This is a genomic window from Amycolatopsis sp. NPDC041971, assembly GCF_055588925.1.
The window spans coordinates 295,816-352,114 of sequence record NZ_JBVJCE010000004.1 but is presented as its reverse complement, the minus strand read 5'-3'; the positions used below and the strand labels follow the sequence as shown (position 1 = coordinate 352,114).

54 protein-coding genes (1 of these 54 cut by a window edge) are annotated in these 56,299 nt (G+C 68.3%); 32 read left to right on the top strand and 22 right to left on the bottom strand.

The features are described from left to right. A protein-coding gene (locus tag ACZ6DT_RS12490) for a S9 family peptidase (RefSeq protein WP_465592835.1) crosses the window boundary here: on the bottom strand, positions 1-1,686 show its 5' portion. The gene continues 105 nt to the left of window position 1, outside the view; 1,686 of the gene's 1,791 nt are visible here — the first part of the coding sequence; the start codon lies at positions 1,684-1,686; its stop codon lies beyond the left edge, outside the window. 719 nt (positions 1,687-2,405) lie between these two features. On the opposite strand from ACZ6DT_RS12490, the gene ACZ6DT_RS12485 reads away from it, so the two are divergent. Next, positions 2,406-2,903 (top strand): peptidase inhibitor family I36 protein, encoded by a 498-nt coding sequence (locus tag ACZ6DT_RS12485; protein WP_465592833.1) that lies wholly within the window; start codon positions 2,406-2,408, stop codon positions 2,901-2,903. Between the two features lie 90 nt (positions 2,904-2,993). Then, positions 2,994-5,684 (top strand): AfsR/SARP family transcriptional regulator, encoded by a 2,691-nt coding sequence (locus ACZ6DT_RS12480; protein WP_465592830.1) that lies wholly within the window; start codon positions 2,994-2,996, stop codon positions 5,682-5,684. On the opposite strand, the gene ACZ6DT_RS12475 is transcribed toward ACZ6DT_RS12480, so the two are convergent. Both ACZ6DT_RS12475 and ACZ6DT_RS12470 read right to left on the bottom strand, forming a co-directional pair. Beyond that, the gene (locus ACZ6DT_RS12475) at positions 5,671-6,741 is read right to left on the bottom strand and encodes a DmpA family aminopeptidase (protein ID WP_465592827.1); all 1,071 of its coding nucleotides are present in this window, start codon (positions 6,739-6,741) and stop codon (positions 5,671-5,673) included. The two genes, ACZ6DT_RS12480 and ACZ6DT_RS12475, sit on opposite strands and share 14 nt — an antisense overlap. Further along, positions 6,738-7,349 (bottom strand): TetR/AcrR family transcriptional regulator, encoded by a 612-nt coding sequence (locus ACZ6DT_RS12470; protein ID WP_465592824.1) that lies wholly within the window; start codon positions 7,347-7,349, stop codon positions 6,738-6,740. The genes ACZ6DT_RS12475 and ACZ6DT_RS12470 overlap by 4 nt, the downstream gene beginning before the upstream one ends. A gap of 142 nt (positions 7,350-7,491) precedes the next feature. Between ACZ6DT_RS12470 and ACZ6DT_RS12465 the strand changes: the two genes are divergently transcribed. After that, positions 7,492-8,868, top strand: a complete 1,377-nt coding sequence (locus ACZ6DT_RS12465) for an APC family permease (RefSeq protein WP_465592821.1) — start codon at positions 7,492-7,494, stop codon at positions 8,866-8,868. Here the strand turns inward: ACZ6DT_RS12465 and ACZ6DT_RS12460 are convergent, their stop codons facing one another. Further along, positions 8,869-9,435 (bottom strand): helix-turn-helix domain-containing protein, encoded by a 567-nt coding sequence (locus ACZ6DT_RS12460; RefSeq protein WP_465592818.1) that lies wholly within the window; start codon positions 9,433-9,435, stop codon positions 8,869-8,871. It abuts the gene before it with no gap. Positions 9,436-9,503: 68 nt separating this feature from the next. Between ACZ6DT_RS12460 and ACZ6DT_RS12455 the strand changes: the two genes are divergently transcribed. From ACZ6DT_RS12455 to ACZ6DT_RS12435, 5 genes are all read left to right on the top strand, one after another. Further along, positions 9,504-10,217 carry an AzlC family ABC transporter permease gene (locus tag ACZ6DT_RS12455; RefSeq protein WP_465592815.1) on the top strand — a complete coding sequence of 238 codons (714 nt, stop codon included), beginning with the start codon at positions 9,504-9,506 and terminating at the stop codon, positions 10,215-10,217. Further along, on the top strand, positions 10,217-10,537 hold the full coding sequence (locus ACZ6DT_RS12450) for an AzlD domain-containing protein (protein ID WP_465592812.1): 321 nt from the start codon (positions 10,217-10,219) through the stop codon (positions 10,535-10,537). The genes ACZ6DT_RS12455 and ACZ6DT_RS12450 overlap by 1 nt, the downstream gene beginning before the upstream one ends. Before the next feature lie 151 nt (positions 10,538-10,688). Further along, the gene (gene pdxT / locus ACZ6DT_RS12445; RefSeq protein WP_465592809.1) at positions 10,689-11,318 is read left to right on the top strand and encodes a pyridoxal 5'-phosphate synthase glutaminase subunit PdxT; all 630 of its coding nucleotides are present in this window, start codon (positions 10,689-10,691) and stop codon (positions 11,316-11,318) included. Positions 11,319-11,369: 51 nt separating this feature from the next. After that, entirely contained in the window at positions 11,370-12,119 is a 750-nt protein-coding gene (locus tag ACZ6DT_RS12440) for a YebC/PmpR family DNA-binding transcriptional regulator (protein WP_350584183.1), read from the top strand. A 67-nt stretch (positions 12,120-12,186) separates the two neighbouring features. Next, positions 12,187-12,717, top strand: a complete 531-nt coding sequence (locus ACZ6DT_RS12435) for a DUF4262 domain-containing protein (RefSeq protein ID WP_465592806.1) — start codon at positions 12,187-12,189, stop codon at positions 12,715-12,717. A 13-nt stretch (positions 12,718-12,730) separates the two neighbouring features. Here the strand turns inward: ACZ6DT_RS12435 and ACZ6DT_RS12430 are convergent, their stop codons facing one another. Next, the gene (locus ACZ6DT_RS12430; RefSeq protein ID WP_465592803.1) at positions 12,731-13,177 is read right to left on the bottom strand and encodes a cupin domain-containing protein; all 447 of its coding nucleotides are present in this window, start codon (positions 13,175-13,177) and stop codon (positions 12,731-12,733) included. Between the two features lie 77 nt (positions 13,178-13,254). On the opposite strand from ACZ6DT_RS12430, the gene ruvC reads away from it, so the two are divergent. The 9 genes from ruvC (at position 13,255) to ACZ6DT_RS12385 (ending at position 23,206) form a co-directional block, all read left to right on the top strand. Continuing rightward, complete coding sequence (gene ruvC, locus ACZ6DT_RS12425; protein WP_465592800.1) at positions 13,255-13,839, top strand: crossover junction endodeoxyribonuclease RuvC; 585 nt, start codon at positions 13,255-13,257, stop codon at positions 13,837-13,839. Beyond that, positions 13,836-14,435 carry a Holliday junction branch migration protein RuvA gene (gene ruvA / locus ACZ6DT_RS12420; protein WP_465592797.1) on the top strand — a complete coding sequence of 200 codons (600 nt, stop codon included), beginning with the start codon at positions 13,836-13,838 and terminating at the stop codon, positions 14,433-14,435. The genes ruvC and ruvA overlap by 4 nt, the downstream gene beginning before the upstream one ends. Positions 14,436-14,444: 9 nt before the next feature. Beyond that, positions 14,445-15,527 (top strand): Holliday junction branch migration DNA helicase RuvB, encoded by a 1,083-nt coding sequence (ruvB, locus tag ACZ6DT_RS12415; protein ID WP_465592794.1) that lies wholly within the window; start codon positions 14,445-14,447, stop codon positions 15,525-15,527. 145 nt (positions 15,528-15,672) lie between these two features. Next, positions 15,673-16,068: a preprotein translocase subunit YajC gene (gene yajC, locus ACZ6DT_RS12410; protein ID WP_465592791.1), complete on the top strand. Its 396-nt coding sequence runs from the start codon at positions 15,673-15,675 to the stop codon at positions 16,066-16,068. A gap of 391 nt (positions 16,069-16,459) precedes the next feature. After that, positions 16,460-18,160 carry a protein translocase subunit SecD gene (gene secD, locus ACZ6DT_RS12405; protein ID WP_465592788.1) on the top strand — a complete coding sequence of 567 codons (1,701 nt, stop codon included), beginning with the start codon at positions 16,460-16,462 and terminating at the stop codon, positions 18,158-18,160. Next, positions 18,157-19,362: a protein translocase subunit SecF gene (secF, locus tag ACZ6DT_RS12400; RefSeq protein ID WP_465592785.1), complete on the top strand. Its 1,206-nt coding sequence runs from the start codon at positions 18,157-18,159 to the stop codon at positions 19,360-19,362. The genes secD and secF overlap by 4 nt, the downstream gene beginning before the upstream one ends. 105 nt (positions 19,363-19,467) lie before the next feature. Beyond that, positions 19,468-19,986 (top strand): adenine phosphoribosyltransferase, encoded by a 519-nt coding sequence (locus ACZ6DT_RS12395; RefSeq protein WP_465592783.1) that lies wholly within the window; start codon positions 19,468-19,470, stop codon positions 19,984-19,986. Between the two features lie 78 nt (positions 19,987-20,064). Further along, a complete protein-coding gene (locus ACZ6DT_RS12390; RefSeq protein ID WP_465592780.1) occupies positions 20,065-22,395 on the top strand; it encodes a RelA/SpoT family protein in 2,331 nt (776 codons plus the stop codon). A gap of 31 nt (positions 22,396-22,426) precedes the next feature. Beyond that, positions 22,427-23,206, top strand: a complete 780-nt coding sequence (locus ACZ6DT_RS12385) for an enoyl-CoA hydratase/isomerase family protein (RefSeq protein WP_465592777.1) — start codon at positions 22,427-22,429, stop codon at positions 23,204-23,206. Positions 23,207-23,342: 136 nt separating this feature from the next. Here the strand turns inward: ACZ6DT_RS12385 and ACZ6DT_RS12380 are convergent, their stop codons facing one another. After that, complete coding sequence (locus ACZ6DT_RS12380) at positions 23,343-23,513, bottom strand: hypothetical protein (RefSeq protein WP_465592774.1); 171 nt, start codon at positions 23,511-23,513, stop codon at positions 23,343-23,345. A gap of 108 nt (positions 23,514-23,621) precedes the next feature. Then, positions 23,622-24,479, bottom strand: a complete 858-nt coding sequence (locus tag ACZ6DT_RS12375) for a peptidylprolyl isomerase (protein ID WP_465592771.1) — start codon at positions 24,477-24,479, stop codon at positions 23,622-23,624. Between the two features lie 157 nt (positions 24,480-24,636). On the opposite strand from ACZ6DT_RS12375, the gene ACZ6DT_RS12370 reads away from it, so the two are divergent. Next, positions 24,637-25,245, top strand: coding sequence for an MBL fold metallo-hydrolase (locus tag ACZ6DT_RS12370; RefSeq protein WP_465592768.1), 609 nt, complete (start codon positions 24,637-24,639; stop codon positions 25,243-25,245). Continuing rightward, on the top strand, positions 25,245-25,901 hold the full coding sequence (locus tag ACZ6DT_RS12365; protein ID WP_465592765.1) for a hypothetical protein: 657 nt from the start codon (positions 25,245-25,247) through the stop codon (positions 25,899-25,901). Before ACZ6DT_RS12370 ends, ACZ6DT_RS12365 begins: the two co-directional genes overlap by 1 nt. A 424-nt stretch (positions 25,902-26,325) precedes the next feature. Here the strand turns inward: ACZ6DT_RS12365 and ACZ6DT_RS12360 are convergent, their stop codons facing one another. Then, complete coding sequence (locus ACZ6DT_RS12360; protein ID WP_465592762.1) at positions 26,326-27,732, bottom strand: YibE/F family protein; 1,407 nt, start codon at positions 27,730-27,732, stop codon at positions 26,326-26,328. A gap of 41 nt (positions 27,733-27,773) precedes the next feature. Further along, the gene (locus tag ACZ6DT_RS12355; protein ID WP_465592759.1) at positions 27,774-28,751 is read right to left on the bottom strand and encodes a GlxA family transcriptional regulator; all 978 of its coding nucleotides are present in this window, start codon (positions 28,749-28,751) and stop codon (positions 27,774-27,776) included. Positions 28,752-28,849: 98 nt separating this feature from the next. On the opposite strand from ACZ6DT_RS12355, the gene ACZ6DT_RS12350 reads away from it, so the two are divergent. Both ACZ6DT_RS12350 and ACZ6DT_RS12345 read left to right on the top strand, forming a co-directional pair. After that, entirely contained in the window at positions 28,850-29,560 is a 711-nt protein-coding gene (locus tag ACZ6DT_RS12350; protein ID WP_465592756.1) for a DJ-1/PfpI family protein, read from the top strand. Positions 29,561-29,646: 86 nt separating this feature from the next. Further along, positions 29,647-32,613, top strand: coding sequence for an AfsR/SARP family transcriptional regulator (locus ACZ6DT_RS12345; protein ID WP_465592754.1), 2,967 nt, complete (start codon positions 29,647-29,649; stop codon positions 32,611-32,613). Between the two features lie 241 nt (positions 32,614-32,854). On the opposite strand, the gene ACZ6DT_RS12340 is transcribed toward ACZ6DT_RS12345, so the two are convergent. Then, positions 32,855-33,973: an erythromycin esterase family protein gene (locus tag ACZ6DT_RS12340; protein ID WP_465592751.1), complete on the bottom strand. Its 1,119-nt coding sequence runs from the start codon at positions 33,971-33,973 to the stop codon at positions 32,855-32,857. Between the two features lie 494 nt (positions 33,974-34,467). On the opposite strand from ACZ6DT_RS12340, the gene ACZ6DT_RS12335 reads away from it, so the two are divergent. The 3 genes from ACZ6DT_RS12335 to ACZ6DT_RS12325 all read left to right on the top strand — a co-directional run bounded on the left by ACZ6DT_RS12335 (position 34,468) and on the right by ACZ6DT_RS12325 (position 37,333). Beyond that, positions 34,468-35,325, top strand: coding sequence for a helix-turn-helix domain-containing protein (locus ACZ6DT_RS12335; protein ID WP_465592748.1), 858 nt, complete (start codon positions 34,468-34,470; stop codon positions 35,323-35,325). Between the two features lie 70 nt (positions 35,326-35,395). After that, on the top strand, positions 35,396-36,904 hold the full coding sequence (locus ACZ6DT_RS12330) for a CYTH and CHAD domain-containing protein (protein ID WP_465592745.1): 1,509 nt from the start codon (positions 35,396-35,398) through the stop codon (positions 36,902-36,904). A gap of 75 nt (positions 36,905-36,979) precedes the next feature. Continuing rightward, the gene (locus ACZ6DT_RS12325; protein ID WP_465592742.1) at positions 36,980-37,333 is read left to right on the top strand and encodes an STAS domain-containing protein; all 354 of its coding nucleotides are present in this window, start codon (positions 36,980-36,982) and stop codon (positions 37,331-37,333) included. Here ACZ6DT_RS12325 and ACZ6DT_RS12320 read toward each other — a convergent pair. The 4 genes from ACZ6DT_RS12320 to ACZ6DT_RS12305 all read right to left on the bottom strand — a co-directional run bounded on the left by ACZ6DT_RS12320 (position 37,330) and on the right by ACZ6DT_RS12305 (position 43,330). Further along, on the bottom strand, positions 37,330-38,772 hold the full coding sequence (locus ACZ6DT_RS12320) for a DNA polymerase ligase N-terminal domain-containing protein (RefSeq protein ID WP_465592739.1): 1,443 nt from the start codon (positions 38,770-38,772) through the stop codon (positions 37,330-37,332). The genes ACZ6DT_RS12325 and ACZ6DT_RS12320 overlap by 4 nt on opposite strands. A gap of 127 nt (positions 38,773-38,899) precedes the next feature. Next, the gene (locus ACZ6DT_RS12315; protein ID WP_465592736.1) at positions 38,900-40,930 is read right to left on the bottom strand and encodes an ABC transporter ATP-binding protein; all 2,031 of its coding nucleotides are present in this window, start codon (positions 40,928-40,930) and stop codon (positions 38,900-38,902) included. After that, positions 40,930-42,663, bottom strand: a complete 1,734-nt coding sequence (locus ACZ6DT_RS12310; RefSeq protein ID WP_465592733.1) for an ABC transporter ATP-binding protein — start codon at positions 42,661-42,663, stop codon at positions 40,930-40,932. The genes ACZ6DT_RS12315 and ACZ6DT_RS12310 overlap by 1 nt, the downstream gene beginning before the upstream one ends. A gap of 31 nt (positions 42,664-42,694) precedes the next feature. Beyond that, positions 42,695-43,330: a TetR/AcrR family transcriptional regulator gene (locus ACZ6DT_RS12305; protein ID WP_465592730.1), complete on the bottom strand. Its 636-nt coding sequence runs from the start codon at positions 43,328-43,330 to the stop codon at positions 42,695-42,697. Between the two features lie 271 nt (positions 43,331-43,601). Here ACZ6DT_RS12305 and ACZ6DT_RS12300 point away from each other — a divergent pair, with 271 nt between their 5' ends. The 7 genes from ACZ6DT_RS12300 to ACZ6DT_RS12270 all read left to right on the top strand — a co-directional run bounded on the left by ACZ6DT_RS12300 (position 43,602) and on the right by ACZ6DT_RS12270 (position 49,051). Next, the gene (locus ACZ6DT_RS12300; RefSeq protein ID WP_465592727.1) at positions 43,602-44,825 is read left to right on the top strand and encodes a sensor histidine kinase; all 1,224 of its coding nucleotides are present in this window, start codon (positions 43,602-43,604) and stop codon (positions 44,823-44,825) included. After that, positions 44,822-45,256, top strand: coding sequence for a roadblock/LC7 domain-containing protein (locus ACZ6DT_RS12295; protein WP_181777271.1), 435 nt, complete (start codon positions 44,822-44,824; stop codon positions 45,254-45,256). The genes ACZ6DT_RS12300 and ACZ6DT_RS12295 overlap by 4 nt, the downstream gene beginning before the upstream one ends. 19 nt (positions 45,257-45,275) lie before the next feature. Beyond that, positions 45,276-45,659 carry a DUF742 domain-containing protein gene (locus ACZ6DT_RS12290; RefSeq protein ID WP_465592724.1) on the top strand — a complete coding sequence of 128 codons (384 nt, stop codon included), beginning with the start codon at positions 45,276-45,278 and terminating at the stop codon, positions 45,657-45,659. Between the two features lie 123 nt (positions 45,660-45,782). Continuing rightward, entirely contained in the window at positions 45,783-46,424 is a 642-nt protein-coding gene (locus tag ACZ6DT_RS12285; protein ID WP_465592721.1) for a GTP-binding protein, read from the top strand. Positions 46,425-46,448: 24 nt separating this feature from the next. Next, entirely contained in the window at positions 46,449-47,714 is a 1,266-nt protein-coding gene (locus tag ACZ6DT_RS12280) for a styrene monooxygenase/indole monooxygenase family protein (RefSeq protein ID WP_465592718.1), read from the top strand. A gap of 118 nt (positions 47,715-47,832) precedes the next feature. Further along, a complete protein-coding gene (gene ku / locus ACZ6DT_RS12275; protein ID WP_465592716.1) occupies positions 47,833-48,687 on the top strand; it encodes a non-homologous end joining protein Ku in 855 nt (284 codons plus the stop codon). A gap of 19 nt (positions 48,688-48,706) precedes the next feature. Next, the gene (locus ACZ6DT_RS12270) at positions 48,707-49,051 is read left to right on the top strand and encodes a hypothetical protein (protein WP_465592713.1); all 345 of its coding nucleotides are present in this window, start codon (positions 48,707-48,709) and stop codon (positions 49,049-49,051) included. A 158-nt stretch (positions 49,052-49,209) separates the two neighbouring features. Here ACZ6DT_RS12270 and ACZ6DT_RS12265 read toward each other — a convergent pair whose 3' ends face one another. The 6 genes from ACZ6DT_RS12265 to ACZ6DT_RS12240 form a co-directional block, all read right to left on the bottom strand. After that, on the bottom strand, positions 49,210-49,431 hold the full coding sequence (locus ACZ6DT_RS12265; RefSeq protein WP_465592710.1) for a DUF2795 domain-containing protein: 222 nt from the start codon (positions 49,429-49,431) through the stop codon (positions 49,210-49,212). 147 nt (positions 49,432-49,578) lie between these two features. Next, on the bottom strand, positions 49,579-49,734 hold the full coding sequence (locus ACZ6DT_RS12260) for a DUF6131 family protein (protein ID WP_276371281.1): 156 nt from the start codon (positions 49,732-49,734) through the stop codon (positions 49,579-49,581). A 161-nt stretch (positions 49,735-49,895) separates the two neighbouring features. Continuing rightward, a complete protein-coding gene (locus ACZ6DT_RS12255; protein WP_465592707.1) occupies positions 49,896-51,428 on the bottom strand; it encodes an adenosylhomocysteinase in 1,533 nt (510 codons plus the stop codon). Positions 51,429-51,664: 236 nt separating this feature from the next. After that, positions 51,665-52,714, bottom strand: coding sequence for a DNA polymerase IV (locus ACZ6DT_RS12250; protein WP_465592704.1), 1,050 nt, complete (start codon positions 52,712-52,714; stop codon positions 51,665-51,667). Positions 52,715-52,759: 45 nt separating this feature from the next. Continuing rightward, positions 52,760-53,185: a YciI family protein gene (locus tag ACZ6DT_RS12245; protein ID WP_465592701.1), complete on the bottom strand. Its 426-nt coding sequence runs from the start codon at positions 53,183-53,185 to the stop codon at positions 52,760-52,762. 62 nt (positions 53,186-53,247) lie between these two features. Continuing rightward, positions 53,248-53,514: a DUF3040 domain-containing protein gene (locus ACZ6DT_RS12240; RefSeq protein WP_465592698.1), complete on the bottom strand. Its 267-nt coding sequence runs from the start codon at positions 53,512-53,514 to the stop codon at positions 53,248-53,250. A gap of 251 nt (positions 53,515-53,765) precedes the next feature. Here ACZ6DT_RS12240 and ACZ6DT_RS12235 point away from each other — a divergent pair, with 251 nt between their 5' ends. Next, positions 53,766-54,824, top strand: coding sequence for a cobalamin-independent methionine synthase II family protein (locus tag ACZ6DT_RS12235; RefSeq protein WP_465592695.1), 1,059 nt, complete (start codon positions 53,766-53,768; stop codon positions 54,822-54,824). A 22-nt stretch (positions 54,825-54,846) separates the two neighbouring features. On the opposite strand, the gene ACZ6DT_RS12230 is transcribed toward ACZ6DT_RS12235, so the two are convergent. Then, positions 54,847-55,473 (bottom strand): LysE family translocator, encoded by a 627-nt coding sequence (locus ACZ6DT_RS12230; protein ID WP_465592691.1) that lies wholly within the window; start codon positions 55,471-55,473, stop codon positions 54,847-54,849. Further along, positions 55,470-56,036: a GNAT family N-acetyltransferase gene (locus ACZ6DT_RS12225; RefSeq protein ID WP_465592688.1), complete on the bottom strand. Its 567-nt coding sequence runs from the start codon at positions 56,034-56,036 to the stop codon at positions 55,470-55,472. The genes ACZ6DT_RS12230 and ACZ6DT_RS12225 overlap by 4 nt, the downstream gene beginning before the upstream one ends. Positions 56,037-56,299 lie beyond the last annotated feature (263 nt).

The window sequence follows — 56,299 nt, the reverse complement described above, 5'->3', positions numbered from 1 at the left end:
ACCGTGGCCCGCTTCGTGGTCGATCACTTCGACCAGGCTGGGATGGATCCCGCGGGCGGCGTCCACGAAGCGGTAGGCCTGGCCGCGGGGGCAGCGGGGATCCTCGCTGCCGATGATCATCAGCACCGGCGCGCCGAGACCGTCGACATAGGACAGTGGCGAGGCCCTGCGGTAGCGGTCGGGTACTTCGTCCGGAGTGCCGCCGAACAGGGCCTGGTCCTGCAGCCGCAATTCGTCGGTCTGTTCCGGGTAGATCGCGGTGTAGTCACCGATCGGGCTTTCGGCCACGCCACACGTCCACAAGCCAGGCTGGGTACAGAGGCCGAGCAGGACCAGATAACCGCCCCAGCTGGCGCCGAGCAGCGCGCAGCGGTCCGGGTCGAGCTCGCCCGCGTCGACGAGATGAGCCCGGACGGCGGCGATGTCGGCGAGTTCGGTATGACCGACGTCGGTTTCGTGTCCGAACTGCCAGGCCGTGCCGAATCCGGTGGAGCCCCGGTAGTTGACCCGGACCACGACATAGCCCTGATCGGCCCAGGAAGCGGCCAAGGGTGACCATTCGTCGCCGTCGTGAGCGGCGGGGCCGCCGTGTAGCAGGAAGACCGCGGGCGCCGGGGCGGTACCCGGGTCGCGCCGGGTGAACAGCACGTTGATCGGCCCGGCGTCACTGTCGACCGTAAGCCGCCGGGTCAGCGGCCGTTCGGGTGGCGTGGCGGGCCATACCGGCGCGAGCACTTCCGTCGTGCCGCGATACACGGTCGGCGGTCTGCCTTCGTGGGAGCGGAGCGAGTACGGCTCGCCGCGGGGCGAAACGGTGAAGTCGTGGACGGTTCCCCATTCTCCGCCCAGCGGTTCGAGCCCTGAGCCGTCGAGCCCGCACTGGAACAGCGAACTCAGCCCGTTTCTCCTGCGATGGAGGAAAAGCCGGTCGGAGCCGAGAAAGCGCGCGGTCACATCACCGTCGAGGTCGACGGGCACGTCGCGGACTTCGAGAGTGGCGAGGTCCCACAATGCCGGCGCGGAGTAGCCGTCGCGATCGCGGGTGATCAGCAGGAACGGGAGTTCCGGATGCAGCGGCTCGGTGTACGGCGCGACGTAGATGCCGGTGGGCCAGTCGTCGAGTTCCGCGAGTACGGCACCGGAGTCGTCCAGCATCCGCAGGGCCGGCCGTCGCGGATCACCGTTGCCGGCGTGCATGATCAGGACCCCGCTCGCTCCGGGCGCCGAACCCACCAGATAGAAGGGGACCCGGTCGGAGTGGAGGATCGAGACGGAACCGTCGGGCGAGTGGCGGAAGAGGCAGACCCCGCGGTCGAGGTCGCTGACCGCCGCGAGCGCGGTCCCGTCCGGCCGGAAGGCCAGTCCCGCCGGAAAGCCGGGGGGAATCTCGTCCGCCGCGGGCCGCGGCCGCCCGCCTCGGCTCGGCCAGCGCATCCACTGCCCGCGTTCCTGCCGGCGGCCGTCCTCCCACCACCACAGCCAGGAGCCGGTGGGATCGGGGGTCACGAACCGGACGCTGTCCGGCCCGTCCGAGACCTGGAAGAGTTCCCACGAGCCTTCGTCCCACAGGAAAGCCTGGTCTCCGCCGTCCACCGGGCAGGAGACCGCACAGATTCGAGGGTCGGTTCCGCCCGCCCACGCCGGCAGGCCGAATGAGGTGACCGAGAAGCGGGAGCCCCAGCTCACGGTGTCCTGGCTGATCGCCGGACGAGTAGTGAGCGGAAAGGAATTTCACGGTTCGGATCGAGTCTGGTCTTCAGCACGTCAAGCCCCCAAAGCCGACCCGCCCGCACACGGCGGGCGGTTACCAACGATGCCGTCTTTTATGAGTACCACTGCTCGTCGGCGCGAGCAAGGATGCGTTTCCGGCCCATCATGGCCGCTTATCTCGATTGCTTCCTCTGTCCAGCCAGGCGGTTCGACGCCGCCCGCGCGGCTCGCGTCCCAGTGCGATGATCGAGACCTCGGTGCGGATATCGCCGACAGCTCGCCCTACCTGTCCTCGAAATCGATATTCCGCCTTCACATGTTCCGCACCGGTCACGAGGCCCCACGTGAAACGGAGGGAATTCGTCGAATTCTGGGCCCGGCCCGGTTCGGCCTATCGGGTGACAATGACTTTCCTGTCCCGAGGCACCCCCTCACCGCCTTCTCGCGGTCAGCTGGCGGTTCTCGCGACGGCGAGAAGGCTGTGCTCGTCCGGCCCGGTTCCACCGACGGTCACAGGTGTCACAAAGGCCACAGGGCGACCGGCAGGGAAGAACGAAGCGACTCGCCACTTCGGTCGTGACCTGCGGCGCTAAGCGAACGGACCGGGGTCCTTTTCGGCTGCTTAAGCGTCGGACAGCGGGTCGCGCGACCTTGAGGACGGCGTGCGGAGGGCACGCCGGAGTCAAGGAGGAAAAATGCGTATTCTTCGGTTCGTTTCCACGGCGTTGGGCGCCGCCGCGATCGCGACGGCGCTCGTCGCGTCGCCCGCTTCGGCCGCGCCGGACGGAGCTGCGGTGCTGAAGTCGGCCGGTATCGACGCGGCCAAGCTCGCTCCCGGGTGGAGGATCGCCGGTGACGAGGTCGTCTGGAACGGTGGGACCACGCTGTCGCTCTCTCCCATGGCGCCAGGGGACTGCGCCTCGAACTACGTCTGTCTGTGGGAGAACCGCGATTTCACCGGCAGGCGGTTGCAGTTCCAGTCGCCGGATCTGAAGAACCTGGTCGATTACGGATTCAACGACCGGATGTCGTCCTGGTACAACCGGCGCGGAGTCGACGCCCGCTGGTACTACAACATCGGCGGCGGGACCAGTCGCTGCATGCAGGCGGGAGCCCGATCGTCGTATGTGGGCGACGCCGACAACGACGAGGCGACTTCGTTGAGGATCTACACCTCGGCCGGCGCCTGCTGAGGGGGGACGTTCCTTCGAATGCCGGACGCCGCCCTCGGACATTTGTGACACTCTCGGGCATGGGTGTCTCGAATATCGGGGGAGAAACCGGTGAAGGAAAAGAATTATTTCTATCGTTTGTTCGGTGAACCGGCGGCCGAGTGGCAGGGCGCTGACCTGCCACTCGGCCCGCCACAGGCGCGCCGGGTCTTCGCGCTCCTGTTGATCGAGGCGGGCCGCCCGGTGCCCCTAGACCGGATGATCGACGAGCTTTGGGGCGACTCGCCACCGATTTCGGCGAAAGTTCAGGTCCAAGGTCTGATATCCGGTCTTCGCCGGGCTTTGCGCGCACCGACGGGTGGAACGCCGATCCTGACCAGAGGAGCGGCGTACCTTCTCGACGCGGGGCCCGAGGAGACCGATACCGGCCGATTCACCTGCCTCACCGCCCAGGGCCGTGAACTACTGGCTCGTGACCGCCATGGGGAGGCGGTCGAGCGGTTCCGGGACGCGCTCGAGCTCTGGCGGGGGCCGGTGCTCGCCGGGATCCCCGCCGCGGCCGATGTCGTCGCGCACTGGGAGGAAGAACGCCTTTCGGTACTGGAGGACAAGGCCGAAGCCGAACTCGGCCTTGGCGAACACGACAGGCTCGTTCCCGGGCTGCGTGACCTGCTCGCCGCGGCCCCGTTCCGCGAACGGGTCTGTGGGCAGCTGATGACCGCGCTCGCCCGCGCCGGCCGGGTGGCCGAGGCACTCGACGTCTACGCCGGATGGCGCCGCAGGCTGGTCGACGAACTCGGCGTCGAGCCGTCGCCGTCTATTCGCGCGTTGCAATGCGAGATCCTGCGCGACGGCCAGACCACGCGCGAGTACCCCGCGTACCAGGAACCCGCTGTGCCGAGCCAGCTGCCGCCGGGCATCCCGGACTTCGTCGGCAGGGACGCGCTCATCGCGGACCTGGTGGTGGAGCTGGGCGAGGACGAAGACCGCGACACCCCGCCCGTCCTGTTGCTGACCGGCGCGGGCGGGGTCGGGAAGTCCTCGCTGGCGATCCGGCTCGCGCACCGGGTCGCCGGCGACTATCCCGACGGGCGGCTGTTCGCGGCCCTGCGCGGGACCACGAACGAGCCGAGGTCGCCGGAGGCCGTCCTCGCCGGTTTCCTGCGCGCGTTCGGCGTTCCCGCCGACGAGATCCCGGCCGACGTCGACGAAAGCGCCTGCCTGTTCCGCAGCCTGGTCCACGATCGCCGGGTGCTGTTCGTCCTGGACGACGCCGCCGGTGAGGCACAGTTGCGGCCCTTGCTTCCCGCGTCCGGCGGTTGCGCGGTGATCGTCACGAGCCGGTTCTCCCTGGCCGGGCTCGAACTCGGCCGCAAGGTCCCGGTCGACCTCCTGCCGCTGGACGACGCGGCGGCCCTCCTCTCGAAGCTCACTGAGGTCGACGAAGATCCCATTGCCACCCGGCAGGTTCTCGAACATTGCGGTGGTCTCCCGCTGGCTTTGCGGATCGTCGGCAGCCGGATCGGCGACCGTGCGGGCTGGCGGCTCGCCGACGCCGCGGACGAACTCTCCGTCGAACGGCGACGGCTGGATTGGCTGCGCAGCGGGGATCTCGCCGTCCGCGGCAGTCTTTCCCTCGGGTACCGGCAATTGACGCCGGACCGGCAGCGGCTGTTCCGAAGACTGGGCCTGTTGCCCTCGGCCGATTTCCCGGTCTGGGCGGCGGCGCTGGCGGACGGCGGCGAGCCCGAGGTGACGTCCCGCGCGCTGGAAGACCTGAGGCATCGGCATATGGTCCAGCCGGTTCCGCGGGCCACCGGTGCCGCCCGTTACCGCGTGCACGACCTCTTGCGCGCGTTCGCCGTCGAGGAGGTCGCGGCCGAGCCGGAACGGGTCCGCGCGGACACGGTCGAACGGGTGCTCGGCGGCTGGCTCTGGCTCGCGGAAAAGGCCGCCGATCGGTTGTCCCGCAGCGTGTTGCGCCCCGAGCCCGGCAGTGCGACCCGGACCTCGCTCGACGGAGAGCTGGTGACCGAACCGCTTTCGTGGTTCCGGTGCGAACTGCCCGCGCTGGAGGCCGCCGTCTCGTACGCCGCGGACGCCGGACTGGGCGAACTCGCCTGGGAACTCGCCGTCGTGACCGCTTCCTACTTCGACCACGGTGGACTGTACGCGGAATGGTCGCGGTGCCATCGGTGCGCGCTCGCCGCGGCGAGGGCGTCGGGGAGCGCGCGCGGGGAAGCCGCGCTGCTGCGCGGGATCGGCCAGATCCACCTGTACCGGGACGACTTCCGGAAGGCGGGCGACGCGCTGACCGAGTCGCTCCGGATCAGCGAGCGGATCGGCGACCCCGCCGGCCTGGCCAGGGCTCTGACCGGCCTCTGCGTTCTGGCCCGTGCTGCCGGACGGTACGAGGAATCACGCGCGATCGCGAGGCGGGCGCTGGCCCTCTTCCGGCAGATCGGCGACGTCCTCGGCATGGCGCACGCCCACACCTCGTACGCCGTCGCGAGCGCGGAGCTCGGCCTGCTCGACGAGGCGGAAGCGGAGCTGGACGAGGCCGGGCGGCTCTGCGCCGGGCTGAACGACCCGCACCGCACGGCGCTCATCCTGCGCAGGCGTGGGCAACTGCATCTGCGGCGTGACGACCGGCGGAGCGCGATGTCCTGCCTGCGCCGCGCGTGGGAACTGCTCGACTCGCTTTCCGACGAGGTCTGCGCCGCGCGGGTCCGGCACGACCTCGCGCGCATCCACGCGAGGTCCAGCGACCGGTCGGACACGAAGGTGCTTATCGGGACCTAGGCCAGCGGGAAATCGGCAGGGCGGGCACCCGGCGACCGCGGTGGCCGGTCATCTCCTCGTTCGCGAACAACGCGTTGAGCACCGCCTCTTCGGTCGCCTGCACCACGGCTTCGAAGAACGGGTCGAGCCTGCCCCACGGGACGAACCGCAGGCTTTCGTATTCGGCTTCCTCCGTCCGCGGGAACCGGCTGGTGAGCGCCCCCGGGTTCGCCGTGCTGAACGCGAGGAAGAGGTCGCCGGAGAAGTGCGAGCCGGCGGTGCCGGTGCGGGCCAGGCCGAGCGGGACGCGGCGGGCGAGCGAGGTGCACTGACCGGGCAGCAGGGGAGCGTCGGTACCCACGATCACGATCACCGATCCCGCACCCGACGGCGCCGCCCATTCCTCCTCCATCGGGTTGTCGGCGCGGAGTTCCGCTCCGAGGTGTTCGCCCGCGACGGTGAGTTCGCGACGTGAGCCGAAGTTGGCCTGCACCAAGGCACCCACGGTGTACTCGTCGTCCCCATAGGACACGACGCGGGAGGCGGTTCCGGTGCCGCCCTTGAAGCCGTAACAGGTCATCCCGGTTCCGCCGCCGACGGATCCTTCTCCGACCGGACCGCCTCGCGCGGTGTCGATCGCGGCGATGGCGTGTCCACTGTGGATGGTCGGCGCGGTGCTGTCGTTCAGGTAGCCGTCCCAGGTTTCGGCGACCACCGGCAGCAGCCATTCCGCGGCCACGTCGGGCCGCTCGCGCACCACCCAGTCGATCACGCCGCGGTGGCAAGCGCCGACGGCGTGCGTGGAGGTGATCAGCACCGGCAGGGTCAGCGACCCGGTCTCGGCCAGCCACGCGGTTCCGGTCATCTCCCCGTTGCCGTTGAGGGCGTACGTCCCGGCCGCGCAAGGCAGGGCGAAATCCTCGCGTCCGCGCGGCAGGACGGCGGTGACGCCGGTCCGCACGGATTCGCCCTCGACGAGCGTCGTGAAGCCGATCTCGACGCCGGGCACGTCGGTGAGCGCGTTGTGCTCACCGGTCCGGCCGGGCAGCGGGACACCCAGGTCACGGGCGCGGGTCATGGACGGTCCTCCAAGGGGTTCGAGGTGGCTGTGCGGGCGTAGGAGAGCAACGCCGCTTCGGCGGTCGCGGTGTCCAGCGTCGGCAGGGCCTGGGTGAGGTGCAGGCCGTAGCCGTCCTCCAGCGCGACGAGGTTCCGCGCGATCGACACCGCGTCCGCGGTCAGGGCGAACTCGCCGGTGGCGGCGCCCGCTTCGAGGATGCCGGTGTAGATCCGGACCTGCTGTTCGTAGAGCGTGATGTGCCGGGCGGCGTACACCGGATCGCGGCGGGCGATGGTGCCCAGTTCGTAGAGCAGTACGCAGAGTTCGTCGTCGGGGCCGGTGGGCAGTCCGCTGCGGATCATCGCCGGCAGCCGACCGGACGGGGTCGCCTTCGTGCCCGCCGCCAGTTCCCTCGCCGAACAGAACCGCGCCACCGCCTCCCGCTGCACCTCCTGGAGCAGGTCGGTGAGGGTGGGGAAGTAGTACAGGACCGAACCCGAAGACAGGCCCGCGCCCTCGGCGACGTCCCGCAGCCGCAGGTTCAGCACCCCGTGTTCGAGGACCGCCCGTCTGGCCACCTCGATCAGTTCGGCCCGTCGTTCCGGTGCCTTGCTCGGTCGCGCCATGCCCTCATTCTTCGAATCTTGTTCGAAAAACGCAAGAGCGGAGCACGATCAGCTCTTGACGCCGCAAGGTAGAGGGCCTTTGATGCGTGCTCAACAGTTCTTCGAAGGAGATTCAAGGAACCCACCTTGTAGGAGGTCGGCCGTGTCCACTCCCGCCCTGCGCCGCGGTCTGCGCACCCTCGGCACGCTGCTCATCACCCTCTCCGCGATCAGCCCCGCCTCTTCGGTCTTCATCATCGCGCCGGGGGTGATCTCCGGGGCAGGGACGGGTGCCCTCTACAGCTTCCTGGCCGCCGCGGTCGTCGGGGTGTTCATGGCCTTCGTCTACGCCGAACTCGCGTCGGCGTTCCCGCTGGCGGGCGGCGAGTACGCGATCGTCACCCGCACACTCGGCAGGCTGCCGGGCTTCGCCGTATTGGGCCTGATGATCATCACGCAGGTGCTCATCGTCGCCGTGATCGCGCTCGGCGTCGGCACCTATCTCGGCGTGCTCATGCCCGGAGTGCCCGGTCCGGCCATCGCCGCCGTGACCTGTGTGGTCGCGGCCGTCGTCGGGGTGTTCGACATCAAGCTCAACGCCTGGGTCACCGGGATCTTCCTGGCGATCGAGATCCTCGCACTGATCGTGGTCAGCGCGCTCGGGTTCTTGAACCCGGCGCGGTCGTTCAGCGACCTGCTCGCGCACCCGGTCGCCTCGGACGGCGGCCCGGCCACGGTCGGCGCCATCGCGATCGCCACGTCGGTCGCGATCTTCGCCTACAACGGCTACGGCTCGGCGGTGTACTTCGGCGAGGAGACGCAGGACGCCTCCCGCGGGATCGCCCGCGCGATCCTGTTGGCGCTCGGCATCACGGTGCTCGCGGAACTGATTCCGGTGACCGCCGTCCTGCTCGGCGCGCCGGATCTGAACGCGCTGTTCGCCTCGGAGAACATGCTGTCCTACTTCATCGATGCACGCGGTGGCGGCACGCTCGACACTGTGCTCGGCCTGGCCGTCGCGCTCGCGATCGTCAACGCGGTGCTGGCGATCGTGCTGATCAGCTCGCGGATGTTGTTCAGCAGCGGCCGCGACCGGGCGTGGCCGTCTCCGGTCAACCGAGCGCTGGCCGCGGTGCACCCGAAGTTCGGGACGCCGTGGGTGGCCACCGTCGGCACCGGACTGGTCGCCGCGCTGCTCTGTTTCGTCGATCCGAAACTGCTGCTGGTGGTGACGAGCACGTCGATCGTGGCGGTCTACGGGGCACTCTGCCTCGGTGCGATCATCGGAAGGCGCACCGGCGCCACCGCGCACGCCGAGTATCGGATGCCGTGGTTCCCGGTCGCGCCGGTGCTGGCGCTGGCCGTGCTGGTGTTCGTCGTCTACCAGAATCTGCTCGACCCGGCGGTGGGACGGCCGAGCCTGATCGTCACCGCCTGTGTCGCCCTGCTCTCGATCGCGTACTACCTCCTGGTGCTGCGGCGGAAGGGCGGCTGGAAACTGGCCGACGTCACCGAGGAGAAGGCTGAGGAGCCTGCTTGATCAGGTGTACTCCGCGATCTCCACGCCGTACGTGCCCGGTTCGAGCGCCTCGAAGATGTGCGGAATGTCGCCGGGGTAGCAGATGTAGTCACCGGGCAGCAGTTCGACCGGATCGTCCTGCGGCCCGACCTTCGCCCGCCCGGCGCTGAGGATCAGGTGCTCGACGATGCCGCTCATATGCGGATCCGAAAGCCGCGGCTTCCCGGGCTCGGCGCGAATCAGGTAGACGTCGCGCCGGGCTCCGGGCGGGCAGGAACTGAGCAATGTGCACGCGTAGTCGGCGTGTTCGGCGAACACCGTCGGCCCGCTGCCCGAGCGGATGACCTGCACGCGGGGGCGTTCGGGTTCGACCACCCGGGAGAACGGGACGTCGAGCGCGACGCACAACGCCCAGATCGTCTCGACGCTCGGGTTGCCGGCCCCGGACTCCAGCTGGGAGAGCGTGGACTTGGCGATGCCGGCGCGTTTGGCGACCTCGGTGAGGGAGAGTCCGGTGCGGGCGCGTTCCCGGCGCAGGGACATGGCGATGACGTCCAGTGGGGCGCCGTCGGACACGGTCGGGGACATGCGTTCGCTCCATCGGTCGTTGCGTTCGCCTTGACGAACACGGCTGCGTTCGTTCATCGTATGACGCTATGCGTTCGATTTGGCGAACAACCACTCGTGTCCTGGGGCGCGATCTTCTCCGTGACATCGGGCTGGTCTGCCTCGCCGACACCATTGTCGGCATCTCCTACGGTGCGATCGCGGTGGGCTCCGGCTTCCCGATCTGGGCGCCGATGCTGCTTTCGGTGCTGGTCTTCGCCGGTGCCTCGCAGTTCATGTTCGTCGGCATCATCGCCGCGGGCGGCAGCCCGGTCGCGGCCGTCGCGGCGGGTCTGCTCGCCAACGCGCGGCATCTGCCGTTCGGCTTCGCGATCGGCGACGTCCTGGGGAAGCGGTGGTCGTCGAGGATACTCGGCAGCCACCTGATGATCGACGAATCGGTCGCGTTCGCCCTGGCCCAGCGTGATGAAGAGCGGCGCCGGGTGGCGTACTGGGTGTGCGGGATCGGGCTGTTCGTGTGCTGGAACGTCGGTGTCCTCGCCGGGGCGTTCGCCGGGACCGCGATCAGCGACACCGACGCCTTCGGCCTCGACGCGGCGTTCCCGGCCGTCCTGCTCGCGCTGGTACTGCCGTCGCTGCGCGACCGTGCCACCCGGCTGCCGGTGTTCATCGGCGTGGCCGTCGCGCTGGCCACGACGCCGTTCTTGCCCGCCGGGTTGCCGGTGCTGCTCGCTCTGGTCGGCGTGCTGGCCGGAGTTGCCGCGAAGGAACCCACCGAACGCGAACCTGAGGGAGTCCGCTGATGGACCCGCTGGACCTGATCATCGCCGCCGGCGTGCTCGCCGTCGGGACCTTCGCCTTCCGGTTCGCCGGGCCGGTGCTGAAGACGCGGTTCACCGTGTCGCCCAAGGCCGAGAAGCTGATGGCGCGTTCGGCCGTCGTGCTGCTGGCCGCGCTGGTCGCGGTCGCCGCGCTCACCGAAGGGCACGAGTTCGCCGGATACGCCCGGCCCGCCGGTGTCCTGGTCGGCGGCGTGCTCGCCTGGCGCAAGGCGCCGTTCGCGCTGGTCGTCGTGGCGGCCGCCGCGACCGCCGCCCTGCTGCGGCTGGCCGGGGTCCCCTGACCTGGCCGTTCCCCGGGCCGCCGAAGGCCGAGTACGACCCGGTACGAGGCCGATCCGCCCGCACCGCCAGGAACCACCTGGATCACGAAGCCCATCGAACAGTCTTACCGGACACGGCCTAAGCTGGAGGGAAGGTCTTTCGGGAGGTCGGGTGGCGATCGCGACGGGGGCACGGCCGGCGGTCGGCGTGCTCGCACTGCAGGGCGACGTGCGTGAGCACGCCGCGATGGTGGAACGCGCCGGCGCGCGAGCGCTGCCGGTCCGCCGCGCGAACGAACTGTCCGAAGTGGACGGTCTGGTGCTGCCGGGCGGTGAATCGACCACCATGTCGAGGCTGCTGGAGACCTTCGAACTGCTGGAGCCGCTGCGTGAGCGCATCGCGGACGGCATGCCGGCGTTCGGCTCCTGCGCCGGGATGATCCTGCTCGCCCGCCAGGCCCTCGACGGACGGCCTGACCAGCGGCAACTCGGCGGACTCGACGTCGTCGTCCGGCGCAACGCGTTCGGGCGGCAGGTGGACTCCTTCGAAGCCGACCTCGACTTCACCGGCGTCGAAGGCGGGCCGGTGCACGCCGTGTTCATCCGCGCCCCCTGGGTCGAAAAGGCGGGCGACGGGGTCGAGGTACTCGCCAGTGTCCCCGAAATGCCGGGCTCGGACGAAGCGGCCGCTAGGATCGTCGCGGTCCGGCAGGGGGCGGTACTCGCCACGTCGTTCCACCCCGAACTCACCGGGGACGAACGCGTGCACAGGCTGTTCGTCGACCTCGTGCGGCAGGCTTAAGCAAAACCGACACTGTGCTCAGCGGCGGGCACGGGAGTAGATGGAGGAGAGATGAGCGGCCACTCCAAGTGGGCCACCACGAAGCACAAGAAGGCCAACCTGGACGCGAAGCGCGGAAAGCTTTTCGCCCGGTTGATCAAGAACATCGAGGTGGCGGCCCGGACCGGCGGTGGCGACCCGGACGGCAATCCGACGCTCTACGACGCCATCCAGAAGGCCAAGAAGAACTCGGTCCCGCAGGACAACATCGAGCGCGCCCGCAAACGCGGCGCCGGTGAAGAGGCCGGTGGCGCCGACTGGCAGACCATCACCTACGAAGGCTACGGCCCCAACGGGGTGGCCGTGCTGATCGAATGCCTCACCGACAACAAGAACCGCGCCGCCATGGAGGTGCGGACCGCCCTCACCCGGAACAACGGCTCGCTCGCCGACCCGGGCTCGGTCGCCTACATGTTCAACCGCAAGGGCGTCGTGATCATGCCCAAGGCCGACGCCGGCGAGGACGACGTCCTCATGGCCGTGCTCGACGCGGGCGCGGAAGAGGTGAACGACCTCGACGAGAACTTCGAGATCGTCTCCGAGGCCACCGATCTCGTCCCGGTCCGGAAAGCCTTGCAGGAAGCCGGTTTCGAGTACGAGTCCGCGGATCTCACGTTCCTGCCGTCGGTCAGCGTCCCGCTGGACGTCGAAGGCGCGAAGAAGGTCTTCAAGCTCATCGACGCGCTGGAAGATTGCGACGACGTGCAGAACGTCTACGCGAACTTCGATGTGTCCGATGAGGTCATGGCCGAGGTCGGCTGATCGTTTTTCCAGCCGTGCCGCGAAAACTCGATCCCGGGACTAGGTGCGAGCGCTCGCGTGGGGCACAATGTCGCGCGTGACGACCTCTGAAGCCGACGCCCTCACCGCCGAAGAAACCGAACTCCTCCGGTGGATCGAGTCGCAGGCGAGGGCGAGAGGGAACGCGGTCATCGCGGTCGAGGGCGACGACGAGGAAGCGGCCTTCTGCTTCACCGCGTGCGCCTGGGCGTTGCACAACGTCCCGGAAGCGGTCGTGATCGGACTGCCCGAGCACATGGGGCCGGTCCTGCTCGACGCCTACGTCGACCGCGCGGCCGCCGGTGAGATCTTCGAGGTCGGCAGGCGTTACGACGATTTCTTCGAGGGCGCGCCGGTGGTCTTCGAACGGGTCGCGAAGGGGCACTATCCCGAGTACTTCGGGAGCGCGTTCCTGATTTACCCGGACGGGGACTTCCCGGCGTTGCAATTGATCGTCGCCACGCCGGACGGGCACTTCCCGTGGCATCCGGACGCGCCGGAGGGCTTCGCGCGGTACCAGCCGGTGCTGACCGAATCCGGCGACCCGGAGAGCTGGACGCCGGGCGTCGACGGTCCCTGAAGTGTGCTGGGGCTCACCCAAGCCAAGGCGCCAGGTCCTCGGCCGCTTCAGGCCACTCCGCCGCCAAAGCCGCCGCGGAGCGGAACTCCACGCAATCGTCCGTATAAGGCGGCACCACGACCGTCCCCATCAAGCTCCACTCACCGGTACTCACCGACCCCTGCCAGACCCCGGCGGGCACCACCACCTGCGGACGCTGACCGGCCGCGACGTCCGGCCCCAGCACCGGCCGCGAGATCCGCCCGTCCGGGAACAGCAGCAGCATCCGCACCGGCGCGCCGGCGTGGTGGGCGTAGATCTCCAGCCGGCCCAGGCGGTGCGGTGCCGACGTCTCCGGTGGCGCCAGCAGGTAGTAGATCGCCGAAGCGGTCTCGTCGCGCCAGGCCTGCGCCCAGAGGCCACCCTCCACGGGCAGGGGTTCCAGGCCCAGATGAACGGTGAACTCGTCGAAGCTCGGCATGTCCTCATCCTGCCAGCCGATCGCTCCGGGTAGCCTCAGGCTCGAACGGATGTTCGCCGGAATTGCGGAGGAAACGCGTGCGGGTACTCGGGGTCGACCCCGGTCTGACCAGGTGCGGGCTCGGAGTGGTCGACGGCGGCACGGGCCGCACCGTTCGCGCCGTGGCCGTCGACGTCGTGCGCACCGCGCCGGACGCCGATCTTTCCGTGCGCCTGCTGGGGATCTCCGATGCCGTCGAGCGGTGGCTGGATCGCTACAAGCCCGAAGCCGTGGCCGTAGAACGAGTCTTCGCGCAGCACAACGTGCGCACCGCGATGGGCACCGCGCAGGCCGGCGGGGTCGTCGCGCTCGCCGCGGCCAAACGGGGGCTGCCGGTCGTGTTCCACACCCCGAGTGAGGTCAAGGCCGCCGTCACGGGCTCCGGCCGCGCGGACAAGGCACAGGTCACCGGTATGGTCATGCGGCTGCTCGGCCTCGAGGTCAAACCGCATCCGGCGGACGCCGCGGACGCGCTCGCGCTCGCCATCTGCCATCTGTGGCGCGAACCGATGCGTGTCCGGCTCGCCGAAGCCGAGGCCAGGGCCGCCGAGATCGCCAAGAACCACAAGGCCAGGCTCGCCGCCGCGGCCAGACAAGCCAAAACGCAGGGAGCGGCTCGATGATCTCCTCGGTACGCGGTGGAGTCCTCTCCATCGGTCTCGACCACGTCGTGATCGAGGTCGGGGGAGTGGGCTTCGCCGTGCAGGCCACGCCCGCCACCCTCGCGACGCTTCGGCGCGGCGACGAGGCGATGCTGCACACCGCGCTCGTGGTCCGTGAAGATTCGTTGACGCTGTTCGGTTTCGCCGACGCCGACGCCCGCGAACTGTTCGGTCTGCTGCAGACGGTCTCGGGGATCGGGCCGCGGCTCGCGCTGGCGACACTGGCCGTGCTCGATCCCGACAAACTGCGGTCCGCGCTGGTCGAAGGCAACATCACCGTGCTCACCCAGGTACCCGGCATCGGCCGCAAGGGCGCCGAACGGCTCACCCTCGAACTGCGTGACAAGGTCACCGCGCTCGCCGGCCCGACCGACGGCTCACCGGCGGTGGTCGCACCCGGCGCGCTGCGGGGGGAGGTCGTCGAAGCGCTCGCGGGCCTCGGTTTTCCGGCCAAGCAGGCCGAGCTGGCCGTCGACAAGGTGCTCGGTGAAGGCGAAGGCCACACGACGGCTTCCGTGTTGCGCGCCGCGTTGGCAGGCCTCGGGCGGAAGCGGTAGCAGAGCCACATGGACTATGAAGCCGTGACGGAATTCGACGGCGACGAGGACACCGAGACGCTTTCGGCGCTGCCGCAGACCGGCGAACGCGAGGTCGAGACCACGCTGCGCCCGCGCAAACTGGACGAGTTCGTCGGCCAGCCGCGAGTGCGCGAACAACTCGAACTCGTCCTGGAAAGCGCGCGCCGCCGGGGTGTCCCGCCGGATCACGTCCTGCTCTCCGGTCCGCCGGGACTGGGCAAGACGAGTATGGCGATGATCGTCGCCGCCGAACTCAACGCCGCCATCCGGATCACCTCCGGACCGGCGCTGGAGCGCGCGGGTGACCTGGCCGCGATGCTGTCCAATCTGGCGCCCGGCGACGTCCTGTTCATCGACGAGATCCACCGCATCGCCAGACCCGCCGAGGAAATGCTGTACCTCGCGATGGAGGACTTCCGCGTCGACGTCGTCGTCGGCAAGGGGCCCGGTGCCACCAGCATCCCGCTGGAGATCGCGCCGTTCACGCTGGTCGGGGCCACGACGCGGTCCGGTTCGCTGACCGGTCCGCTGCGGGATCGGTTCGGGTTCACCGGCCAGATGGAGTTCTACAGCGACAGCGAACTGGAACTCGTCGCCCGGCGCGCCGCCACGATCCTCGACATCGACATCGACCGCGACGGCTGCGCGGAGATCGCCCGCCGGTCCCGTGGCACCCCCCGGATCGCCAACCGGCTCCTGCGCCGGGTGCGCGACTACGCCGAGGTCCGGGCCGACGGCAAGGTCACGCGCGAGATCGCGCGTGCCGCGCTCAAGGTCTACGACGTCGACGAACTCGGCCTCGACAGGCTCGACCGCGCGGTGCTGACCGCGCTGGTCCGCTCCTTCGGCGGCGGCCCGGTCGGGGTGTCCACCCTGGCCGTCGCGGTCGGGGAGGAGCCGACCACCGTGGAAGAGGTGTGTGAGCCTTACCTGGTCCGCGCCGGTATGCTCGCCCGCACTCCTCGCGGCCGGGTCGCCACAGCGGCCGCCTGGGAACACCTCGGCCTACCGGCCCCGGCCGGTGCCACCCGTGGCGAGCAGGGCGGCCCGAACCTGTTCGACCAGGACTGACGGGACCGTTCACGCGGTCCAAGGCCCGTGGTGACGACGGGTGGTGGTGGAGTTTCCGCTGGCACCTGGCACACTCGGAGAGAGCACACCCCGCCAAACCGGACAAAACAGCGCATCGCGCGGCGTCCGCTCGAAATGGAGAATCATGAACCAGTTATTGCTGCCGCTGCTCCTGATGCTCGTTGTGGCGATTCCGCTCGTCATGGGCACCCGTAAGCAGAAGAAGGCGGCGGCAGCGCAGCAGGAGCTGCTCTCGAGCCTGGCTCCCGGTGACCGGGTGATGACCACCTCCGGTCTCTACGCGTCTGTCGCCGACGCTTCCGCCGACACCACGATCGACCTCGAGATCGCTCCCGGTGTCGTGACCACCTGGCTGCGTCAGGCCGTCCGCGAGAAGGTCGAGCCGGTCATCGAGACCGACGAAGACACGATCGACGAGGTCGTCATCGAGGAGCCGGTCGTCGAGTCGAAGGACGACGAGCGCGTCGAAGAGAAGTCGGGCGCGCAGATCGCTCCTCCGCTGGAGCACGGCAAGAAGTAGCACCGTAGTGTCTGGTGAACCCGCGACCGCGATCCACGGCGCCGGCCGGTCTTTCCGCAGGCGGCCGGCGGATCGTGGCACCGCGATAGCGGGGCCTTCGGCCGGAGCGGGTTCACGCGGCCGGTCACTTCTGGCGGGGCATCTCCGCGCCGCCGACAGGGGCTGTAAGGCCATCCCCGACACCAGACTTTCGTAGGTGCGGGGCCAACGCCGGACTCACGCAGCACCGAGTAGTGTCTCGGTGCTGCGTGCGTGTCCGTCGTCATAGTCGTGCCCGTTCACCGGGCATCGCCATCGAGGCAGGTTCGCGGTACCACCGGACTCCCGTCCGGTGGGTGAACAGCCAAGTCCATTGGGGAACACCCAGTCCGTCCGAGGAGACCGAAGCACAGTGGCCGCACCGGCCGGGCATCTCCGCCCGGGACGCTATCTCGCCTTCTTCGCCCTGATCTTGGTGGCGCTGTACGCCCTGGTGTTCTTCACCGGTAGCGGCAAGCCGACGCCGAAGCTCGGCATCGATCTGCAAGGCGGCACGAGGGTAACGCTGACCGCCCGCAATCCCGACGGCGGCGACCCTCCGCGAGAGTCCCTCGAACAGGCCCGCTCGATCATCGAGCGCCGGGTCAACGGTATCGGCGTCAGCGGCACCGAGGTCGTCCTCGACGGCAGCAACGTCGTGATCACCGTCCCCGGCGAGCAGGGCGACCAGGCCAAGGCCCTGGGCAAGACCGCGAAACTGGGCTTCCGGAAGGTCGTGACGTCGCAGCCGGTGACCCCGGTTTCGCAGCCGTCGACCCCGCCCGCTTCGGGCACCCCTTCTTCGGCCCCGCCGGCCTCGCCGGGCGTGAGCGCCCCGCCGAGCAGCCCGGCCAACGGCGGCGGTGGCGCGGTCGGCGCGCCGCAGCAGCAGCAGCCGGACGAGAACGCGGACGAGAAGACCAAGAGGGAGATCGAGGAAGCCCGGAACCTCCGGCAGAACCCCGATCTGCTGTCGACGGACCAGGCGAAGCAGGCCGCGGCCGCCGAGAAGGCCTTCGCGGCGCTCAACTGCGATCCCAAGGTGTCGGACCCGCTTGTCGGTAACGACCTCACCGACAAGCCGCTGGTCGCCTGCGGTGACAAGAACACCATGAAGTATCTGCTGGAACCGGAGTTCCTTCCCGGAACGCAGATCTCCGACGCCTCTTCGTCCTACAGCACCCAGAACTCCCAGTGGGTCGTCAACCTGAACTTCAAGAGTGAGGGTTCCCAGATCTGGGGCGACTTCACCTCGAAGAACACCCAGAAGCAGGCGGCGTTCGTCCTCGACACGCAGGTCGTTTCCGCGCCGACCATCCAGTCCGCGATCCTCGGCGGTCAGACGGAGATCACCGGCCGGTTCAGCCAGACCGAGGCGAAGGATCTGGCGGATGTGCTGAAGTACGGTTCGCTGCCGCTGTCGTTCGAGTCCTCGGACGCGACCACGGTGTCCGCGACGCTGGGTCTCGCGTCGCTGCAGGCGGGCCTCCTCGCCGGCGGTATCGGCCTGCTGGCCGTGTTCATCTACTGCATGTTCTATTACCGGCTGCTCGGTCTGCTGACGATTCTGTCGCTCGGCTTGTCGTTCGCGATCGTGTACGGGGTCCTCGTGCTGCTGGGGCGGTGGATCGGGTACACCCTCGACCTCGCCGGCGTGGCGGGCCTGATCATCGCGATCGGTATCACCGCGGACTCGTTCGTCATTTACTTCGAACGATTGAAGGACGAGATCCGGGAAGGCAGAACCTTCCGATCCGCGGTACCGCGCGGCTGGTCTCGGGCCCAGCGCACGATTCTCGCGGCGGACGCGGTCAGCTTCCTGGCCGCGGCGGTCCTCTACTTGCTGGCCGTCGGTGACGTGAAGGGCTTCGCGTTCACTCTCGGCATGTCGACGGTCCTCGACCTCGTGGTCGTCTACCTCGTCACGCATCCGCTGGTCGCGATGGTGTCCCGGTCCAAGTCGACGTTCCTGTCCAACCCCAAGAACCTCGGCCTCGGCGCCGTGCAGCAGCTGGGTTCGGACCGCAAAGCCGCTCGCGCCGTTCCCGGCCGTCCGAACGTGAAGGAGGCGTGACCGTGGTCGACGAGAAGAACACCACCGATAACAAGCACGAGAGCGTCTTCCGCCGCTTGTACGTGGGCAGCGGCGTATTCAACGTCGTCGGCGTCCGCAAGCGCTGGTATCTCTTCTTCGGTGCGCTGGTGCTGGTGTGCATCGCGTCGATGGGGATCAAGGGCTTCAACTTCGGCATCGACTTCGAAGGCGGCACCCAGATCCAGATGCCCGCCAACGGCAAGAGCGGGCAGATCACCGAAGAGCGGGCCAAGGAGGTCTTCGCCTCCGCGCTGGGCAAGCCCGCCGACGAGGCGCAGAAGGTCGGCAGCGGCGTCTCGTCGACCATCCAGCTCCGTTCGGATACCTTGGACTCGGCCGAGGTCGCCAAGGTGAAGCAGGCCCTGTTCCAGGAGCTGGGCCCGATCGGGAGCTCCGGCCAGCCCAGCGTCCAGGCGATCAGTGACAGTGCGGTGAGCGCGTCCTGGGGCGGGGAGATCTCCCAGCAGGCGCTGATCGCGCTCGGGGTCTTCCTGCTGGCGGTCACGTTGTTCCTGGCGTTGTACTTCGACCCCCGGATGGCGGCCGCGGCACTGGTCACCCTGCTGAACGACATCGTGGTGACGGCGGGTGTGTACTCGCTGATCGGTTTCGAGGTCACGCCGGCGACGGTGATCGGTCTGCTGACGATCCTCGGGTTCTCGCTGTACGACACGGTGGTGGTGTTCGACAAGGTCCGCGAGAACACGCGCGGCCTGCTCGGCCTGACCCGCCGGACCTACGGGGAGGCGGCGAACCTGGCGTTGAACCAGACGCTGATGCGTTCGTTCAACACGTCGTTGATCGCGGCGCTGCCGATCCTCGGCTTGCTGGTGATCGGCTACATCCTGCTCGGTTCCGGCACCCTGCAGGAGCTGGCGCTGGTGCAGCTCACCGGCACCGTGGTCGGCGTGCTGTCCTCGGTCGCGCTGGCGACCCCGCTGCTGGTCGACTTCAAGATGCGGGACCCGAAGTACCGGCAGCAGGCCGATCGGGTCGCCTCGCGACGCGCGAACCAGGCCCGCAAGGCCGCCGCCGAACGTGACGACGACTTCGACCCGACCGATGAAGACGCGCTGGAAGCCGAACTCCGCAGGGAGAAGGCGTACGCCGCCGCGGCGAGCGTTCCCGCCCGGAACCAGAAGGCGCACAAGGGCCGTCCGTCGGGCAAGCGCAAGAGGTAACCGGCATTCAACCGCTATGAACGGTCCGTTCCTTGCGAAATCCGCGAGGAACGGACCGTTCCTAGCGTTCAGGGACCGGAAGCACGACTGGAGAGCAGGAAGTACATGGAGCTGGACAAGGCACTCGACCTGATCGCCGACGTGCCGGACTTCCCGGAACCCGGTGTGCTGTTCCGGGACCTGAGCCCGCTCTTCGCCGACGCGGCGGGCTTCAAGGCCGTCACCGACGCGCTGGCCGCCACCGTCGATCCCGACGCCGACCTGCTGGCAGGAGTCGAAGCGCGCGGGTTTCTGCTCGCCGCCGCCGTCGGCTACTCCCTCGGCCTCGGCGTCGCGTTGATCCGCAAGCCCGGCAAGCTGCCCCGGGTCGCGGGCCGGGTCGGGTACACACTGGAGTACGGCACCGCGACCGTCGAACTCCCCGAAAGTGTCGTCGCGCCCGGTCAGCGTGTCGCGGTCCTCGACGACGTGCTCGCCACCGGTGGCACGGTCGCGGCCACCTGCAAACTGCTCGAAGACGCGAAGGCGCAGGTCACCGGCGTTTCGGTGGTCTTGGAACTCGCCGCGCTCGGCGGTCGCTCCCTCCTTGAAGGGCGTCGTGTGGAGACCCTCCGGGTGTGTTGAGCGGGCGTCCCCAGTGTGCCGCGAACGGGAGCGGCTACTCTTGACGTCCGAAGGCCGCACGAAGCGCAGGAGGTGCGGGTGAGCCAAGAGCTCGATGCCGCGGTGTCCTCGAAGGACGGCACCGAGCAGAACGGCGCGGCGCGACAGGGCGCGGCGCCGACGCCCTCCGCGACACGCCGTGTCCGCGCCCGTCTCGCCCGCCGGATCACCGCGCAGCGCGCCGCGCCGGTCAAACAGGTACTCGAACCGCTCGCCGTCATCCACCGCGAGCTGCATCCGAACGCCGACCTCGCGCAGCTCCAGCGCGCCTACGACGTCGCCGAAGAGCTCCACCGGGAGCAGCGGCGCAAGTCCGGCGACCCCTACATCACGCATCCGCTCGCGGTCGCGACCATCCTCGCCGAACTCGGCATGGACACCACGACGCTGGTCGCCGCGCTGCTGCACGACACCGTCGAAGACACCGGCTACTCGCTGGAGAGCCTGAAAACGGACTTCGGCGAGAAGGTCGGCGAGCTCGTCGACGGCGTCACCAAACTGGACAAGGTCAAGCTCGGCACGGCCGCCGAAGCCGAGACCATCCGCAAGATGGTCATCGCGATGGCGCGGGACCCGCGCGTGCTGGTCATCAAGCTGGCCGACCGGCTGCACAACATGCGCACGATGCGCTTCCTGCCGCCCGAGAAGCAGGCCCGCAAGGCGCGCGAGACCCTCGAGGTCCTCGCCCCGCTGGCGCATCGGCTCGGCATGGCGACGGTCAAATGGGAGCTGGAGGATCTGGCGTTCGCCATCCTGCAGCCGAAGAAGTACGACGAGATCGTCCGCCTGGTCGCCGATCGCGCCCCTTCGCGAGACACGTACCTGCGCTCGGTGATCACCGAGCTGACCGGCAACCTCGAAGGCTCGCGGATCACCGCCAAGGTCGAGGGCAGGCCGAAGCACTACTACTCGATCCACCAGAAGATGATCGTCCGCGGGCGCGACCTCGACGACATCCACGACCTGGTGGGCGTGCGGATCCTGGTCGAGGACGTCCGTGACTGCTACGCCGCGATGGGTGTCGTCCACGCGCTGTGGCAGCCGGTCCCCGGCCGGTTCAAGGACTACATCGCGCAGCCTCGGTTCGGCGTCTACCAGTCGTTGCACACCACGGTGATCGGGCCGGACGGCAAACCGCTCGAAGTCCAGATCCGTACTTATGAGATGCACCGCACCGCCGAGTACGGCATCGCCGCGCACTGGCGGTACAAGGAGACCAAGGGCACCCACAACGGCAACGCCGTGGACGTCGACGAGATGGCGTGGATGCGCCAGCTCCTCGACTGGCAGCGCGAAGCCGCGGACCCGGGCGACTTCCTCGAGTCGCTGCGCTACGAGCTCGCCTCGCGCGAGATCTTCGTGTTCACGCCCAAGGGCGACGTGATCACGCTGCCGGTCGATTCGACGCCGGTCGACTTCGCCTACGCCGTGCACACCGAGGTCGGGCACCGCTGCATCGGCGCCCGCGTCAACGGCAGGCTCGTCGCGCTCGAGCGCAAGCTGGAGAACGGCGAGGTCATCGAGATCTTCACCTCGAAGGCCGAAACGGCGGGGCCGAGCCGCGACTGGCTGCAGTTCGCCGGTTCGCCCAAGGCCCGCGCGAAGATCCGGCAGTGGTTCGCCAAGGAACGCCGTGACGAGGCGATCGAAGGCGGCAAGGAGGCCATCACCAAGGAGGTCCGCAAGGTCGGCCTCCCGATCCAGCGGCTGGTCTCCGCCGAGTCGATGGGCGCGGTCGCCACCGAACTCCGGCATCCCGACATCAGTTCGCTGTACGCCGCCGTCGGCGAGGGCCACACCAGCGCGAAGCACGTCGTGCAACGCCTGGTCGCGCTCATCGGAGGCGTCGACGAGGCGGAGGAGGAGCTCGCCGAGCGCGCGACACCGTCCACCGTCACCCGCCGCCGCGGTTCGAACGACGTCGGTGTCGTGGTGAAGGGCGCCGGCGACGTCTGGGCCAAACTCGCCCGCTGCTGTACGCCGGTGCCGGGCGACGAGATCCTCGGTTTCGTCACGCGCGGTGGTGGCGTCAGCGTTCACCGGACCGATTGCACCAACGCCGAGGATCTGCGGGCCCAGCCCGAGCGGCTGGTCGAGGTCGAATGGGCGCCTTCGGCGTCTTCGGTGTTCCTCGTCGCGATCCAGGTCGAGGCGCTGGACAGGCACCGTCTGCTCTCGGACGTCACCAAGGTCCTCGCGGACGAGAAGGTCAACATCCTGTCCGCGTCGGTGACGACGTCACGCGACAGGGTCGCGGTCAGCCGATTCACCTTCGAAATGGGCGACCCGAAGCACCTCGGCCACGTGCTGAAGGTGGTCCGAGGTGTCGAGGGCGTTTACGACGTGTATCGGGTCACTTCGGCGTCGTAACCTTCGGTGGCCCCCGGCTACTGTTCGGACCATGACTGACGGGTTCGAGTTCACTCGCGACGGCGAGGTCGCGCGGCTGACGTTCACCAGGCCGGAGAAGATGAACGCGATCACCTACGGGATGTGGTCGGCGATCCCGGACGTGGTGGCGCGGGTGGCGGCGGACCCGGCGATCAAGGTCCTCGTGCTGACCGGTGCGGGCGCGCATTTCTCGGCGGGCGCGGACATCAGCGAGTTCAGGGACCTGCGGTCCACCGCCGAGGCGGCCGAGACCTACGACAAGGCCGTAGACAGTGCCGTGGCGGCGCTGACCGCGTCGCGGAAGCCGACGGTGGCGATGATCCAGGGGAACTGCATCGGCGGCGGCTGTCAGCTCTCGGTCGCCTGCGACTTCCGTTTCGCCGCGGAGGGTTCGCGCTTCGGCATCACGCCGGCGAAGCTCGGGATCGTCTACCACTTCGACTCGACACGGCAGCTGGTCTCCCTGGTGGGCCCCGCGAACGCGAAGTACTTCCTGCTCTCGGGTGAACTCGTCGACGCGCGGCGGGCACGGGAGATCGGGCTGCTCAACGACGTCTTCCCGGCCGATGAGCTGGAGGCCTCGACGGCGAGGTTCGTCGAGACGCTGGCTTCGCGCTCACAGGCGTCGGTGCGCGGGATGAATCGGATCATCGAAAAGATCGTTGCGGGACAAGAGGAATCCGACGTCGAAGTGGACGAGATCCGGCTCGGTGCCCTGCACGGCGAGGACTACGCCGAGGGTGTGGCCGCGTTTCTGGCGCGGCGGCCGCCGAAGTTCACCTACCGCTGAGGTCGGTTCGAGAGTGGCTCTTGTATGGAGTGTCCACAGGGGACACGCTGTGGTGTCCGTGAAGGCCTCCTTGAGGGACCCAGGGTCCCTCAAGGAGGCCTTCACGGACTGACGTTCGCGGCCAGGTCGGTTCGCGCTAGATCTCGTCCCAGGGGTTGCTTTCGTACGCTTCGGTGAGGATCCGGCCCGTCTCCGGAGCGAACGGACCGCAGGCGCAGTGGGCGCCGGGATCGGACCAAGTCCATCGCCCGGAGAAGATCAGCCCCCGTACGGACAGCGCGTCCTCACCCCGGGCCGCCTGACGCACGTACTCACCTTGCCGTGGCGGACCTGCATCGCGGTGAAATGACCGTAACCGAACGCGCCCGCCAGGTCTTCCGACCGGGCGGGCGCGCCGTTGATCTCCAGCTTCACGTCAGGCGTTGACCGTGACGCCGGTGAACTTGACCTCGGTGTTGGGCGGGCCGGTGCCGTCGCCGTTGCCCGCCTGCGCGTTCGCGCCCGCCTTGGCGACCTTGTCGAGCACCTTCAGGCCTTCGTCGGAGATGCTGCCGAAGACCGAGTACTCGGCGGGCAGTTCGGCCTCGCCGTAGACCATGAAGAACTGGCTGCCGCCGGAGTTCGGCTGCTGAGTCTTCGCCATCGCGAGGATGCCGCGGCCGTACTTGATCTCCTTGAACGCCTCGTCCGGCATGGTGTAACCCGGGCCGCCCATGCCGCTGGCCTCGGGGTCACCGCACTGCAGCATCTGCAGGCCGGTGGTGCCGAGCCGGTGGCACTTGGTGTCGTTGAAGTAGCCCTGCTGGGAAAGGCTGATGAAGCTCTGCACGGCGCACGGGGCGAGCCCGCGGTCCAGCGTCAGCGGGATGTCGCCCGCGGTGCTCTTCAGCACGACGTTCACCGTGCCGTTCGAAGAGACGTCCTTGCCTTCCGGCTTGTTCACCTTCTTCGACGCAGGTTTGCCGGCTTCGTCCTTGTAGTCACAGGCCACCGGGTTCGCCAGCGGCGCCGGCCGCTTCGGCATCGGAGCGCGCTCCGTGGGGATGGTGACCTCGGGGGTCGGAGGAGCCGAGCTCGGGGGAGCGTCGGAGGCGGCATCGTCACCACTGTTACTGCTGACGATCCACCACACCGCGCCCGCCACGATGGCTACGATACCGACGACCGCCACCGAGCCGACGATCTTGCGTCGCTTGGCCTTTTCGGCCCGTCGCACGATCTGTCGCTCGAGCTTGCGCTTCGCGGCTTCGCGGCGCTGCTGGTTGGTCGGCACCCGCCCTCCCGGTTTCCACTCGATGTTCACACGTCTGAGGTGGGGGAAGTCTATGGGCACAGGCTGTGAGACCCCCGTACAGGGGCCGCTAGGCTTACTTGATCGTGATCAGGGCCATCCTGTCACCTGTTCGGTGGAAGATCTGAGGAGGCGTTTCGTGCTGGTTGTCGGTTTTCCGGCAGGCCCCCTCGACGCCAACTGCTACCTGCTCGCCCCGGACGGCGGCGGTGAATGCGTGATCGTCGATCCCGGCGAGGACGTCGTCGAGCCGCTCGAAGCCGCGCTTTCCGCGCACGGCCTGACCCCGGTCGCGATGCTAGCCACCCACGGCCACCCGGATCACGTCGCTTCGGCGGCCGAGGTCGGCGCGCGTCATGGGATACCTCTCTATCTGCACGAGGCGGACCGGCCACTGCTCAGTCAGGACGCCGGAGAACGGAAGGACGGGATCGTGCCACTCGTCGATGGCCCGCTCAGGCTGGCCGGTCTGGAGATCACGGTGTCGGGCACACCGGGTCACACCGCCGGTTCGGTGGTCTTCGGGCTGACCTCCGCCGAGGGCGGCCGCGTCGCGCTCACCGGGGACAGCCTGTTCGCCGGTTCGATCGGCCGGTCCTCCGGTGAGGGCGACGAGCTCGTGCGGTCCCTCGGCGCCAAGGTGATGACGTTGCCCGACGACACCGTCGTCCTGCCGGGGCACGGTCCGGCCACCACGATCGGGCAGGAGCGGGCGGGCAATCCGTTCCTGGCCGGGACGGGCGCGTGATGGCCGAGCCGACCGGGACCCCGGAGACCCCCGAACGTCTCCCGCTGTTCCACGACGACCCGAAACTGCGTCGCAGGCGCGGCTGCTCCAGCATCGCAGGTGTCGTGATCTTCGCGGCCGCGTTCGGCGGGATCGCCGGACTGATCGGCGGTGAGGTCGTCGGGCTCGTGGTCGCCGGCGTGATCGCGGTGCCCCTGCTCTACGTCATGTTCTACAACCTGCGCCGCCGGGTCTGGCTCGAAGGCGACACGCTCATCGTGCGGACCTGGGGGGTGCGGCGGATCGATTTGACCGCGGCCGAGCGCATCGACCTGGTGATCAGCGACGTACGCGGCACCCGGACGGTCAGCCTGCTGGTCAACGCGGGCAAGCGCCGCAAGGTCGCGAAGGTCGACATGGCCGTGTACTCCGGCGCGGGCGGCCGGGAGCTGGGCATCCTGCAACTGCGCAAGCTGGCGAACGCGCTGCTGAACAACACCGAGGCGAACGGCCTGGTGTTCTCGGAACTGCTGGTGGCGCAACTGAAGTCGGAGGCCCGCGGGGACGCGGCGGCGGAGCGGCCGCTCTACCGGCTCGCCTCGGCAGCGCCCAGCGGGAAGTACATCCAGCGGTTCACGATGGAAGCGGTCAGCCGGTTCGTGGCGACCTTGGACTGAAGGCGCGGGAGGCGTGCGGCTCGTGCTTGTCTCGTTTGCCTGCCGGACGTACATGGTGGCCCCCTTCATTGCGCCTAGGTACATGAAGGGGTCCTTCATGTACCTGGCGACCGAACTCGCGTGATCAAAGGCGGAACTCGCGTGTCTGGAGACGGAACTCACGCACCGCGTGTCATCCGGCTTCAATCACGCCAGATCCGGCTTCAATCACGCCAGATCCGGCTGGACGCACGCGAGGTCCGGGTTCAATCACGCGAGAACCGTGGCCACTCACGTGGATTCGGTGCGGGTCTCCAGCTTTCCGGCCGGGTCTTGACCTCTTCCAGCTCCGGCAGTTCGCCCGCGGCGAATCTCGGGTGCGGCCTCTTCGCACCGACTCCCGCCCGTGATCGCGCGGTGGGCTCGCGCTTTGGGGCGGCTGTGACTACAGGGACTCTTGTGGCTCCCGCGAGGCGATCAGCGCGGCCAGCACGGTGGTGACCGGGACCGCCGCGACGATGCCGACGCTTCCGGCCAGCGTCCGCACGATCTCCTGCGCGATGTTCTCCGCGCCGAGGATCGAGCCGAGTCCGACACCGGAAAGCGATGTGTACAGCAGCACCGGCAGCGCCGCGCCCGCGTACGCCATCACGAGGGTGTTGACCGCCGAGCCGACGTGATCACGTCCGATCCGCAGGCCCGCGCCGTAGAGCTCACGCCAGCCGAGCGACGGGTTCGCCCGCCGGAGTTCCCACACCGCGCTCGTCTGTGTCACCGTGACGTCGTCCAACACACCGAGCGCGCCGATCACGACGCCCGCCAGCAGCAGTCCCCGCGCGTCGATCCCGTGCCCCAGCGAGCCGATCAGCTGCGAGGTGCTGTCGTCCAGCCCGGTCAGCGACGCCGCGGCCGAGAAGATCGCCGACAGGACACCGATCAGGACCAGGCTCACCAGGGTGCCCAGCACCGCGACCGAGGTTCTCGCGGACAGCCCGTGCGTCAGATACAGGGCGACGAACATGATCGCGCCCGCGCCCGCGATCGCCACCAGCAGCGGGCTTTCCCCGGCGAGGATCGACGGCAGCACGAAGAGCGCCAGCACCAGGAAGCTCAGCCCGAGCGCGAGCAGCGCGGCGAGCCCCTGCCAGCGGCCCAGCACGATCACCGCGAGCGCGAACAACCCGGCGAGCAGTAGCAACGGGGTACCCCGCTGGAAGTCGACGATTTGGAACGACGCGGGGTTCGCGACGTCGCCGCCGTTGTAGGACAGCACCACCTTGTCCCCGGCGGCGAACCGCGGCGTGCTCGGCTCGATCGGCAGCGTGAGCTTCAGCGACTTTCCGGTCCCAGGGCCATCGGTCATCGTCAGTTCGCTGGTGAGACACGGTTTCGCGTCCGGCGGCGGCTCGCCGACCTGGACCTGCCCCTCGGCGAGGCACGGACCCGTGATCGTCCCGGTGACCGTGGCGTTCACCGGGACCCCCTGGGGGAAGGCGCTTTTCGCCGGATCCTTGCCCCACGGGTAGAGCAGGATCATGCCGGCGACGGTCGCGACGGCGAGCGGGATCAGCAGCCACATCAGCAGCAGCCGGACCCGGCGCGACGCGGGCGCCGCCGGTCCGTGGCCGTGCGAGTGCCCGTGGCCGACCGGTTCGGGCTTCGGTTCGGTGGCGCGACGTCCGCCCGGTTCGGCCGGTCGCGGCCGCTGGGCCGGGGGACGGGGGCGCCGCGTGGCCTCGAGCGGCGGCGTCCGGCGCGGCGAACGGGACGTTCCGGGCGAACGATCGGACGGGGTGTCCGTGATCCGGCGAATCGGGCCGGTGTCGTCGTCGGAGAGGTCGCGGCGGTTCACCCGCACATCCTCCACAGTGCGCGCCGAGTGCCGCACACGGCCTAGCCGAACGCCTGCCGAAGGTGGACACGGCGATAGGCCGACGGCGGGGTGTCGAAGTGATCGAGGAAGGCCTGGCGAAGTGTCTCGGTGGAGCCGAAACCGCATCGCCTCGCGATCGAGGTCAGCGGAAGTTCGGTGCCGCACAACAGTTTCGCCGCGTTCTCGGTCCTCGCCGCGCGCACGTACCTGCTGGGTGTCGTGCTCAGGTGCGCGTCGAACAACCTGGTCAGTTGCCGGGTGCTGATCCCGGCCCGTTCGGCGAGGACGGTGGTGCCGAGATCGCCCGCGAGATGCTCGGCGACGTACGCGGTGATGTCGCGGACCAGCCGGTTCTCGGGCGGCGGACCGGACAGGAACATGCTCACCTGCGCCTGGTTGCCCGGCCGCTGCAGGTAGGTGACCAGCATGCGGGCGACCTCCCTGGCGAGGCTGGGGCCGTGGTCCTGTTCGACGAACGCGAGGGTGAGGTCGATCCCGCTGGTGACGCCCGCCGCCGTGTAGACGTTGCCGTCGCGCACGTACAGCGGCACCGGATCCACGTTCACCTGCGGATAGTTCGTCGCGAGCCGGTTGGCGAACCGCCAGTGGGTGGTAGCGCGGCGGCCGTTGAGCAGCCCGCACGCGGCGAGCACGGTGGCACCGGTGCACACCGACGCGACGCGACGGCTCTGCTGCGCGAGCCTGCGGACGTGGGTGACGACCCTCGGGTCGGCGGCGGCCGCCTCGTGCCCGGTGCCGCCCGCGACGATCAGCGTGTCCAGTTCGCCGGTCACCTGGTCGAGCCGGTGCTGTGCCTGCAGCGTCAGCCCGGACTCGCAGCGGATGCCGCGACCGTCGACGCTGGCCAGCATGATCTCGTACCCCGGCTTGCCGCCGAGTTTGGTCGCGGCGTCCAGGACGTCGGACGGACCGGCGACGTCGAGCAACTCAGCGTTGCTGTAGCCGACGATCAACACTCGTCTGGGTGAACCCGGCATGACCGAACGCTAGCAGTCGCACCCGGCCGTCGGACGTTGTTCGCAGGAATCCGGACATCCGGCCCACCGTGGTCCCGCGCCTGCGACACCTTTGTCCCATGACAGACGACAAGAAGACGATCGCGTTCGTGGTGTACCCGGGGATGACCCCGCTCGACATGGTCGGACCGCTGACCGTGCTGGACGGGATGGCGAGCACGGCGCTGGAGTACCGGACGGTCGTGGTCGGTGAGACGAAGGACCCGGTCACCACCGACAACCCGCTGAAACTCATGGCGACCCACACCTACGACGAGGTTCCGTCGCCGTACGCGCTGCTCGTACCCGGTGGCGCCGCTCCGACGCTAAAGGCACTCGCCGACGAGAAGTTGATCGGATACCTGCGGAAAGCCGGGGCGAACGCGGAACTCGTGACCTCGGTGTGCACGGGATCGCTGCTGCTGGGGCAGGCCGGACTGCTGGACGGTCGTCGCGCCGCGACGCACTGGATGTTCCGGGAACTGCTGGGCGCGTTCGGGGCGGAGCCGGTCGCCGAACGCTGGGTCGAGGACGGGAACGTGATCACCGCCGCCGGGGTGTCGGCGGGGATCGACCTCGCGCTGCACCTGGTCGAGCGGCTCGTCGGGGCCGAGATCGCGCGGACGATCCAGTTCGTCATCGAATACGACCCGGAGCCGCCGCAGGGCCCGCTCGACTGGTCGAAGCGGCCATACGGGGACCTCAAGCCGTTGCTGGAGCACACGGTGAACGAGGCCCTCGCGGAGGAACCCGCCCTGCGGGATCGACTGCTCGCGTACACGGGAAAGTAAGGGGGCGGCCATCCGGGTGAGAAATCGCCGATACGGGCACAGCACCGGGTTACATTCGGGTCATCCGTCCAGGTGATAGGTGATTCGTGAAGTTCCAGGTGCTCGGTCCCCTCGCGGCCTCGGTCCCGTTGCCGTCGGCGGCTCAGCCCCGTCGGGTGCTGGCCGTGCTGCTCACCCGGCCGAACGAGTTCGTCCACCGGGACACCCTCGTGGACGAACTCTGGCCGCAAGGCCCGCCGTCGAGTGCCGCCGCGGTCGTTCAGATGGCGGTTTCCAAGCTGCGTAAGGCGTTGTCACCCGGCGTGCCGGCGGACGATGTCCGGCAGCGGCTGCGGTCCGGCCGGGGCGGCTACCGGCTGACGGTGTCGGAAGGGGAGCTGGACGTCACCGGCTTCTCCGAGCTGACCGCCGCGGCCGCGCGGGCGACCGGTGACGAGCGCAAGGCGCTGCTCGAACGGGCGCTCGGGTTGTGGCGTGGCCGGGCCTTCGCCGACGTTCCGGCGAGTCCGCTGGTGGAGGCGCACCGGATATGGCTGGAGGACCAGCGGAGTTCGGTGCTGGGCAAACTCGTCGAGCTGGAGCTTGCGGCCGGTGACCACAAGGCCGTCGCCGACCGGTTGGGACCCGAGTTGGCCGTCCGGCCCGCCGACGAACGCCTCACCGGGTGGCTGGCCGAGGCGTTGCACGGGCTCGGGCGAAGGGACGCGGCGCTGGCCGTCCTCGACCGGTGCCGTCACGCGCTGTGGGAGCACACCGGGGTCTCCCCGGGGGAGGAGCTGCTCGCGGTCCACCGCCGGATCGCCGGAACCGGATGGTCGGCGGGCGGCGCGCCGTGCCGCCTACCGCCTGCCACGCCGGATTTCACCGGCAGGGCGACGGAATTGGCGGAAGTGGCCCGCGCGCTGCGAAGTCCCGCGCCGGTCGTACTGCACGGGGCGGCGGGTGCGGGGAAGAGCACGCTGGCCGTCCAAGCCGCGTGGCGGGCGCGCAAGCGGTTCCCCGACGGTCAGCTCGTCGCCGACCTGCGGGAGACCGGTGACGTGCTCGCCGAGCTTCTTCGCGCGGTCGGCCTTGCGGAAGCGGAACTCCCCGCCGACCGGGCCGGACTGGTCGCGTTGTGGCAGAGCCACACCGCGGACCGGCGGCTGCTGGTGATCCTCGAGAACTGCCGGTCGGAGGCGGAGGTGCGGCCGCTGCTGCCGAGCGGTCCCGGTTGCGCGACGATCGTCACGACGCGGGGGCGGCTGGCCGGCCTCGCCGGTGCCAGACCGGTCGAGGTCGGCGCGTTGTCGTACGCGGAAGCGCGGACACTGCTCGGCGCGATCGCCGGAGAGAACCGGTTGTCCGCCGAGCCCGCCGCTGTCCGCCGGGTGGTGGCCCGCTGTGCCGGCCTCGCGCTGGCGGTGCGGGCGGCGGGGATGAAGCTGCTGCTGCGACCGAGGTTGAGCGTCGCCGAGTTCGCGACACGCCTGGAGAACGAGCGCCTGCGCCTCGACGAACTCTCCGCGGGTGACCTCGCCGTCCGCCCGGTGCTCGCCGAAACGCTCGCCGAGCTGTCGCCACGACAGCGGAATTCCCTGCGGCTGCTCGATTTCCCCGGCGCCACCGAGATCGCCGACTGGTTCGCGACGGCCATGCTGGGCTGTTCGTCCCGCGAGGCGGCCGAGCTGCTCGACGAACTGGTGGACGACCACCTGCTCCACGCCGAGCCGGACCAGACCGGCTTCCTTCGGTACCGGTTGCCGGATCTCGTCCGGCTCACGCTCCGGGAACCGCCCGATCCGGCAGCCCTCAGGCGTGCGCTGACGGTCATGGCGGCGTTGGCCGAACACGCGTCCGCCGCGCTCGGCGACGGATACTCGCCGTCTCGACGGGACGACGCCCCAGCAGCGGCTTCGGATCGTGTCGCCGCCGATCCGATCGGCTGGCGTGTCGCGGAAACCGAGAATCTGGCGCTCGCCGTCCGGACCGCGAAGAACCACGGCTGGACCGAGTTGGCCGCGCGGCTGGCCGACGCCTACGGCGATCTCGTCGGACCGCGGAACGGCGGCTCTCCGGCCTGGGTCGGGTTCGGCATCGTGCGCGATCGCCTCGATCTCCCCGCGGAGGCGCGGAAACTGCTGAAACTCGGACATGCCCACGCCGACGCGGGCGACTTGGCGCGGGCGAGGACCTGTTTCTCGCTGGCCGAGGCCAGATTCCGTGCCGCGGGTGATCGGCCGGGCACCGGGGCGGCGCTCGTCGCGCTCGCCGATGTCGACGCGGACTCCGGCCGGGCAAGTTCGGCGGTCCACGCGCTGCGTGAGGCGCTGGACCTGTTGCGGGACTGCGGTGATCTGGCAGGGCAGGCGATGGCGTCGGCCCAGTTCGGCTCGCTGTGGGACGACCTCGGTGACTTCCGCCGGGCGAAGGAATGTTTCGAAGCGAGCCTGTTGCTTTCGCTCCATTGCGAGGACGGGCGGCAACACGACCGGTCCGCCAAGCGGTTCGCCGACGTCCTGCGCCGGAACGGTCGCGTGGACGAGGCCGGTGAGCTGCTGACAAGTGCTCTGATCGGTAGCCGTAGTTCGCGCGAACGCCATTGGGAGGCACACGTTCTCCGCAGTTTCGGGGATCTCCACGCGAAGGCCGGTGACGCGGGGGAGAGCGAACGGTGTCTTTCGCGGTCACTGGAGCTGTTCGAGGACGTCGGGCACCGGCACGCCGCCGCCTACACGCATCGAAGCTTCGGCGAATCGTTGCGCCTGGCGGGCGAGCATGGCCGGGCGGCCGAGCATCTGGGTCTCGCGATGAGTACGTTCCGCGAACTCGGAGACCGGCGCGGCGGTGGATATGCCTTGCTGAGCTTCGGGCGTTTGCGGGCTGACGAAGGCGTCGCGTCCGAAGCCGCCGAAGGGCTCCGCACCGCGGCGGGACTGTTCCGGGAGCTGGGATTCCCGGTGTGGGAACTGCGTGCGCTCGAGGACCTTTCCGCCGTGGACAGAAGCGGGCGCCAGCGGGACCGGGCTCGTGAAGCCTTGACGAAGATCCGCTCCAGGGTGACTCCGGCATAGTCCGGCGGGGGAGCACCGGCGACGGCGTTTGGCGAAGTTATGGCGGCGGCGTGTTGACTCCGGCTCAGGTGAGCGGACTTCGCGCCGTCCCGAATTCGCGGGACTGGGGGTGGCGGCGCGTACTCGCGGCCGGGTGACGCCTTCCGAGGGCAGGAGGCGTCACCCGGTTCGACGGCTAGGGCGTTTCTCCCAAACTGAAGTGGGCAGGTCGGGTGAGGAAGCGCGCTTTGAGAGCCACGACCTAGCCGCTGACGTGCAGAATCACGTCCGCGTCGCCGAGCATCCCTTGGTCGAGCGGGAAGTAGCCCTGCCGCGGAGTGGGATCGGTCCGCACGCTCGCGGGCGGGACGTCGGAGGCGGGGAGCAGGGCCCAAGCCGTGGTGACGTGTTTCTGAAGGAATCCTTCGTAGGTGTCGGGCTCCGGCTCTTCAAGCGCTATCGCCTCGCTGCGACCCAGGCTGGTCGCGACGAAGGTGTAGCGATCGCCGAGCAGCGGTGCCACCAGCGCACCGGCGGGGAACCAGTGGGTCTCCGTCCCGGCCATGCGCATCGTGCTCGACTGGCGGCGTAGATGGAGATTGTGGGCGAAGACCAGCGTTTTGCCATGAACGGCTTCAGCCGCGCGGATGTCCAGCAGGTTCCGTGCCATGATGGCGTCCCTGGTGGCGACAAGGGGTGCGTACCGCTCGTGCGGCTCGAGAGGTTCGGCGCATTGCCGGTGGTAGCGCAGCAGATCGATGCCTGCCATGAGGTGGACCTCGGCTCGCGACCAGTCGTCCGTGACCGGCTCGGGTTTCCGGGAGCGAAGCGTCTCGAGCAACTCGGCCGCGATCGCCCGCAGCCGATAGGCATCGGCCGTGGCGCCAGGTGACGAAGCCGCGTCCATGACGGCTTCGGTGCGGCTCCAGCGTTCGTCGTCACCGGCCGGGCCGGCGATGTCCACGTCGAGTTCCAGGAAATCGCGGGCGTATTCGAGGTAGCGCCGCGGGCTGGGCGCGGAGGTGTTCTCGGTCTGGGTGTCGAAGCCGTGGAACGAGAGCCGCTCCTCGGGAGGCCGGCTTTCGTTGAACTCGCGCATCCACGCGATCAACCGCCTGTTCGCCTCCACGCCACCGAAGACGTGTGTGAAGCCTTCGCTCATCGCGAGGTCGAGGGATCCGGTGCCGTCTCGGACGAAGTCGTTCGCGACGAGCGCGGCCACGCGATCCGTTTCGAGGGCGATCGAGCGGAAGCCGCGGTCGACGAGCTGGGCGAACAGCTCGTTGCGGACGTCGGCGAAGACCGGGGTCGCGTGGGTCGGCTCGCCCAGGGCGAGCAGGTCGCAGGAGGGGGTCAGGAAGTCTCGAATGTCTTGACTCATGAGGTTCAAGCATATCGTTGATGCTTCGGTTGAAACTTTCTTCGCTGTGGCCTGGCGAGCGAGTGTTAAAGCCTCAAACGCGATATCAGGTGCTGGCGAGAGTCGTGAAGTCCCCGTTCCCTCGGTTCCCCCCTCTCCAGTACATGAAGGCCCCCTTCCTTGCGCCTGGGTACGGGAAGGGGGCCTTCATGTACTCCCCCCGGCATCAGACAAAGACAGGGCGTGGCCCGACGCTTCGGACCACTCTGACTCGCCACCTCACCGCGGGACCGGTCCGCGGCGGCCACCTGCCATGCCGCAACAAAGCCACTTCCGAATAACTCGCTCCCATTCCCTTCTTCCGCTATAAACTTAAAGAACCCTTCGCGCGCGAAGGCGCTTCGCTTGCGAAGTGGCGCTTCGCGGAAATGCGCGAGCGCAAGTTATCAGCAGTTGAGGTGAATTACCGCGTGGCAATCACCGCGCGGCCGGAGTTCGGCCCTAGTTTTGCCCGCATGGTTGAGAAGGATTCGACGGCGCGGACCCGGGAACTGGGCCACCGCATGAAGGCGTTCCGGCAGCGCAGGCACTTCAGCGGAGCCGACGTCAGCCGCCGTAACGGCTGGTTGCAGAGCAAGGTCACGAGGTGGGAACAAGGGCTGCGCGAGCTGTCCGTGGTGGACGCGGCGCTGTATCTCGCGACCTGCGGCGAGGCTGAGCCCGAACGGGACCTGCTACTGGAACTGACGCAGCCCGGCGGAGACCTGTACTGGGTGCGGCCGTACTTCGACGAGCTCGTCGACCCGATGAAATCCCTGGCCATCCAAGAGAATCTCGCGCACACGCTGGTGCGCTACGAGTCGTTGACCCTCCCCGGGCTGCTGCAGACCGAACCGTACGCCCGCACCGCCTTCGAACTGATCGGCAACCGCGACCAGGCGCAGCTGGACAAGATCGTGAGCGCGCGGATGGACCGGCAGCGGTTGCTGCGGCGGGACCGGCCGCCGAAGTGCCGGTTCTACGTCCACGAGCGTGCGCTGCGTTCGGTCATCGGCGGGCCTCGGATCATGCACGAGCAACTGCTCCACCTCGTCCTGTCGGCGAACCTGCCCTATTGCTCCATTCGTATCGTCCCGGAAAGCAACGAGGTGAGCAGAACGATCGAGAATTCTTTCACCATCATGGAATTCACGGAGCATCCGGCGGTGGTGTACACGGATTCCTATGCGGCCGGAGTGTTCGTCGACGATCGGGTGGCGGTCGAGGCGTATTATTCACTCGTCGCGCGGTTGGAAAGCGATACCTTGACCGAGGAGCGATCTCGTCAGCTGCTCGCCGAATGGGCGGACCGGTACGACCGGATGGAGGAGTGACCTTGGGGAGGTTTCCGATGGCCGCTTCCCGGGGTAATCCTTCCTGGTAGCCGAGGAGAAGGAGTTCGTGGTGACGAAGACGCAGGGCGGTGCCCCGGTCGCCGAGGCGGAGATCGAGCGGAAGTACGACCTGGCGGCCGACCGGGCCATTCCGCCGCTGGCCCCGGTCGGACCCGTGACGAACCAGGCCGATCCGAGGGTCGACGTCCTCGACGCCACGTACTTCGACACGCCTGACTTCCGGCTCGCGCAGGCGGGTATCACGCTGCGGCGGAGGCTCGGCGGAAGCGACGAGGGCTGGCACCTGAAGCTGCCCGTCGGTGAGGACACGCGTGAGGAACTTCGCCTCCCGCTGTCCGGCAAGCCGGACAAGGTGCCCGGCGCGCTGTCGAAGCTGGTACGGGCGCACACCCTCGGCGCCAAACTCGTCCAGGCCGCGCATCTGCGCACCGAGCGCACGTCGTACGCCTTGCTCGACGCCGAGGGCCGCGAGCTCGCGACGTTGACCGACGACGTCGTCACCGGTGAGGCGGGCGGCGAAAAGGCGCACCTCGACCGCTGGCGGGAGATCGAGATCGAACTCTCGCCCGGCGCCGATCCCGCCGTGCTCGACAGCCTGGACCAGGCCGTCGTGAGCGCGGGGGCGGAGCGGTCGAAGTGGCCGTCGAAGCTCCGGCGGCTGACCGACGAGCTCGTGCCTTCGGCGGGGAAAGCGTCCGGACCGGTGCTGGCGGACTATCTCGCCGAACAGCTGGATGTGCTGCGCCGCAACGACATCGGGGTCCGACGGGACGTCGAGGACGCGGTGCACCAGATGCGGGTCGCGGCCAGGCGGCTGCGCAGCGGCCTGAAGACCTTTCGTCGCTCGTTCGACGCCGATGTGGCGAACGGACTCGCCGCCGAACTCCGCTGGCTCGGTGGCGAACTCGGGCCGGCGAGGGACACCGAGGTGATGGCCGCACGCCTGCACGACGAGGTCAAGGCACTTCCGGTCGAATTGGTACTCGGCAACGTCGAGCAGCTGATGACCAGGCACTTCGCGCGTGAGGCCGAAGAGTCGAAGGCGCGGGCTATCCGGGCACTCGACAGCAAGCGGTACACCGAGCTTTTGCGGGCGCTGGAAAAACTCGTCGGCAAATCGCGGAAGATCAAGGAAGACAAGAAAGAACTACGCAAGGCTGTTGCGCGCACGGACCGGAAGCTGCGTCAGGCCGTCGCCGCGGCGAGTGAGCTCGAAAGCGGCGAGGAGCAGGACACCGCGTTGCACGAGGTGCGCAAGAAGGCCAAGCGTGCCAGGTACGCGGCGGACGCGGTCCAGCCGGTGACCGGCAGGAAGCTCCGGGAATGGCAAAAGAACGTCAAGGCGGTGCAAACCACGCTCGGCACGCATCACGACGTCGTGGTCACCCGGGAGGTCCTGCGGCTTCTCGGGCTCCGCGCCTATGCCGAGAACGAAAACGCTTTCACCTTCGGCATCCTGTATGGACGTTCCATCGCCTCCGCCGAGACCGCGCGCCGGCGTTTCGCCGGAGAATGGCAAGAGTCGAGTAAAAGTTCTCGCCCGAAATGGCTCGAATGAGGTAACCCGGGTTGACCTCTCGTCGTCGCCGAGTACGGTCGAGGGAACTTGGTGGTCTGGAGAGAGGCGCCCCCAATGTTGCCTGGCCAGCGCGTACCCGGCGGACAGCCGCTCCTGGCCGTGACCAGCAGCCGCCGTAAAGACGGCGTCGTCGTCCTCACCGCGGTGGGGGAGATCGACGCGGCCACCGTCGGACGATTCCGTACCGAACTCACCGGCGCGTGTGTCACGGGAAGGCAAGTGATTCTTGACCTCTCCGGCGTTGGTTTCCTCAGTTGCGCGGGACTGCACGTCCTCGAGGAGGCCAACGCCGTGGCGCCCCGGTTCTCGGTGATCGTGAAGACCTCTTTGGTATCACGGATCCTGGACGTCAGCGGGGTCGGAGCCGATCTCGACGTCCGACGTGCTGGAGAGGACGTACGGCGCTAGGCCCCGTCGAGTTCGACCTCTTCGACGCTGACATCCGGCAGCAGGCCACGCCAGCGCGGATTACGCAGGCAGCCGGCGTCGGTCCAGCCGCCGAAGACGACCTCGCCGACGATGGTCGGCCGGGACCAGCGCGCGTCCCGAGCCTGTTTGTCCGGGACGGAGTGGAACGGGGATGTCTTGCGCTCCAAGCGGAACATCCGCTGGGACAGCTCCTCCAGTTCGTCGCCCGCGAAGCCGACGCCGACGTTTCCGATGTACCGCAAGCCGTCCTCATGCGGGACGCCGAGCAGCAGCGAACTGAACGTGCCCGCCCGGCTGCCGCCACCCGGCCGCCAGCCGCCCAGCACCACTTGCTGGACCCTGGTTCCGGTGATGGAAAGCCATTCCCCGGTACGCCTTCCCGGGTGATACGCGGAGCCTGCCCGTTTGGCCACGATGCCGGCCAGTCCGTGTTCGCGGGCCGCTCGCGCGACCGCGCCGCCATCGCCGAGGTAGTACCGGGTGACCTGCCAATGCGGTCCGGTGATCTCTAACTCGTCGAGGAGTTCTCGCCGTTGGACATAGGGCGACCCGACGCAGGAACGGCCTTCCAGATGCAGCAGATCGTTCACCAGGTAAAACGCCGGATAGCGGGGAATGAGCCGTTTCGCGGAAGCCTTCGTCGCCCGCGCGCGGTGCCCGAGCCCGTCCGGACTCGGCTTCCCGCCGTCGAAGACGACGATTTCCCCGTCGAGGAAAGCTTCCGTGGTACCGAGCTGCTCGCCGAGCCCGCGGAATTCGGGGTACAGACCGGTGACGTCATCGCCTGAATCGTCGTACGCGGTGATCCGGCCCCCGGTCACGCGGATCAAGGTGCGGCGTCCGGACCAGTCGAATTCGTAGGCCCATTCCGCGTCTTCGGCGGTCGACGGGAGACGGCCCGGTTTGGTCAGCATCGGGACGAGGAACGAGGGGAGTTCCGCGCGGCCGGGATCGGCGGGATCGAGCCGTTTGAGCAGCCAGCCGCGCTCCTTGCCGTCCTTCTTCACATTGAGGAACAGGTATTTGCCGCGTGCCCGTTTCCCGTGGAAGACGACCTCGACCTTGTGGTCGTTGAAGTGCAGCGTTTCGTACCGGCCGGTGTCCCAGATCGTCATGGTGCCACCGCCGTATTCGCCGGCGGGTATCTCGCCTTCGAAGGTCAGGTATTCCATCGGATGGTCTTCGGTGTGCACGGCGAGGCGTTCGAGATCCGGGGACATCGGCAGGCCTTTCGGCACCGCCCACGAGACCAGCACCCCGTCCCGTTCGAGGCGGATGTCCCAGTGCAGGCTGCTCGCGTGGTGTTCCTGGATGACGAAAAGATCGTCGGCCCCGGTCTCCCCATCGCGATCGGGAAGGGGTTCGGGTGTCCGCCCCGGTCTGCGCTTACGGCGGTAATCGCCGAGTTTCTCCGCCATGGTCGGCCGGCGCACCCCTTTCCGGATCGGGTCACGCAAGCCTAGCGCCGTTCACGGTCCTCCCGTGCGATGGAGGCCCCTTTTCCCACGGTGAAAGCAGGAAAAGGGGCCTTCGTACCGATTTGGCTCAGTCGGTTTCGGCCAGCGCCTCCGCGAACTGCGCGGCGTAGAGCCGCGAGTAGGCGCCCCCGGTGAGCAGCAGCGTTTCGTGATCGCCCTGTTCGACGATCGAGCCGTTCTCCATCACCAGGATGACGTCCGCGTCGCGGATGGTGGAGAGCCGGTGCGCGATGACGAAACTCGTCCGCCCTTGGCGCAGCGAATTCATCGCCCGCTGGATCAGCACCTCGGTGCGGGTGTCGACCGAGCTGGTGGCCTCGTCGAGGATGAGGATCGCGGGTTTCGCCAGGAACGCCCGCGCGACGGTGATCAGCTGTTTCTCGCCGGTACTGACCGTGCCGCCCTCGTCGTCGATCACCGTGTCGTAGCCGTCCGGAAGGGTGCGGACGAACCGGTCGACGTGGGTCGCCTTGGCCGCCGCCACGATCTCGTCCTGTGTGGCGCCGGTGGAACCGTAGGCGATGTTCTCCGCGATGGTGCCGCCGAACAGCCACGCGTCCTGCAGCACCATGCCGGTCTTGGCCCGCAGATCCTCGCGGTCCATCCCGGCGATGTCGACGCCGTCGAGGGTGATGCGGCCGCCGTCGAGTTCGTAGAACCGCATGAGCAGGTTGACCAGCGTGGTCTTCCCCGCGCCGGTCGGGCCGACGATGGCCACGGTGTGCCCTGGTTCGACGGTGAGCGACAGGTCCTCGATGAGCGGCGTGTCCTCGGTGTACCGGAACGACACGTGCTCGAACTCGACCTGGCCCCGGAGCTCCTCCACCCGCGCGGGTTCGGCGGGCTCGGGTTCCTGCTCGTCCGCGTCGAGCAACGCGAAGACCCGTTCCGCGGACGCGATCCCGGACTGCAGTAGGTTCGCCATGCTGGCGATCTGCGTGACCGGCTGGCTGAACTGCCGCGAGTACTGGATGAACGCCTGGACGTCGCCGAGCGACAGGGTCCCGGACGCCACCCGCAGCGCGCCGATCACGGCCACCAGCACATAGCTCAGGTTTCCGATGAACATCATCGCGGGCTGGATGGTGCCCGAGATGAACTGCGCCTTGAAGCTCGCGCCGTAGAGCGTGTCGTTGTGCTCGCGGAAGACCTTTTCGGCCTCCTCACGGCGGCCGAACACCTTGACCAGCGAGTGCCCGGTGTACATCTCTTCGATATGCGCGTTGAGCCGTCCGGTGGTGGACCACTGCTTGATGAACTGCGGCTGCGCCCTCTTGCCGATCTTGGCCGCGACGAGCGCCGAAGCCGGCACCGAGAGCAGCGCGACCAGCGCCAGTACCGGCGAGATGACGAACATCATCGCGAGCACGCCGACGACCATCAGCAACGACGACACGATCTGCGCGAGAGTCTGCTGCAAGGACAACGCGAGGTTGTCGATGTCGTTGGTCGCCCGGCTCAGCACCTCACCGCGCGGCTGGCGGTCGAAGTAGCTCAGCGGGAGCCTGGCGAACTTCTCCTCGATCCGCTCCCGCAGGTCGAACACCGCCCGCTGGACCAGGTTCGTGGTCAGCCTGGCCTGCAGCAGCGAGAAGAACGACGCCACGATGTAGAGCAGCAGCACCCACATCAGGATCTGGCCGACGGCGTCGAGGTCGATGCGCTGCCCCGGGACGAAGTCGATTCCCGAGAACATGTCGGCGAGGGTGTGGTCACCTTCCGCCCGCAACCCGGCGATGACCTGTTCCTTGCTCAGCCCCGCCGGCATGTCCTTGGCGACGACGCCGGCGAAGATGAGGTCCGTCGCCGTGCCGAGGATCTTCGGGCCGATGACGCTCAGTGCGACGCTGACGATGCCGAACACCAGGATGCCGTACAGCATGGCGCGCTGCGGTTGCAGCAGCCGCAGCAGTCGCTTCAGCGATCCCTTGAAGTCCAAGGCCTTCTCGGCGGGTTGCCCGCCCATGAAGGCGGCGGGGCCACGGACGGGACCGCCGCCGGGGCCGGGGCCTCGTGCCGCGCTTGCGCGCTCGCCCACCGGCTCGGCCGCGGTGTTCGTGGTGTCCGAAGAAGACTGGGTGGACTCGGGCGCGCTCATCAGGCGGCCTCCTGCTCGGTCAGCTGGGACAGCACGATCTCCCGATAGGTTTCGTTACCGTCCATGAGTTCGGTGTGCGTGCCGCTGCCGACGACGCGGCCTTCGTCGAGCACGATGATGCGGTCGGCTTGGCGGATGGTGCTGACGCGTTGCGCGACGATGACCACGGTCGCTTCGGCGGTCTCGGCCACGAGCGCCCGCCGCAGCGCGGCGTCGGTCGCGTAGTCGAGCGCGGAGAAGGAGTCGTCGAAGAGGTAGATCTCGGGGCGCCGCACCAGCATCCGCGCGATCGCGAGCCGCTGCCGCTGCCCGCCCGAGACGTTGGTCCCGCCCTGGGAGATGGGGGAGTTCAGCCCCTCGGGCATCCGTTCGACGAAGTCCTTGCCCTGAGCCACCTCCAGCGCGTGCCAGAGTTCCTCGTCGGTGGCGTCGGCCTTGCCGTAGCGAAGGTTGCTCGCGACCGTCCCGGCGAACAGGTACGGCTTCTGCGGCACCAGACCGACGGCGTCGGACAGCACGGTCTGATCCAGTTCCCGGACGTCGACGTCGTCGACGCGCACGGCGCCGTCGGTCGCGTCCATCAGCCGGGGGATCAGGTTGAGCAGCGTGGTCTTCCCGCTGCCCGTACTGCCGATGATCGCGGTGGTCTCGCCAGGCCTGGCCAGGAGCGAGATCCCTTGCAGCACCGGTTTTTCCGCGCCGGGGTAGCGGAACTCCACATCGGACAGTTCGAGTCGCCCGTGCACCTCGCCCGGGCTGATCGGGTTCGCCGGAAGGACGACGCTGGTGTGCGTGTCGAGCACCTCGGTGATGCGCTCGGCGCTGACCTCTGCGCGCGGCACCATCATGAACATGAAGGTGGCCATCATGACCGCCATCAGGATCTGCATCAGGTACGACAGGAACGCGGTGAGCGCGCCGATCTGCATGCTGCCGTCGTCGATGCGCAGCCCGCCGAACCACAGCACGGCGACGCTGGAGGCGTTCATCACGAGCATGACGATGGGGAACATCAGGGCCATGAGCCTGCCGACGACCAGCGAGACGTCCAGCAGGGCGGTGTTGGCCTCGGTGAACCGCCGCCGCTCGTGGGTGTCCTTGACGAAGGCGCGGATCACGCGGATGCCCATGATCTGCTCGCGCAGGATCTGGTTGATCTTGTCGATGCGCTCCTGCATCAGCCGAAACGCCGGCCGCATCTTCGCGATGATGACCCCGACCGAGATACCGAGGATCGGCACCGCGAGCACGAGCAGCCAGGAGAGGGTGACGTCCTGGTTCAGCGCCATGATGATGCCGCCGAAGCACATGATCGGCGCGGACACCATCAGGGTGAACGCCATCAACGTCAGCATCTGCACCTGCTGGACGTCGTTGGTGGTGCGGGTGATCAGCGAGGGCGTCCCGAACTGGCCGACTTCGCGGGCGGAGAAGTCCTGTACCCGGTGGAAGATCGCGCCGCGGACGTCGCGGCCGAGCGCCATCGCGGTGCGTGCGCCGTAGTAGACCGCGCCGATCGAGCAGGCGATCTGCACCAGCGACACCAGCAGCATGACGCCGCCGACGCCGAGGATGTAGTCGATGTCGCCCTTGACCACGCCGTCGTCGATGATGTCGGCGTTCAGCGTCGGCAGGTAGAGCCCGGCGAGGGTCTGGACGAACTGCAGCAGCACGATCAGCCACAGGTCTCGCCGGTACGGGCGCAGGTGAATGCGCAACAGCTTGGTCAGCACAACGGTTTCTCCCCCAGTGGTGGGTAGGGTGTCACTTCTGCTTCGGGTTCGAGGCGGTGAGCGAGGGGATGCCCGCCGATGCCTCGCACAGGAGGACGTCGAGCGTCTCCAGGAACGGCCTGGCGCCCTCGTCGATCAACCAGCTGAAGAACGCCGTCTTCACCGCGGACTCCACGATCGCCGCCATGAGCCGCGCGTTCAACGCGTTTTCCGCGCCCGCGCCCGCGCGTTCCAGGATGGCGTCCGCCAGTACCTGCTCGACCTTCGCGTGCGCTTTGAGGAACTCGCCCTGCACCGACGGGTGCAAGAGCAGTGACCGCGCCAGCTCGACCGAGCCGCGATTCGGTTCTCCCAGGCTGCCGTACGCTTCCAGCGTCGCGGTACCGACCGCCTCCCACAGTGTCTCTTCCGCAGGCCGCTCGCGCAGCGCCTCCCGCAGGAGTTCCTGCCGTTCGACGATGAACGAGCAGATCGCCTCCTCCTTGCTGGAGAAGTAGTTGTTGAACGTGCGAGGCGAGACCCCGACGGCGGTGGCGATGTCCTCGACGCGGACCTGTTCGACACCCTTCTCCATGGCGAGCTTGAGTGCCGCCTCGCTCATGGCGCGACGGGCGGCACGTTTCTTGCGTTCGCGCAGCCCCAGAGGAGCGGTCGGGTCGAGGGTCACGGCTCAAGAATAGGCAAAAGTTGCGTGTCGCGCAAATTTCTGCGCAGTCCGCACTTTTCGGGCATTCCCGTGGCGTGAAACACGCAAGATGCAGCCGAATGGCCTAGCGCACCGCGCTCACCAGCCGTAATGCGTTCGTGACCAGGTCACTGCCAGCGCTTGCACGGGAACCGACTGTGGACACGGATAGTGACTTCTGCTTGCATGGCCGTCGTTGTGCTGGGGAGTGCGACACGGGTCCGGGTATGCGAAGAGAGAGAAGTGGAAGCACATGGTGACGCGGGCTCGAGGCTTGCTTGACCGCTCACGGGTTCTTCTGGACCGTTCCAGGGTCGCCGCGGCGCAGTTCCTCGCCGCACCGCCCCGGCACGCTCCGTCGGCTCCGCCTGCCGAACCGGCGGTGGAACAGCGGCCCGCCGTGGACGCGCCGGACGCCGGTGCGCTCGCCGGCGTCTGCTCCAATGTCGCGCTGCGCGACCTCAATCTGCTCGACCAGCTGCTCGCCCAGCTGGAGACGATGGAGGCGGGGGAGGAGAACTCCGACCGTCTCGCCGAGCTCTACCGGCTCGACCACCTCGCGACCCGGTTGCGGCGCAACGCCGAGAACCTGCGCGTGCTCGCCGGCCGGGACGCCGATGACACGACCGTCGGGATCTCTTCCGTGCTCGACGTGATGCGGGCCGCGATGTCGTCCATCGACCACTACTCGCGGATCACGATCGGTCGTGTCGTTTCGCTCGGTGTCGTCGGCTTCGCCGCCGAAGACGTCAGCCGGATCCTCGCGGAACTGTTCGACAACGCGGCGAACCAGTCGTCGCCGAGTTCGCCGGTCAGCGTCAGCGCGCACCTCACCGAACAGGGGAGTGTGCTGATCCGCATCGAGGACGAGGGCATCGGCATGCCGCCCGAACGCCTCGCGGTGCTGAACGAGCGGTTGGCCGCGGGCCCGGTGCTCGACGACGACTCCGTGCGGCATATGGGACTCGCCGTCGTCGGCAGGCTCGCCGACCGGCACGAGATCACCGTCAAACTCGATCGCCGTACCCCGCACGGCACGGTCGCGACCGTGCTGCTGCCGGTCCCGGTGGTCTCGGAACTGGCAGAGAAGCAGTGGTCCGGATCGCAGACCGTCGTGCTGCCGCAGGCCAGGATCACCAATGGAACGTCCGTGGGCACCCCGGCCGCGCCGCCGTCCGGGCTGCCGAGGCGCCGACCCGCCCCCGCGACGGAACCGGAACAACGGAAGCCCAGCCCGCGTCCGCGCACGGCCTTCGAGCCGCCCGCCGACGGCGGCACCACGGCCAGCGGACTTCCGCGCCGGGTTTCCCGCAGTATCAGGACTTTGCCCGACGAACCGGCCCCGCCGACCATCCTGCCCGCCGACACGGCGGACGGGCACGAGGCGCTGCTGGCCGACCTCGACGCCTTCAGCGACGGTGAGCGTGCCGCTCTCGACGACCGGCACGAGCGTGAGACCGGAGGAAACACCCAGTGACCGCCCAGGACGCGACCACGGATTTCACGTGGCTGCTCGACGACTTCGTGCGCAAGGTGCACGGCGCCAGTCACGCGCTGATCATGTCCGTCGACGGTTTCCCTTTGACCGCGTCGGAATCGGTGTCCAGCGACGACGCCGAGCAGCTCGCCGCCATCGCGAGCGGACTGCTCAGCCTCGCGGGCAACAGCGCCGCGCTGTTCGGCAAGGGCAACTGCGAGCAGATCATCATCCGGCTCACCCGCGGGTACTTCCTGTTCATGGGGATCGGCTCCGAGGCCGGGCTCGCGGTGCTCACCGAGCCGGACTGCGACATGAAGGTCGTCGCCTACGAGATGACCCAGTTCATCACCAACGCCGGTCACGCCCTCACCCCAGAGGTGCGAGCGGGACTCCGGCAGGTCCTGACCGCCCGACGGCCGCAGGCCTGAGAATCCGGAGAAGGAAGGGATGACCGTGTCCACCGACCAATCTCCGGACCGGCCCGTCAAGATGCGCAGCCGCAGAATCCGGCCGTACGCGCTGACCGGCGGCCGAACCAAGAGCAGCCAGCTGTTGCTCGTGGAGACCCTGATCTCGGTCCCGCGTTACGACCCGTCGCTGGCCGAGGCGCTGATGCCGGAGTCGCGGTCGCTGTACGAGCGCGCCCGCGACCGCTCGTCGATCGCCGAGCTTTCCGTGGGACTGGATCTGCCACTGGGCGTGGTCCGGGTGCTCATCGGCGACCTCGCCACCCAGGGCGCCGTCTTCGTGCACCCGACGGCCCACGCCTACAACCACGATACGAACGTGCTCGAGAGGATCCTCGATGGACTCAAGCGCCTCCCGGTCTGACACAGGCGGAGCGGTGGAGCCTTCGGGTCGTCGACCGCAGGAGTACCCAGTTCGAACCCGCCCGGCCGGCAGGCCCCGCTTTCGGGGTGGCAGGGCGCCATTCAGGAAGGGCGTGAGTAGGTCGTGATAGAGCGCCCTGGCGACACGAACGCGGTCGCGGGTTCCGAATCGAATACAGATCTGCTGGCGATCTCCGCCAAGATCGTGGTCGCCGGTGGCTTCGGCGTGGGCAAGACGACGTTCGTCGGCTCCGTCTCCGAGGTCCCGCCACTGAGCAACGAGGCATGGATGACCGAGGCCGGTGCCGGGGTCGACGAGCTCGTGCCACCCGGAACCAAATCCACCACCACGGTCGCGATGGACTTCGGCCGGATCACCCTGCGTGAAGATCTGCTCCTGTACCTGTTCGGCACCCCCGGCCAGGCCCGGTTCTGGTTCCTCTGGGACGACCTCTCGCGCGGTGCGCTCGGCGCCGTCGTGCTGGTCGACACCAGCCGGATCGACCAGTCGTTCGCCGCGATCAACTACTTCGAGAACGACTCCGAGCTGCCGTTCATCGTCGCGGTCAACCAGTTCGAGGGCATGCCGGTGCACGACCTCGAGGAGGTCCGGGACGCGCTGGCGCTGTCCCCGGACATCCCGCTGGTCACCTGCGACGCCCGCGACCCGAAGTCCGCGGTCGCGACGTTGCGGGAACTGGTTTCCCACACGCTGTCCCTCGCGGTGGTCTCGGGGCCCGGCCGCGAATTCGCCTCACTCAGCTGAACGGTTCTGGGAGGAACGTCGAGGATGCGCAAGGTTCTGATCGTCGGTGCCGGGCAGTCGGGGTTGCAACTGGCTTTGAGTCTGCTGTCCCACGATTACGACGTCACGGTGATGTCGGCGCGGACGCCGGACGAGATCCGCTCCGGCAAGGTGATGTCGACCCAGTGCATGTTCCACTCCGCCCTGCAGCACGAGCGGGACCACAAGCTGAATCTGTGGGAGGACGAGACCGTCAAGGTCGAGGGGCTCGGCGTCTCGATCGCCGGACCGGACTCCGCCGATGAGCCCTCGGCGGGAAAGCGTGCCTCGGGCCGGAGCCGCGTGCTGGACTGGTTCGGGCCGTTGGAGCACTACGCGCAGTCGGTGGACCAGCGGGTGAAGATGGCGGCCTGGCTGGAGCTGGTGGAGGACCGCGGCGGCAAGGTCGTCATCCACGGCGTCACCACCTCGGATCTGGCGCCGCTGGCGAAGCTGTACGACTTGGTCGTCATCGCGGCGGGCAAGGGTGAGCTGGTCCAGCTGTTCGACCGGATCCCGAAGCGCTCGCCCTACACCGAACCGCAGCGCGCCCTCTCGCTGGCGTATGTGCACGGCCTCGAACGCCGGCCCGAGCATCCGGACACGGCGGCGGTGCGGTTCAACATCATCCCCGGCGTGGGTGAGCTGTTCATGATCCCCGCGTACACGCTGAGCGGAAACTGCGACATCCTGTTCTTCGAGGGCATCCCCGGCGGCCCGCTCGACTGCTGGGACGACCGGCCCTCGCCGCAGCAGCATCTCGACCGGATCCTGTCGCTGATGAAGCAATTCCTCCCGTGGGAGTACGAGCGCTCGAGGAACGCCGTGCTGACCGACGCGAAGGCGACGCTGGCGGGCGGGTACACGCCGGTCGTGCGGAACGCGGTCGGCAAGCTGGACTCGGGGACCGCGGTGCTCGGCATGGCCGACGTCGTGGTGGCCAACGATCCGATCACCGGCCAGGGTTCCAACAACGCCAGCCACTGCGCGGCGTCCTATCTGGACTCGATCCTCGATCGCGGGGACGAACCGTTCGACGAGGCGTGGATGGCCGCGTCGTTCGAGAAGTACTGGGAGTACGCCCAGCACGTGACGACCTGGACCAACGCGATGCTGCAGCCGCCGCCCCCGCACGTGCTCCAGATCATCGGCGCGGCGGGGGAGAAGCCCGCCGTGGCGAAGCGGTTCGCCAACGGGTTCTCCGATCCGACCGATTTCCAGCACTGGTTCCTCGATCCCGCGAAAGCGGAGAAGTACCTGGCCGAGGTCTGATTCCGGAGCCGCGACAGTCCCGCGATCGGGTTCGCGGGACTGTCGCGTTGCGCCGTTTCGGGCTACCGTTGTCACCGTGCGTGAGTACGGTCGGTGACGGCGGTGGAGGTGCGGCGCGATGCGTTCGATGTGGAAGGGCTCAGTGTCCTTCGGGTTGGTGAGCATCCCGATCCAGCTCTACGCGGCCACCGAGAACAAGAACGTTTCGCTGCGCCAGGTGCACGAGTCCGACGGCGGCCGCATTCAGTACAAGCGGTTCTGCACGATCGACGGCGCGGAAGTGCCCTACGCCGAGATCGCCAAGGGCTACGAGCTGCCCGACGGCGAGATGGTCGTGCTCACCGACGAGGACATGTCCGAACTGCCGCTGGCGTCGTCGCGGGCGATCGACGTGCTCGAGTTCGTGCCACTGGAGTCCATCGACCCGATCCAGTTCGACAAGACCTACTACCTCGAACCGCAGAAGAACGCCGTCAAACCGTACGTGGTCCTGCGTGACGCGCTGCAGAAGGCGAGCCACGTGGCGGTCGCGAAGGTCGCCATCCGGCAGCGGGAGACACTCGCGATCCTGCGGGTCCACAGCGACGTCCTGACGATGACGACGATGCTGTGGCCCGACGAGGTCCGCGTCCCGGATTTCGGTTTCCTGCACGAGGACCCGCCGCAGGTGCGGCCGCAGGAGCTGACGATGGCGGGTTCGCTGATCGACTCGCTCTCGGAGCCGGTGTTCGAGCAGGAGAAGTACGCCGATTCCTATCGCGAGGCCCTGGAAGCCATGATCGAGGCCAAGGCCGCGGGAAACGAAACCACGAAGCCGAAGGCCGTGGGCGCGAAGGCCGACGTCGTCGACCTCATGGAAGCCTTGCAGGCCAGTGTGAGCGAGGCGAAGAAGAGCAGGAAGCCCTCGACGGCCAAGAAGACCACCGCGGCGAAGAAACCCGCGTCCGCCAAGCGGACTCCGAAGAGCGCTTGACCCTCCCGTGTGGACAGTTGTGTCGGGTGTCACCCCGTCGGGTCTCGCGACACGCCGCGTCGTATGCCAGGAACTGTCGTCCTTCGGTGATAGTAAGGCAATCGAGGAGAACTTTTCCGAAGCGATCTTCGACCCGATCGCGGAAGGCGGCATGAGCATGGACTGCGCGTTCTGCGCCGGCGGACTCGACCACTGTCACGGAATCCTGGTGGTCCACCTCGACGGTGGTTTCACCGAATGCGGCGAGGACGGCTGCGTCGACTTCGATTTCGCCCGGCATACGCTGACGATCGACTGCTTCGACGTCGACGGGGGCTGCACCTGCGCCGAGGTGGAGGCGCGGTTGCTGCTGCGGGCTTCTTGACCGTCGGCCAATACGCCACTCCGGCCCGATTCGGGTGATCGCGACCGATTGCCACTCGAAGGTGTAAGCGTTCGTATACATCGTGGCCGGGAATGTGTTAACTATGACGGGGGTCCTCCGGCTCTCCCTCCCCCTCGGAGCCGGGGGACCCCTTCATTTCACGGTGCTTCCTTCGCGGTGTCGTGGATCGAAGCGCCGTCACAGGCGCACACCGCCTCCCAGACCCTTTCTCCGTCCGCGTAGTCCTGCGCGGGAAGGGCTCCCAGCGGACCGAGGACGTCATCACCCGCTCCGGCCGCCGCGGCGGCCCGCAGGAGTTCGCCGCGTCCACACGGGTAGGTCGCCTCCGTCAAGTACGGGCGAGGGTCCGTTCCTGCCATCGACTCCGCCTCCTTCTCGTCGTCCGAGGCGGATACCCGGCGAACGCGGAACGGAAACAGACCGGGCACCCGGCGTGAGGGGAACGCCGGGTGCCCGGTCTGTTTCAACGCCGGTACCGGGGGCTCGGTACCGGTTCGGTCCGGTGCTCAGAACCAGTGGGCGCGACCGCCGATGGCCTTCCCGGTGTTCCCGAGAACGGCCAGGATGATGCCGATGACCGCGAGCGCGATCCCGATCGAGTACAGAACCGGGATACTGGCGATGACACCGACGACAATCAGGATGACGCCGAGAATGATCACGAGAACACCTTCTCCTTCGTAGTCGCCCGGCCTGGGGGCTGCCGGGGCGTGGCTACCTAGGGAATGCCCGCTTCACACCCAGCGAAAACAGGGCCATCCGGCCGAAGTTTTCACGCATTCGGCCTAGTGGATCCCCGGACATTCACGCGCTGTGGCAGACCTCAGTACCGGTAGTGGTCGAGCTTGTACGGACCCTCGACGTCCACGCCAATGTACTCGGCCTGGCGCTTGGTCAGTTTCGTCAGCCGGACACCCAGGGCGCCGAGGTGCAGACGGGCCACCTTCTCGTCGAGGTGCTTCGGCAGCACGTGGACGTCGGTGGTGTACTCGCCCTGCTTTGTGAACAGCTCGATCTGCGCGATCGTCTGGTTGGTGAAGGAGTTCGACATCACGAAGCTCGGGTGGCCGGTGGCGTTCCCGAGATTCATCAGCCTGCCTTCGGACAGCACGATGATCGAGTGCGCCTCGCGGTCGGCCGTCGCGGGGCTCTGCCCGTCCCGGGGGGCGGCCCCCTGAGCCCCGGCGGGGAAGATCCACTCGTGCACCTGCGGCTTGATCTCGATCTTCTGGATACCCGGGATCTTCGCGAGCCCGGCCATGTCGATCTCGTTGTCGAAGTGCCCGACGTTCGCGACGATCGCGTTGTGCTTCATCCTGGCCATCTGGTCGGCCATGATGATGTCGAAGTTGCCGGTGGTGGTGATGAAGATGTCGCCGCGCTCGACGACGTCGTCGAGTTCCACGACGTCGAGGCCCTCCATCGCCGCCTGCAGCGCGCAGATCGGATCGATTTCGGTGACGACCACGCGGGCACCCTGGCCGCGCAGCGATTCCACCGCGCCCTTGCCGACGTCGCCGTAGCCGCAGACGACCGCGACCTTGCCCGCGATCATCACGTCGGTGCCGCGGTTGAGGCCGTCGATGAGCGAGTGGCGGATGCCGTACTTGTTGTCGAACTTCGACTTCGTCACCGAGTCGTTCACGTTCATCGCGGGAAAGAGCAGCTCGCCTTCCTTGGCGAGCTTGTAGAGCCGCTTGACGCCGTTGGTGGTCTCCTCGGTGACCCCGCGGACCTCCTTGGCGATGCGGGTGAACCGGCTGGTGTCGCGGCCGAGGCTCTCGCGCAGGGTCTCCAGTACGAGGTGGTACTCCTCGGGGTCCTCCTCGGTCGCCTGCGGAACGGCGCCGGCGGCCTCGAACTCGACACCCTTGTGGATCAGCAGGGTCGCGTCGCCGCCGTCGTCCAGGATCATGTTCGGGAGGCGGCCGTCGCCGAAGTCGAAGAGCTGGTCGGTGCACCACCAGTACTCGGCGAGCGTCTCGCCCTTCCACGCGAACACCGGTGAACCCGACGGCTTCTCGACGGTGCCCTCCGGGCCGAGGACGACGGCCGCGGCCGCCTCGTCCTGCGTGGAGAAGATGTTGCACGACACCCAGCGCACCTCGGCGCCGAGTGCGACGAGCGTCTCGATCAGCACGGCGGTCTGGACGGTCATGTGCAGCGAACCCGCGACCCGCGCGCCCTTCAGTGGCTGCGACTCGGCGTACTCGCGGCGCAGCGCCATCAAGCCGGGCATCTCGACTTCGGCGAGGCGCAGCTGTTTGCGGCCGGCCTCAGCGAGCGAGAGATCGGCGACGGCGAATTCGATCCCGTTGACCTCGGACAGGGTGGGGCTCACAAGTTCTCCATTCATCGAGGAAGGCAGGGCGGAGCGGCCCTTATCGCCGGTGGCGGGAAGGGCGGTGTCAGTGCGGGAGTTCAGCGCGCGGCCTCGACGACGAAGACCGGAAAAGGGTTTCGACGCAAGAAAGGCACCTCCGCGGTGGGAGGCGCCCTTACGTCTGTCACAGCGGGCCGAGCGTGGCGGAAGAATTCCGTCGCAGCGCCTCTCGGCCCGGAATCCAGAATGGCAAAACGCCGCGAGCGCTGTCAAGGTGACGCGGGCGCGGCGAATTCGGCGCGGACGCCCAGCAGGCGGACCGGTCTGCCGAGGTCGAACATGCCGAGTACGGCCAGCGCCGCCTTCTCGATCTCGGCGGGATCCGAGGTCGGTGCGGGCAGGGTCACGCTGTGTGCATGGGTGTGGAACGGTGCGAACCGGACCTTGACCGCGATCCGCGCGGCGGGCCTGCCTTCGCCGGCCACGTCCTGTGAGACGCGCTTCGCCAGCGCGACGACCTCCGCGGCCATGATCTCGGGGTCGGTGAGGTTCCGCTGGAACGTCGTCTCGCGGCTGCGGGATCGCGCGACGTACGGCGTCGCGGTGACCTCGGCGTCGCCGATTCCTCCGGCGAGGAGCCGGTACCACGGGCCGAGCTTCGGGCCGAACCGGGCGGCGAGGTCCGCCGGATCGGCGCCCGCCAGTTCCAGCACGGTGCGATAGCCGGCTTCGGCGAGCTTCTTCGTGGTCTTGGCGCCGATGCCCCACAGCGCGTCCGTCGGCCGCTCGGCCATGACGTCCCACCAATTGTCCTGGACGAGACGGAAGATCCCGGCCGGTTTGGCGAAGCCGGTGGCGAGTTTGGCGCGCAACTTGTTGTCGCCGATACCGACCGAGCAGGACAACCCGGTCTCCTCGGCCACCACTCGCCGGACGTCGGCCGCGAGTGCTTCGGGATCGTCCGTGGTGGCGCCGAGGAACGCTTCGTCCCAGCCGAACACCTCGACGACCACGGGGAATTCCCGGAGCGTCGCCATCACCCGATCGGACACTTCTTGGTAGACGGGCGCGTCCGTCGCCAGGAAGATCGCGTCCGGGCAGCGTTTCGCGGCGGTTCGCAACGGCATCCCGGACCGGATCCCGAACTCCCGTGCTTCGTACGACGCCGTCGCCACCACGGCCCGCTCGGCCGGATCACCCGTGCCGCCGACGACCACGGGTTTGCCACGCAGCTCAGGCCGCCGGGCGACCTCGACCGCCGCGATGAACTGGTCGAGGTCGACGTGAAGAACCCAGCGCACCCACTCCCGGACGGCCATGAAGCGAGCTTAGGCCGCGTCCTGTGGGTCTGCTCAGGTCTCGTGCTAAGACCGCTCCGCGATCTCGTCACGCATCCGCTGTTCGTTCTCCTGCAGCTCCGGCGTGAAGTTCTCGCCGAAATCCTCCGCTTCCAGGATCTTGCGGATCTCGAGCACGGTGTCACCGTGCGGGGGAGTGGGACAGCGCTTCGCCCACTCGATCGCTTCGGCGCGCGAAGGAACATCGACGATCCAGTAGCCGCCGACGAGTTCCTTGGCTTCGGTGAACGGACCGTCGGTAACGGTGGCCCCGGCCGCGTTGAGCGTGACCCGCGCGCCCTTCGAGCTCTCCTGCAGGCCCTCGCCGCCCACCAGCACCCCGGCGTCGAGCATGTCCTGATTGAACTTCGCCATGGCAGCCAAGGCCTCCATCGGCGGCATCTTCCCGGCCTCGGAATCTTCGTCCGCCTTGATGATGATCATGAACCGCATGCGTCTTCCTCCCAGTGAACCGGACGTATCGCCCGGAACCCTACCGGCGAGCGGGAAGACGATCAGTCGCGACCGAACCGGGACAAATGCACGATCACCGCCGCGGTCACGGTGATCATCCCGGTCAGCAACAGGGCCGGGCTGTTCACCACGACGCCCAGCAGCATCAGCAGGCCGGCGGTGAGGTCGAGCCCCAGGAGAACGGCCATCCGGAGCAGCGGAGGCCGGGCGGGCCTGCCGGAGCGGAGGCGGGCGGCCAACGCCGGGTCGGTGAGCTCGAACCAGCGCTCGATCTTCTCCAGCTCTTGCCGACCGTGATGGCTCAGCATCGGGCTTCTCCTTCGGCGCGCCTCGGCCGTCGACATCCACGGAATACCCGGGAGCAGGGCCGGATAAGCGTCGAACTTCACCGGATCTCGTATAACGATCTATACGGCTCGGCGGTGTCGGCTTCCGCGATGAATTTGTTGCGCCATTAGGGTTTAGGCACTTCGAAAGATCGTCAAAGGGGAGAGGTCTCGGTAGCTTTTGAGCTGGTGGCCATGGCGGCCACGGTGCTCAATCTGGGAGGACACGAGCGATGACCATTCCCACCGAACCGATCGGCAGCATTCCCCGTCCGGTATATCTCATCGAAGCGCTCGGTGAGCACGCGGCCGGAAGGCTCGACGCCGACGGGTTCGGCGAGTTGCGGGAAAAAGCCCTTCTGGACACCGTCAGGCGACTGGAGGAGACCGGTTCGCCGGTCATCACCGACGGCGAGCAGGGCAAGCCGAGCTTCGCGACGTATCCCTTGGCGGGCCTCACTTCGCTGGCGCCGGACGGCGTCGTCATCCCCTTCGCCGACGGGCACACCCGGCAGCTTCCGCGACTCACCGCCGGCCCGTTCCGCTATCAGACCTACGCCGATACCTATCTGCGCGAAGTCAGGAAACACACGACCAGCCCGGTGAAGCAGGCGGTGATCGCGGCTTCGGCGATCAGCCTCGTCTATCCCGGTGAGGAATTGGCCGGATATGACAAAGAACAGTTCATCGCCGACCTCGTGAACGAAGCCGAGACCGATATCCGCCGCAGTCTCGACGCGGGTGCCGACAGCGTTCAGATCGACTTCACCGAAGGCCGGCTCTCGTTGAAGCTCGACCCTTCCGGCGGGCTGTTGCAGTCCTTTGTGGACCTGAACAACGCCGTACTGGACCGCTTCTCCGAGGAGGAACGGAAGAGGATCGGTGTGCACACCTGTCCCGGTGGAGACCAGGACTCCGTGCACAGCCTCGACGTCGACTACGCCGGGTTGCTCCCGACGCTGTTCCAGCTGAAGGTGGGCAACGTCTACGTCCAGCTGGCCAGTGAGGCGGAACCCGAGCGGGCACTGAAGGTGATCGCCGAGCACTCCCGGCCGGAGCAGCGGATCTTCGTCGGCGTGACCGATCCGATCGACCCGCGCGTCGAAACCGCCGAGGAGGTCCGGGACAGGGTTCACCAGGCGGCGCGGTTCATCTCGCCGGACCGGCTGGGCACCTGTGACGACTGCGGGTTCTCACCGTTCGCCGACGACACTTCGACGTCGCGGGACACCGCGTTCGCCAAGATCGCCGCCCGCGTCGAAGGTACACGCCTCGCCGTCGAATCCCTCTGACGTCGTGTGATGGGCGCCTTCGTCAGTTCTGGACCGCGACGCGGATCCCGAGCCCGACCAGGAAGGTGCCCATCACCGCGTCCATCGTGCGCCGCACCCGGCCGGAGCTGAAGAACCTTCGCAGCGAACCGACGAGTGTCGCCAGCACGAAGGTCCAGACGACGGCCACGGTGGTGGCCAGCACCGCCAGCTGCAGGGTCTGTGCGGTCGAGGCCGAATGCGGGAGGAACTGGGGGATGAGCGCGAGGAAGAACATCGCGACCTTCGGGTTGAACAGGTTGGTGAGCAGTCCCTGCCGGAACGCCTCCTTGGGTGCGACGACGGGCGCCACCCTGTCCTTGAGTTCGCTGTAGTCGCCGCGGCGCACGGCCAGCCACGCCTTGACGCCGAGGAAGATCAGGTACCCGGCGCCGATCAGTTTCACCACGGTGAAGGCGATCGCCGACGCGGTGAGGATCGCCGCGACCCCGAGCGCGATCGCGACCACCCAGACGAAGACGCCGAGCGCGATGCCGAGTCCGGCGGCGATCCCCGCCTTGCGCCCGCCGAGGATCGCGCTGCGGGTCACCACCAGGAAATCCGGACCCGGTGCCATCGCGCCGAGCAGGCAGATCAAGACGAACGAGAGTGCGGTGGCCCCGGGAATCATCTGCCGATGCTATCCGGATCGTCGATGTCCCTGGCCATCACGGCGCCCGGGAGGTCGACGCCGTCGGGCGTCGTCACCGTCACCCGTTCGACCTCGGTGAAGCCGAACGAGAGGTACAGCGGGACACCGGGCAGGGTCGCCGTCAATGTCAACGAGGTGAATCCCTCGGCCTTCGCCGCGAGACGACAGGACTCGAGGATCGCGCGCCCGAGCCCGCGCCGGGTCCAGTCACGGCGGACGAACATGGCACGTACCCGCGCGGGTTCGGTGGCCGGATCGAGCGGACGGTCGTCGTCCGCCGCCTCACCGGCGCCGGCGTGCGTCTTGTTGCGCCTGCTCCAGCCTCCGCAGGCGACGATCTCGCCGTCCGCCTCGTGCACGAAGTAGGTGCCGTCCTCGAGCAACCGCGGATCGAGGCGCGCGACGTGCTCGGCCGCGCTCGCCGTCTGCCGCTCGTCGTAGAACCGGGGGAACAACTCCAGCACCGAGGCTCGCATCAGCGCCGCGATCGCGGGCGCGTCGGCGAGGGTGGCCGTCCGCTGGGGCGGCGTGTCCGTCGTCATGTCGCGGAAGATAACCAACGACGGCGGCTCCGCCTATCGGATAATCCCGTGGATCACCGAGGACGGCCGTGAGCTGTGGACCTCGGCGACCGGCGAGGGCGAACCGATCCTGTGCTGCCATGGCTGGAAGCGCCGGACGAGTTCCGCACCGCCCTGGGTCACCGGGGTGGGGGGGGGGGGGGGGGGGGGGGGGGGGGGGGGGGGGGGGGGGGGGGGGGGGGGGGGGAAAAAGGAGAGACACCCCATCCCCCCCCCCCACAAAA

What these genes read in the sequence shown, in the direction of transcription:
- ACZ6DT_RS12485 (WP_465592833.1), top strand. Translation starts at nt 2,406, where the DNA reads ATGCGTATTCTTCGGTTCGTTTCCACGGCGTTGGGCGCCGCCGCGATC.
- ACZ6DT_RS12475 (WP_465592827.1), bottom strand. Translation starts at nt 6,741, where the DNA reads ATGACCCGCGCCCGTGACCTGGGTGTCCCGCTGCCCGGCCGGACCGGT.
- ACZ6DT_RS12470 (WP_465592824.1), bottom strand. Translation starts at nt 7,349, where the DNA reads ATGGCGCGACCGAGCAAGGCACCGGAACGACGGGCCGAACTGATCGAG.
- ACZ6DT_RS12460 (WP_465592818.1), bottom strand. Translation starts at nt 9,435, where the DNA reads ATGTCCCCGACCGTGTCCGACGGCGCCCCACTGGACGTCATCGCCATG.
- ACZ6DT_RS12455 (WP_465592815.1), top strand. Translation starts at nt 9,504, where the DNA reads ATGCGTTCGATTTGGCGAACAACCACTCGTGTCCTGGGGCGCGATCTT.
- ACZ6DT_RS12450 (WP_465592812.1), top strand. Translation starts at nt 10,217, where the DNA reads ATGGACCCGCTGGACCTGATCATCGCCGCCGGCGTGCTCGCCGTCGGG.
- ACZ6DT_RS12440 (WP_350584183.1), top strand. Translation starts at nt 11,370, where the DNA reads ATGAGCGGCCACTCCAAGTGGGCCACCACGAAGCACAAGAAGGCCAAC.
- ACZ6DT_RS12435 (WP_465592806.1), top strand. Translation starts at nt 12,187, where the DNA reads ATGTCGCGCGTGACGACCTCTGAAGCCGACGCCCTCACCGCCGAAGAA.
- ACZ6DT_RS12430 (WP_465592803.1), bottom strand. Translation starts at nt 13,177, where the DNA reads ATGCCGAGCTTCGACGAGTTCACCGTTCATCTGGGCCTGGAACCCCTG.
- ruvA (WP_465592797.1), top strand. Translation starts at nt 13,836, where the DNA reads ATGATCTCCTCGGTACGCGGTGGAGTCCTCTCCATCGGTCTCGACCAC.
- ruvB (WP_465592794.1), top strand. Translation starts at nt 14,445, where the DNA reads ATGGACTATGAAGCCGTGACGGAATTCGACGGCGACGAGGACACCGAG.
- yajC (WP_465592791.1), top strand. Translation starts at nt 15,673, where the DNA reads ATGAACCAGTTATTGCTGCCGCTGCTCCTGATGCTCGTTGTGGCGATT.
- ACZ6DT_RS12395 (WP_465592783.1), top strand. Translation starts at nt 19,468, where the DNA reads ATGGAGCTGGACAAGGCACTCGACCTGATCGCCGACGTGCCGGACTTC.
- ACZ6DT_RS12385 (WP_465592777.1), top strand. Translation starts at nt 22,427, where the DNA reads ATGACTGACGGGTTCGAGTTCACTCGCGACGGCGAGGTCGCGCGGCTG.
- ACZ6DT_RS12365 (WP_465592765.1), top strand. Translation starts at nt 25,245, where the DNA reads ATGGCCGAGCCGACCGGGACCCCGGAGACCCCCGAACGTCTCCCGCTG.
- ACZ6DT_RS12355 (WP_465592759.1), bottom strand. Translation starts at nt 28,751, where the DNA reads ATGCCGGGTTCACCCAGACGAGTGTTGATCGTCGGCTACAGCAACGCT.
- ACZ6DT_RS12350 (WP_465592756.1), top strand. Translation starts at nt 28,850, where the DNA reads ATGACAGACGACAAGAAGACGATCGCGTTCGTGGTGTACCCGGGGATG.
- ACZ6DT_RS12340 (WP_465592751.1), bottom strand. Translation starts at nt 33,973, where the DNA reads ATGAGTCAAGACATTCGAGACTTCCTGACCCCCTCCTGCGACCTGCTC.
- ACZ6DT_RS12335 (WP_465592748.1), top strand. Translation starts at nt 34,468, where the DNA reads ATGGTTGAGAAGGATTCGACGGCGCGGACCCGGGAACTGGGCCACCGC.
- ACZ6DT_RS12325 (WP_465592742.1), top strand. Translation starts at nt 36,980, where the DNA reads ATGTTGCCTGGCCAGCGCGTACCCGGCGGACAGCCGCTCCTGGCCGTG.
- ACZ6DT_RS12320 (WP_465592739.1), bottom strand. Translation starts at nt 38,772, where the DNA reads ATGGCGGAGAAACTCGGCGATTACCGCCGTAAGCGCAGACCGGGGCGG.
- ACZ6DT_RS12315 (WP_465592736.1), bottom strand. Translation starts at nt 40,930, where the DNA reads ATGAGCGCGCCCGAGTCCACCCAGTCTTCTTCGGACACCACGAACACC.
- ACZ6DT_RS12300 (WP_465592727.1), top strand. Translation starts at nt 43,602, where the DNA reads ATGGTGACGCGGGCTCGAGGCTTGCTTGACCGCTCACGGGTTCTTCTG.
- ACZ6DT_RS12290 (WP_465592724.1), top strand. Translation starts at nt 45,276, where the DNA reads ATGACCGTGTCCACCGACCAATCTCCGGACCGGCCCGTCAAGATGCGC.
- ACZ6DT_RS12280 (WP_465592718.1), top strand. Translation starts at nt 46,449, where the DNA reads ATGCGCAAGGTTCTGATCGTCGGTGCCGGGCAGTCGGGGTTGCAACTG.
- ku (WP_465592716.1), top strand. Translation starts at nt 47,833, where the DNA reads ATGCGTTCGATGTGGAAGGGCTCAGTGTCCTTCGGGTTGGTGAGCATC.
- ACZ6DT_RS12265 (WP_465592710.1), bottom strand. Translation starts at nt 49,431, where the DNA reads ATGGCAGGAACGGACCCTCGCCCGTACTTGACGGAGGCGACCTACCCG.
- ACZ6DT_RS12255 (WP_465592707.1), bottom strand. Translation starts at nt 51,428, where the DNA reads ATGAATGGAGAACTTGTGAGCCCCACCCTGTCCGAGGTCAACGGGATC.
- ACZ6DT_RS12250 (WP_465592704.1), bottom strand. Translation starts at nt 52,714, where the DNA reads ATGGCCGTCCGGGAGTGGGTGCGCTGGGTTCTTCACGTCGACCTCGAC.
- ACZ6DT_RS12245 (WP_465592701.1), bottom strand. Translation starts at nt 53,185, where the DNA reads ATGCGGTTCATGATCATCATCAAGGCGGACGAAGATTCCGAGGCCGGG.
- ACZ6DT_RS12240 (WP_465592698.1), bottom strand. Translation starts at nt 53,514, where the DNA reads ATGCTGAGCCATCACGGTCGGCAAGAGCTGGAGAAGATCGAGCGCTGG.
- ACZ6DT_RS12235 (WP_465592695.1), top strand. Translation starts at nt 53,766, where the DNA reads ATGACCATTCCCACCGAACCGATCGGCAGCATTCCCCGTCCGGTATAT.
- ACZ6DT_RS12230 (WP_465592691.1), bottom strand. Translation starts at nt 55,473, where the DNA reads ATGATTCCCGGGGCCACCGCACTCTCGTTCGTCTTGATCTGCCTGCTC.
- ACZ6DT_RS12225 (WP_465592688.1), bottom strand. Translation starts at nt 56,036, where the DNA reads ATGACGACGGACACGCCGCCCCAGCGGACGGCCACCCTCGCCGACGCG.